This window comes from Vitreoscilla stercoraria DSM 513 (genome assembly GCF_000382305.1).
GTDB classification, from domain to species: Bacteria; Pseudomonadota; Gammaproteobacteria; order Burkholderiales; family Neisseriaceae; genus Vitreoscilla; species Vitreoscilla stercoraria.
The window spans coordinates 57,672-115,342 of sequence record NZ_KB908020.1 but is presented as its reverse complement, the minus strand read 5'-3'; the positions used below and the strand labels follow the sequence as shown (position 1 = coordinate 115,342).

Genomic DNA, 57,671 nt, shown 5'->3' with positions numbered 1-57,671 from the left:
ACTCCAGAATATGAGGCATTTCAAAGTAATTATCACAATTTATTTAACAATCCAACTTCTGATTTAAGGGTTAAAATCTCTGAAATTGAACAACAAATACAAACCGTTTTTTCATCTCAATTTGGCGATGCTAATATTTCATTTCGCTTTGAAGAATTACAAATAGACAATTTTTTCAAAACAGCTAACATTGTTATTGATGATGGCGTTGAAGTGCCTATGAATGAAAAAGGTCATGGCATGCAAAGAGCCGTCGCTTTGTCTTTACTGCAAGTTTATGCAGAATTAACCTCTACTGCCAACAATACTACTATTTCTAAGCCATTTTATTTGTTTATAGATGAACCTGAAATATGCCTGCATCCAATGGGACAAAAAAAGCTTTTGGATGCCATTATGTTGATTTCAAAAACCAAACAAGTTTTTATCACTACCCACTCACCATTTATTTTGTCATCAACAGAAATTAGAAATGCGGGATTGTTTATTTTGAAAAAAATAAACAATCAAAATACCATTGAAGCTATTAATACATCACCCTTGTTCCCATGGAGTCCTTCTTGGGGTGAGATTAGTTATAAAGCATACAACTTACCTACTGTTGAGTTACACAATGAATTGTATGGTTACTTACAAGAACTAAATAACCTCTATAACAATGTTAAAGTTGACCAATGGCTTAGTGCTCAAGGTATTGCATTAGATAAAACATGGATTAGAGAAAATAAAGGTATTGTACAAAATCCTGAATCAACAACCCTCCAAACATTTATCAGAAATCATGTCCATCACCCTGAAAATGTAACCATGCAAGCCAACAAATATACAGAATCAGAATTAAAGCAATCGATTGAACAAATGATCAATCTTGTTGAGCAGCTAAATGTAACACAGGCTGAAATAGAAACAACTATCTAACTTGTGAAATGAGACAAAATTAATGATAAAAAGCGTCCTGTAAACCTTACAGGACGCCTCTTTCATGCCATCACATCAATAATCAAGCATCAACCGGAATAATACCAATTTTCGCTTGCCATTGTTTTGGTGCGATCGCATGTACCGATTGGCCAGTTGGGTCAACGGCAACAGTCACAGGCATGTCTTTGACATCGAATTCGTAAATCGCTTCCATGCCCAATTCTTCAAACGCCAACACTTTGGCCGTTTTAATCGCTTTGGACACCAAGTAAGCCGAGCCGCCCACTGCCATCAAATACACCGCTTTGTTGTCGGCAATCGCTTCACATGCCACAGGGCCCCGCTCAGATTTGCCAATCATACCGAGCAAACCAGTTTGTTCCAACATCGTGCGGGTGAATTTGTCCATGCGCGTGGCAGTCGTTGGGCCTGCAGGGCCAACCACTTCATTGCCAACAGGATCGACTGGACCTACGTAATAAATCACGCGATTGGTGAAGTCCACTGGCAACTCTTCGCCATTGTTAATCATGTCCACCAAACGTTTATGCGCTGCGTCGCGACCGGTCAAAATTTTGCCATTCAAAAGCAACACGTCGCCAATTTTCCAAGATGCCACTTCTTCTTTGGTCAAAGTATCCAAATTCACGCGTTTGCCATTGGTCGGATCGTACGTGATATCAGGCCAATCTTCCAAGCTTGGCGCTTCCAAAACCGCAGGACCTGAACCATCCAATTCAAATTCCACGTGACGCGTTGCCGCACAGTTCGGAATCATCGCCACAGGTTTTGACGCTGCATGCGTTGGATAATCGAAAATCTTCACATCCAAAACTGTGGTCAAGCCGCCCAAGCCTTGCGCACCAATGCCCAAAGCATTCACTTTTTCAAACAACTCCAAGCGCAACGCTTCCACCGTAGACAATTCAGCGCCTGAAGCAGCTTTTTCTTGCAATTCTTGGATATCAATGTGACCCATCAACGATTCTTTTGCCATCAAGGCCGCTTTTTCAGGCGTGCCACCAATACCAATGCCCAAAATGCCCGGAGGACACCAACCTGCGCCCATGGTCGGAACGGTTTTCAAAACCCAATCCACAATCGAATCAGAAGGATTCAACATCGCCAATTTGGATTTGTTTTCAGAACCACCGCCTTTGGCCGCACAAATCACTTCCACTTTATCGCCTTTAACGATTTCCATATGAACGACTGCTGGTGTATTGTCTTTGGTGTTTTGGCGTTTGCCCGCAGGATCGCGCAAAATCGACGCACGCAACGGATTGCCCGCTGCCGCATACGCTTGGCGCACGCCTTCGTTGACCATGTCTTGTACCGACAATTCCGCATCCCACTGCACGTTCATGCCCACTTTCAAGAACACCACCGCAATGCCCGTGTCTTGGCAAATCGGGCGACGACCTTCGGCACACATGCGGCTGTTGACCAAAATTTGGGTCATTGCGTCTTTTGCCGCTGGGTTTTCTTCTTTTTCCCAAGCTTTGGTCAAGGCTTGAATAAAGTCTTTTGGATGATAATAGCTGATGAATTGAAATGCATCGGCAATGCTTTGGATGAAATCCTGTTGCTTGATTACAGTCATGGATTAACCTTTTTGTTATGGTGAGGTGTTAAATACTCAGCCATATATTCTAACGTTTTATGCCCAAACCGTCATCCGCTACACACTCATACTATGATATTCATAGTACAAAACACAGGCCAAATGCTGCTCATGCGTTTCAAATGTTCAAAACTTAGCTAGAATGGTCACCATTGAATTTTTCACGAGTGCGTGTATGAAAATACTGATATTGGGTTGTGGTCAAGTGGGTTCTGCTGTCGCAAAAAGTTTGGCACAACAACCCAATAATGACGTCACCGTTATCGATAACGATGCACAAGCCTTACAGCGCTTAAGCGACAGCTTGGACATTCAGACGATTGTAGGCTCTAGTTCGTCCCCTCAAATCTTACAGGCCGCTCAAATTGAAGACAGTGATTTATTATTGGCTTTAACAGGCAGTGATGAAACCAATTTGGTTGCCTGCCAATTGGCTTATCGGATGTTCAATACACCTGAATCTATTGCGCGGGTGCGTCAAGGTGATTTGGTGCATGCTTTAGATTTAGAAGATTTGGATGGTGCCAATTTAGACAAAAATATTTTCAATGTGTCATATTACATCCGTCCTGAACAATTGGTAACCGAACAATTATTTGGCTTGTTTCAATATTCATTGGCTTTGCAAGTATTGAGTTTCAACGATGATGCCATTCGTTTAACAGTGATTAAAGCTGAGGCTGGCGGCACCATATTGGGCAAAAAATTATTGCATATGCAAGAAGTGTTATCATTGATGGCACGCTCGCACATTGATTGCCAAATTTCAGCGATTTACCGCAATGGTCGTTTGGTCATTCCCAACAGTGACACCATGATTATTGAAGGCGATGAGATTTATGTGCTCGCGCGCACCGAACACATGAACGATATTTTGCGCTTGTTCCGACCTGATGACAAACCCGGCAAACGGGTCATGATTGCAGGTGGCGGCAATATCGGTTATCGCCTTGCCAAACTGTTAGAAAAACAATACAACGTCAAAATCATCGAATTCAATCAAAACCGCGCCGAATGGCTGGCGGACAATTTACACAATACGTTGGTCTTAAAAGGCTCAGCCACCGATGAAGCCTTGTTGATACAAGAAAACATAGACGAAGTCGACGTGTTTTGTGCCTTGACCAATGACGATGAAGACAATGTGATGTCCAGTTTGCTTGCCAATAATTTGGGCGCCGACCAAATCATCACCATCATCAACCGTACATCTTATGTGGATTTGCTCCAAGGCAATCAAATTGACATTGTCGTTTCACCGCATTTGGTGACCATCGGCTCGATTTTGTCACACATTCGTCGTGGCGACGTGGTGTCGGTGCAACCTTTGCGCCATGGCACAGCCGAAGTATTGGAAGTGATTTTGCATGGCGATCGCAAAACGTCCAAAATGGTTGGTCGGCGTTTGCAAGAAATCAAATTGCCAACCAGTTGTTATTTTGCGGCAGTCGGGCGTGATGGTGAGTGGACGATGGCGCACCAACGCGATTGGATTTTACAAGAAGGTGACCATGTGATTTTCTTTGTCGCTTACAGCCGCCATGTCCAAGAATTGGAAAAAGCCATTGCGGTGAAATTCGGTTTCTTTTAAAGCGAGGCAGCTTCTATGTATAAATTGCTGCCCATTGTGCACATTTTGTCCAAATTGGGCGTGTTATTTGCGGCATTATTGCTATTGCCTGCGGGTATTTCTTGGCTTTTTGGTGATGGTTTGGGCATGCAATTAACCACCATTTCCATGTTGTCCATGTTAGGCTCATTCGTAGTGTGGGTCTTAACTGCCAAATACCAACGTGAACTCAAACCGCGCGACGGTTGTACGCTGGCAGTGGTTTTGTGGGTAGGATTTGCCTTTATGGCCGCCATACCCATGTATTTGGCCGTCCCCGAAATTACCATCACCGATGCTTATTTTGAAGCCATGTCAGGTTTGACCACCACAGGTGCCACGGTCATCAAAGATGTGGATTCACTGCCACCATCGATTAATTTTTGGCGCGCTTTGCTGCAATGGTTTGGCGGTATGGGCATTATTGTCTTGGCGGTGGCGATTTTACCGCTGATTGGTGTCGGTGGTATGCAGTTATACCGCGCAGAAATGAATGGCATCAACAAAACCAACAAACTCTCTCCTCGCATTGCCCAAACCGCCAAAGCCATGTGGGGCATTTATGTTTTGTTCACGCTGGTTTTGTGGTTGGCTTTGCGTTTGGCAGGAATGTCTTGGTTTGATGCTTTGTGCCATGCGTTGACCACCATTTCTTTGGGCGGCTTTTCCACCCATTCCAATGGCTTGGCCTTTTTCAATTCACCCATGATAGAAGCCATTATTGCGTGCGGTGTGTTGGTAGGCGGCCTGAATTTTGCCAATCACTTCCAAGCCTTTTCACATCGCAGTTTACGTGAATATTGGCGTGATATTGAAGTCAGAGTCACCATTTATATTTTGGCATTTACCATTATCACCGGCACTTTGTACATGTGGGCGATTGATTTTTATTCGCTGCCAAACGCTTTTCGCTATGTGGCTTTCACCACGATTTCAGTGGCGATGGCAACGGGTTTTGCCAATGCCGACTTTGGCACTTGGCCTTTGGTTTTGTCGCTCTGGCTCATCTTGTTAACCAACTTTTTGTCCAACGCAGGTTCCACCGGTGGTGGTATCAAAACCATTCGTGCCATCGTTTTATTCAAATTCAGTTTACGAGAAATGACATTATTGCTTCACCCAAACGCCGTTTCTCGGGTTAAAATCAATGGCAATCCTGTCCCTGAACGCATGGCGCTGACCATTTTGGCCTTTGTATTCGTTTATTGCACCACCATCATCGTCTTTACTTTTTTGATGATGATCACAGGATTGGACTTCATGACTGCCATGACTGCCATGGTCGCTTGTATTTCCAATTTGGGTACAGGTCTTGGCAACGTCGGTCCAAGCTATACTTTCGGTTACTTTACTGATTTACAAAAATGGTTGTGTTTGTTTGTCATGTTATTAGGTCGTTTGGAAATTTTCACTTTGTTGGTATTGTTTACGCCTGCTTATTGGCGCAAATAGGGAAATAAAATATGCAAAATACAATTTGGCGCATCAGTGTCATCACCGCAGTAGTGGCATTGGCCGCCTGCTCTACTCAAAGAGAAGCCCCTGTCGAAACCGTTACGCCTAGCGAGCACAAGCCGCACGTGCAATTTTCCAATAAAACCGTAGAATCTTCATCAAAAGTGATGAGCGATTATGCCCAATACCAACCGACTTTGGACGCTTTGCGCGCTGTGGGCAATGACCAAGCTGCGATAAATTTCTTAAACCAACAAACCAGCGACAACGCCATGGCAGAACGTGTGCGCAATCAATGGCTCAAAAACTTGGGTGCGCGTGGTCAGTGGTCTACATTCAATGCTGAATATGCCAAATTAGACAAAGGCGGCATAGACCAAGAAAACCAATGTTACGCTCAATTAAGCGGCGCCGAACGCAATACCCAATTGGTATCTAATTTGATTTTGGAACATGGCAAATTGCCAGCAGGTTGCAATACCTTATTACAACAATCTGCAAGCGGCCTGAATCAAAACCAAGTGTGGTCACGCATTCGTGGCTTGCTCTCTAACAATCAAATCACCGATGCACGCAATTTAGCCGCAGCCATTGGTCAGCCCTTGCCTAGCGCTTTAGGCAGCTTAAATGGCAGTGGCATGGCAGCACAAGAATCATTGCTTTATTCAGTGACCAATGCCAATGCTCGCAAAGACAATAATATTGGCAACCGCATCGCTGCGATTTCAGGCAACTTAAGCCGTGAACAAGCTGGTTTTGCGTATGGTGCTGCAGGTGAAACCCATGCCAAAAGCCAAAACTTCGGTGTGGCTTTGCAATTGTTTAACCAAGCAGACCGCGCACAATTGGACGAAGAACAATGGGAATGGTATGTGCGTTCGGCACTGCGCTTTAGCCGTTGGCAAGAAGTCAATAACATTATCGCTGCCATGCCTGCCAAATTGCAAAACAAAGAAGATTGGCAATATTGGCGTGCACGAGCTTTGCAAGCGATGGGTCAAAGCGCCCAAGCACAACAACTGTTCCAAAAAGCCTCACAATCAGGTCGTAATTTCTATGCTTTGATGGCGCTTGAAGCTTTGGGTGGCAAAGTAAGCACCAATAGCAATGCCAAACCAGCTTCAGAAGCAGAAAAAGCCCGTGCCGCACAAGACGGAGCGATTGCGCGTGCTTTGACTTTGTACCATGCCAGCGTGGCAAACGATAATCGTACGGTTCGCAATATTGCCCAACAACAATGGCGTTATGCAGTGCGCAATTTGAATGAGTCTAGCTTGTTGGCAGCGGCAGCAGTGGCACAAAAAGCAGGCTTTAACGAGATGGCCATTTATGCGGCAGACCGCACCAATCACTTGCTAGACTTCAACATTCGTTACATGTCGCCTTACAAAGACATCACCACCCGCTATGCCCGCCAAGTCGGTATCGACCCTGCATGGGCTTATGGTTTGATTCGTCAAGAAAGCCGTTTCATGATCGGTGCGCGCTCACACGTGGGCGCCTCTGGTTTGATGCAATTGATGCCAGCGACCGCGCGCGAAGTGGAACGCAAAATCGGTGCGTCTAGCACAGGTTTGGACGACATTGAACACAACATCAAACTCGGTACTTGGTATTTGGCCGATGTGCGCAATTCTTCTGGCAGCGAAACCATGGCCACCGCAGGCTATAACGCAGGCCCAGGCCGCGCGCGCCAATGGCGTGCCAACGTGCCGTTGGAAGGTGCCATTTATGCCGAAACCATTCCATTCAACGAAACGCGTGATTATGTGAAAAAAGTGATGGCCAACGCCACTTATTACGCCAGCTTATTTGGCGAACCGCGCCAATCTTTGACACAGCGCATAGGCACGGTGCCTGCAAAATAAATTTCAATCATTGCATTAAAAAACAAGCGTCCTGTAAACCTTACAGGACGCTTGTTCATCTTCAATACCCATTCAAGCAGCTTTACACTATCATCATGATTGCTGTGGTCTGGGCTGCTCGTCAAACAATTGGACATACAAATTCTGCACCATATTCCAATCATCGGTAAATGTCAGTTTTTCTTGTGCCCGACGCATCAATATTTGCGCCTGCGCTTGGGCTTCAGCCGCCAATGGCGCTTCTTCAATATTGACATAAATTTTGTGCAAAATTTTCAATAAACGAACGACCAAAACCATATCATTGGCAGCAAAAAAAATAATCGGTGCAAATGGTTGGCTGATGAGGTCTGTTTCATCAAACATCATCACATGCAAGCGTTGGTACAAAATCGCCCCTTGTTCGTCGCGCTTTTGTTGGAGTTCTGCGCTGGGCTTGGCATCAACCAACACTTCTAACATATGATTAAAGACCAAAATCGACGTACCTGGATCATTGACACCCACAGACAAAGCCCGCAGCGCCACTTCACTCAACACAATCATGCCATAACGGGGATCTTGCTCATACACGCGTACAATACTGTAAACAAAACAATCGACAATGTACGCACAATCTGCCTCACTGAGTGCTTCAATACCACGAATTTTCAACAAAATACGCTCAGGACTGAGCAATACCCCCGGCACCGCACACAACTGAATCTGTGCATGGTGTTTGTTCGCCCACAATTGCAAAGCCTCTTGATCGATATGCGTGACATATTGGCACTTTTTCGCATACACAGAAATGCCATCTTCCCACATAGATTCCGATGCATGCGCTTGCATGGTCGGGTGCAAACGCCAATACGATAAGCTATCTGATGCCACTTTATTCAACTTATCCATGGTATTGCCCAAACGCCCCAATTGCGACAAAGCACCAATCCAACGAATCAACGAAAAAACCACGTATATCAACATCAACACAGTACTGGTAAGCAAAACAAAGCGGCCTGTATTGCCTAGAATATTCAAGCCCAAAGTCACTTGGGCAATCAAAGAAAACACAAATGCTGCAATGAAACTGGCAATGGCAACACGACTGTTATCATCGCCCATCACCAATTTGGTCGTGCGCGGAGTCACACCATTGGATGCCGATGAATATGCTGCCACCATGGTAGACAAAGAAAAAGTCGATACCGCCAACATGCTCGAAGAAATCACCGTCAACAGACTTTGAATCAAATTACCATTCACCGCAGGCAAATCTGCATGGGCAAATTGTCGGTCTAAAAAATAGGCCAAAAAAGAAATCAAAAAGCCAATGATTGCGCCAAACGTAGGTGTCAACCACAAAGTATTGCTTGGGTTGCGTATCCAAATTTTGATTTTGAACCACATACTCTGTCCTTGCACCCAATCGAGTCAATTGATAAACGATTACAGGACGCCTAAGCATCCTGTAAGTTTCTCAACCATGTGCAAAAACAACCATTATTTACATAGTAGCGTAATTCGGACCACCCGAGCCTTCAGGACACGTCCAATTGATGTTTTGCGTTGGGTCTTTGATGTCGCATGTTTTGCAATGCACACAGTTTTGCGCATTGATTTGCAAACGTGGTTTGCCATCGTCTTGTTCGACAATTTCATACACGCCCGCAGGACAATAACGTGTTTCCGGGCTGGCGTATTCATCGAAGTTCACCTTAATCGCCACATCTGGATTTTTCAATTTCAAATGCGCAGGTTGGTTTTCTTCGTGGTTGGTGCCACTCAAAAACACGCTCGACAAACGGTCAAACGTCAACACGCCATCGGGTTTTGGATAATTGATTTTGACGCTGTTGGCGGCTTTTTTCAAACTGCTGTGGTCTGAGCCGTGATGTTTCAAAGTCCAAGGCGATTTGCCTTTGAACAAATACGTTTCAATGGCTGAAAATGCCATCGCCGGCCACATTCCCCATTTAAACGATGGACGAATGTTACGCACACCGTGTAATTCTGTGTACAACCAGCTTTGCTCAAACGCTGTTTGGTAAGTGGCCACTTCTTTGGCAGTTTCATACGACTCTTGCGATTCTTCCAAAGCGGCAAAGACCGTTTCCGCTGCCAACATGCCCGACTTCATCGCCGTATGTGTGCCTTTGATGCGCGGCACATTCAAAAAGCCTGCCGCATCACCCACCAACACACCACCCGGGAATGAAATTTTCGGCAAACTTTGCAAACCGCCTTCGCTAATGGCACGCGCACCATAAGCAATGCGACGACCGCCTTCAAACACTTTGCGAATCTCTGGATGGGTTTTGAAACGTTGGAACTCTTCAAACGGTGACAAATATGGATTTTCATAATCCAAACCAATCACAAACCCTACTGCCACTTGGTTGTCATTCAAATGGTATAAGAACGAACCGCCATAGGTTTTGGTGTCCAAAGGCCAGCCCATCGTGTGTTGCACATAACCGGGTTTGGCTTTAGCAGGATCAATTTCCCACAACTCTTTGATGCCGATACCGTACGTTTGCACATCCGAATCTTTGTCCAATTGGAATTTTTGAATCAAGCCTTTGGTCAATGAACCACGACAGCCTTCCGAGAAAATGGTTTGCTGCGCCAGCAATTCCATACCTGGGGCGAAATTGTCGGTCATTTCACCATCTTTGCCAATGCCCATGTCGCCTGTGGCAATACCGCGTACCGAGCCATCGGCGTGGTACAACACTTCAGCCGCTGCAAAACCTGGATAAATCTCAATGCCCATGCCTTCGGCTTGCTCCGCCAACCAACGGGTTAACAAGCCCAAACTGATGATGTAATTGCCGTGGTTTTGAAAATTAGGTGGCGTAGGCAATTGTTTGGCACTGTCTTCTTTCAAAAAGAACAAAGCGTCTTCCGTTACAGGACAATCCAGTGGTGCGCCCAGCTCTTTCCAATTGGGGAACAATTCAGTCAAAGAAATCGGGTCAATCACCGCGCCCGACAAAATGTGCGCGCCCACTTCCGAGCCTTTTTCCACCACGCAAATGCTGATTTCTTTATCAGCTTTGTCAGCCAACTGCTTCAAACGAATGGCAGCAGACAAGCCCGATGGACCTGCACCCACCACCACCACATCAAATTGCATACTGTCACGCTCAATGTTCTCAATCATGTTTGAGGCTTCCTTTTATTGTTATGATTACAGTAACATTGCTCTAAAAATTTTTAATCATGGCATTCATGATTAAAAATTCAAATTAAACAACGCCCTGCTGTTGTAGTTTTTCAATTTGTTCGGCAGTATAACCCAAGTTTGTTAATACCGAAACAGTATCTTGTCCCAAATTTGGTGGGGCGGTACGATATGACACAGGCGTAGCTGATAGCTTGATAGGAGAGCCTAAAACAGAAATGTCTGTGTCATTTTTTGGCAACACGATAACCATTTCACGTTCGATCACTTGTGGCATTGCCAAGGCTTCTGCAATATTGTTAATCGGCCCACAAGGCACTTGGGCTGCTTCAAATACCGACAACCATTGATCACGAGTATGACTTAAAAATTCTTCTTGCATCAATTCAATCAAAGCCTCGCGATGCAATACACGCTTAGGATTGGTTTCAAAACGCTCTTCTTGATTCCAATCTTGACCCATCACATTACATACCGCCGCAAATTGTTTGTCATTACCACAAGCCAAAATCAAATGCTGGCCACCTGCGGTTTCAAACACTTGATACGGCACAATACTCGGGTGAGCATTACCCAAACGCGGTGGTACATTCCCTGTGGCCAAATGATTCATACCCACATTGCCCAACATGGTCACAGCACTGTCTAACAAAGACACATCCACATGTTGGCCTGTGCCTGTTTGATAGCGTGCTAACAAAGCGGCCTGTATGCCAATGACCAAATTCAAGCCCGAAAACAAATCCACGACCGCCACGCCCACTTTGTGTGGCATGCCTTGCTCAGGACCGGTGATGCTCATCAAACCTGACAAACCTTGAATAATATAATCATAACCTGGCTTATGTGAATCAGGGCCAGTGTGACCAAAACCCGTTAAAGACGCATATACCAAACGTGGATTCAAAGCTTTCACGCTGTCATAATCCAAACCATATTTTTTCAGGCCGCCGACTTTGTAGTTTTCCACCAACACATCCGCATCTAGAATCATTTTTTGAATGATTTCTTGCCCTTCTGGCGTGCTGATATCAACAGTCAAAGACTGCTTGTTGCGGTTAACCGTAGAAAAATATGCCGAAGTACCATCTGCAAATTGCGGTGGTGCCCAATGACGGGTTTCATCACCTTCTTTTGGTCGTTCAATTTTGATGACTTCCGCACCCAAATCAGCCAAACATTGCGTTGCACTCGGTCCTGCCAATACCCTTGATAAATCCACCACTTTGATGCCTGCCAACGCAGTCGTACTCATGTTGTCATCCTTTGTATTGATACGATTTGATTTATTTTTTCATCTTTAGATGGGTTTCAGGACGCATTAAGCGTCCTGAAAATACCATTTACAACTTCAATGACACGATATTATGCAAACGCTTGCAAACCTGTTTGAGCACGTCCCAAAATCAAAGCATGAACGTCATGAGTACCTTCATAAGTGTTCACCGCCTCTAAGTTCATCACATGGCGAATCACATGGAATTCGTCTGCAATACCATTGCCGCCATGCATATCACGGGCAATACGAGCGATGTCCAAAGCTTTACCACAGTTGTTACGCTTGATTAAAGAAATCATTTCAGGTGCAGCTTGGTCTTGGTCCATCAAACGACCCACTTGCAAAGCGGCCTGTAAACCTAATGCAATTTCAGTTTGCATATTCGCCAATTTTAACTGTACCAATTGTGTTGCCGCCAAAGGACGACCAAATTGATGACGATCCAAAGTGTATTGGCGTGCAGCGTGCCAGCAAGCTTCTGCCGCACCCATAGAACCCCAAGCAATGCCATAACGGGCTTTGTTCAAACAACCAAATGGACCTTTCAAACCACGAATGTCTGGGAAGGCATTTTCTTCAGGCACAAACACTTCGTCCATCACGATTTCACCGGTGATTGATGCACGCAAAGAGAATTTGCCGTGAATTTTTGGCGCAGACAAACCTTTCATGCCTTTGTCCAAGATGAAACCACGGATTTCGCCTTCATCGTCTTTGGCCCAAACCACAAACACGTCTGCCACAGGACTGTTGGTGATCCACATTTTTGAACCAGACAATGAATAACCACCTGGCACTTTTTTAGCACGAGTTTGCATGCCAGCAGGATCAGAACCCGCATTAGGCTCGGTCAAGCCAAAACAACCAATCCATTCACCTGTCGCCAATTTAGGCAAGTATTTGTCTTTTTGCGCTTCAGTACCGTAAGCATAAATGGGGTGCATCACCAAGCTAGACTGCACACTCATTGCAGAACGGTAGCCTGAATCCACGCGCTCAATAGCACGACCAATCAAACCATAAGCCACGCTCGACATACCTGCACAGCCGTAACCTTCAATGGTCACGCCCAAGAAACCCATTTCACCCAATTGACGCATGATGTTGGTATCAAAATTTTCATTGCGGTTGGCTTCTAAAATGCCAGGCATCAATTCGTTTTGAAAGAAGTCGTTGGCGCTGTCAAAAACCATGCGCTCTTCTTCAGTCAATTGTTGTGACAATAACAATGGATCATCCCAAGTAAACGGTGCACGTGTTTGGCTCATGTGTTTCTCCTGTGTTGGTCTAAATAATGTAGTTTGATTTAAAAAAATCGTTTCGCTAAACGAAATTATGTTTTACAATATGAAACCATTGTAACAAAAAAAGCGGAGTTGTCTAGTGTTAGATTCACTTTTAAATGCCATTCAATATGCAGAAGAGCATGATGACAAGCAATTTGTCACAGCTTTGGCCCGTGGCATCAGTTTGATGTCAGCATTTGATAACGAAATGCGCCCATTGACCCACCAATTGTTATGCGAGAAAAGTGGTTTACCCAAAGCCACAGTGTCACGTTTACTCTACACTTTGATGAAATTAGATTTCATTCGCCAGCAAGGACATGAATACTATTTAGGGGCTAACTGCTTCAGACTGAGTCATATTGCCGAAGAACAGCGCCAATTTGTACAACGCTGTACACCTTTGATGATTGAATTGGCACAAAAACATCAAATTTCTGTGAGTTTAGCGACCGAGCGCAACGGCAAAATGTATTATTTACAGTCCATCCGCAGTCCTGCCAAATTAACCGTACAATTAAGCATAGGTTCAGAAGTACCGATTGTCAGCACCGCAATTGGTCGTGCGCACTTCATCCATCAAACAACTACAGAACAACAACGCATTTTGCGTCAATTGCCACAATCAGAAGGTGCAATAGCCACGTTTGAAGAAGCTAAAGTATTTTTTGAACACAACGGTTATACCGTATCAGATGGTGAATTTAGCAATGACATTACCGCCATTGCCGTACCTGTTTGGGACAGTTTTGAAAAATCTTATGCTTATTCATTAAATGCCAGCGTGCCAAGAGCTTTAATAGGCGAAGCAGAGTTGGTTGAAAAAAATCTCAAACCATTACAACAATTGGCTCAACGCTTAAGTAAAATTTGATTTGATTGTGTTTTTGAAATAGGGGAAAAATTCCCTATTTCAAAACTCTAACAGACAACAAAAAACCCGCCATCAAGGCGGGTTTTTTGCAATTCAAAATTTGAATTATTGAGCAGCAGAAGCAGCAGAAGCAGCAGAAGCTTCAACTGGAGCAGATGCTTCAACGATTGCAGAAGCTTCAACTGGAGCAGATGCTTCAACAACTGCAGAAACTTCAACTGGAGCAGAAGCTTCAACAATTGCAGACGCTTCAACTGGAGCAGAAGCAGCAGCAGGAGCAGCTTGCTCACCACCACAAGCAGCCAAGAACATAGAAATAACAGCAGCAGCTAACAATGATTTTTTCATTTTTGTAACCTTAATTAAATATTAACAATGTATAAATAAACTCTACTTAAAGCACACAAACATCATTGTTTATATCGACACAAGAAGTTTGTATATATTGTGCTTTAAGCTTTCGTGTTCTGAAGTTGAACGCATTATGCACCAACAAAATCACAGTGACAAATGGTGCATTTGGGCTGATATGTCTTTTTTCACATTACTTAGCATCAATATGACTCTAAACCTCACAATAACTTCATACTTGAAACACACAAACAACATAAAAGCCTAAAATTGATTCAATTTTAATCATTTCAATGATAAATACATACAGGTGACCCCAACAAACCATTTTATTACTCATTAAAACTTCATAAACTTCCCATAAAAAAACCTGTTTCTTCCAATATTTTCTACACCCATATTCTAAAAACACCTTGATTCACCAAAGACCTTTACATACACTTCCCTTCAGATTCCCAAGTTAAATTGGGCTATCGTCGCATTCACCTTTATAATGTCCTTCTGAATAATTTTGAAAAGAGCGATACTATGCCGATCCAAAAAAATGATGTTGTCAGCTTGCAATACGAAATGTTTGACACAAACAACCAGTTATTAGACAAAACAGAAGAAGACATCGTGTATTTGCACGGTGGTTACGATGGTATTTTTCCATTGGTAGAAGAGGCTTTACACGGTAAAAATGTAGGCGATGTGGTCGATGTGACGTTGGAACCAGACGATGCATTTGGTGAACAAGATGAAGATTTGATTCGCATCGAAGACTTAGAAGCCTTTCCAGTAGAAGTGGAAGTGGGCATGATGTTTGAAGCTGATGATGAATTTGGTGATTCTTTGGTATACCGCGTCACAGAGATTGCCGATGGCAAAGCAGTGGTAGATGGCAATCATCCTTTGTCTGGCATGCGCTTGCGTTTTAAAGCCACTGTCAATGACATTCGCCCTGCGACCAAAGAAGAAATCGAACACGGTCATGCTCATGGCGAACACGGCCACCATCACTAAAACAGTTAGTTTTCTAATATAAAGACTGTCTTATTCTTCAAGCGTCCTGTCAATATTGACAGGACGCTTTTTTCATTTCAAGCATAAACTCCAACTTTTCAAACCATACCTGAAAAAAGTGTTCCATTATTTCAAACAATTTTATTCAAGATGTTCCGATTTTTGAGAAAAAATGATTTAAATAGCGAAACCAAGACAATTAAAACCAAAATCGCTAGACTGCTAATCATGATAAACAGATGCTTGCTAAACAAGCATGTTTCAATTACAAAGGAGTTCATCCAATGGCACAATACCAAACAGCCGCACAATTACAAGTAGATGAGATTTTGTACCAATTCATTGAACAAGAGTTGATTCCAAATCATCCACACGTTGACTCTAACAGCTTCTGGCAAGGTTTCAGTGATTTGGTGCACGAATTGGCACCCGTTAACAAGACTTTGTTGGCAAAACGTGATGAAATCCAAATCCAAATGGATGAATGGTGTCGCCAAAATCCGGGCAAAATCCAAGATCAAGCGGCTTATCAAACATTCTTAAAAGAAATCGGTTATTTGGTAGATGTGCCTGAAGACTTCCAAATTTCAACTGCCAATGTAGACGTGGAAATCTCAACACAAGCTGGCCCTCAATTGGTCGTACCTATCAACAACGCTCGTTATGCCATCAATGCCGCTAACGCTCGTTGGGGCAGCTTGTACGACGCTTTGTACGGCACCAATGCCATCGCTCAAGAAGGCGAATTGGCAGCAGGCAAAACCTATAACGAAAAACGTGGTGCGGCAGTGATTGAATTTGCCCGCAACTTCTTAGACCAAGCCATTCCTTTAGCACAAGGCAGCCACAAAGATACTACCGCTTACGCCATTGTTAATGGTGAAATACAAGCGACTTTACAGGACGGCTCAAACGTTGCTTTGCAATCGCCTGAATTGTTCGTAGGCTACACAGGCGATGCAGCCGCACCTGCTTCATTGTTGTTCTTACACAATGGTTTGCATTTTGACATCATCATCGACAAAACCAGCGCCATCGGTGCGCAAGATCCTGCTGGCATCAAAGACGTTATCATGGAAGCGGCCTTGTCGACCATCATGGACTGTGAAGATTCGGTTGCAGCTGTGGATGGCGAAGACAAAACTTTGGTGTACCGCAACTGGTTTGGTTTGATGCAAGGTACTTTGGCTGAAGAAATCGAGAAAAACGGCAAAGTATTCACCCGCAGCATGAATCCAGATCGTGAATACACAGGTAAAGACGGTCAAAGCTTCAAATTGCCAGGTCGTTCGTTGTTGTTCATCCGCAACGTAGGTCATTTGATGACCACGCCTGCGATTTTGGACAAAGATGGCAATGAAATTCCTGAAGGCATCATGGATTGCGTGATGACGGCGTTGATTGCACATTACGATTTAAGCCGTGGTGAGAATACCAACAGCCGCTCAGGCTCGGTTTACATTGTAAAACCAAAAATGCACGGCCCTGAAGAAGTGGCGTTTGCCAATCGTTTGTTTGGTGAGGCTGAGAAATTGACTGGTTTGCCAGCAAATACCTTAAAAATGGGCATTATGGATGAAGAGCGTCGCACTTCTTCTAATTTGAAAGCTTGTATCGCTCAAGCCCAAGAACGTGTGGTGTTCATCAACACAGGTTTCTTGGACCGCACAGGCGATGAAATGCACACATCTATGTACCAAGGCGCGGTTTTGCGCAAAGGCGACATTAAAAACAGCGATTGGATCAAAGCTTACGAAACGCGCAACGTGCACATCGGTTTGGCTTGCGGCTTGGCTGGCAAAGCACAAATTGGTAAAGGCATGTGGGCGATGCCTGACTTGATGGCGGAAATGTTGGAACAAAAAATCGGCCATCCTAAATCAGGTGCAACCACCGCTTGGGTACCATCACCAACAGGCGCGGCTTTGCACGCTTTGCATTACCATCAAGTGAATGTATTTGATGTTCAAAAAGAAATTTTGGCAGGCGAAAAAGCAGATTTGTTGAATGAATTGTTGACGCCACCTTTAGCTGAAAATACCGATTGGTCTGATGCTGAGAAGCAACAAGAGTTGGACAATAACTGCCAAGGTATTTTGGGTTATGTGGTGCGCTGGGTGGAACAAGGTGTAGGCTGCTCTAAAGTATTAGACATTCACAACATTGGCTTGATGGAAGACCGTGCCACTTTGCGCATTTCTAGCCAACACATTGCCAACTGGTTGGTGCATGGCATTGTCAGTGAAGCACAAGTGCGTGAAAGCTTAGAGCGCATGGCGGCTGTGGTTGATGGTCAAAATGCTGGTGATGCGGTTTACACGCCGATGGTCGGTCGTTTTGAAACATCACCTGCTTTCTTAGCAGCATCTGATTTGATTTTCAAAGGTACGGCTCAACCTAGCGGCTATACTGAGCCATTGTTACACCACTATCGCCAAGTAGCAAAAGCACAAGCTTTGGTGTAATTCACACATTATTGCAATAAAAAAGAGCGTCCTGTAAAACTTACAGGACGCTTTTGTATCCATAGTTGGACTGCTTATTGTTATACAAGCTTTACCTTTTACAATGGATACAGGCTCACCATGTCAATCGAAGCCAATCAAATCATGAATTATTTGCTCGGGTGTTTTGAAAGCCATCAGAACCCCAAGGGTGGATGGTACCTCGAAGAAGCGTTGCGTCAATTGACTTGGAACAAACAATTCGATAGTTTGCAAGACCTAGACCTCTTTTTTGAATACCACCGCAACCATTGTGCCCAGCTTTTCTCACCGCAATCTCATAGTCAAAATCAACGCAACACCATTTTATTGTTGTCCGCTTACATTGGCCAAGTGCTGGGTCATGCGCTTGGGGAACAACCAATTTGGTATAGCTACCAAAAATTTACCGAAACCAATCCTCAAGCCCAACAAAGATTGCCACGCACGTTAAGCACCAGCATGTTGTTGCATCTTGGTAACCAATGGTTGCCACCCATAGATTTGGTTCTCAAACAACTGTCATTAGAGGTAGTATCAACACCGTTGAGCATACAAGTTGAAAACATTATTTTGGCACAACAACTACGCCATATTAGCGACCCCACCACTTGGATGCATATTTTCCAACAAATGGTCTACCAGCAAGCCGTCATTCCCGGTGGTTTGGCTTATGCAGACATAATTGAAAAACACAAATCCTACTGGGATTATTCCATTAACAGTTTGCAACAACTAGACAGTATTTTGTACCCTATCCAATTGGAGCAAGATTTTGTCAATCATAAAGATCAACTGCGCCCAGACCAAATCAATTTTATTTTTTGGGTTGGCGCTTACTTGGGCAGTACGATTGCCAATTTGGCACAATGCCCTATTTATTGGCACAATCAAGAAAATATCAGTCAAGCTTTAAACGAGCCTACTTCCAGCGCCATTAGCCATTTGCGCGTCGCACAATTTGGTGCAGACTGGCATTTCATTTTAGGCTTTGTGAATGATTATTTATTGGGAAAAACCAATCAAGACATACATCAATACGCATATAGTATTATTAAAACCCTGTCTAATCGCTCTCAAATCAGTTTAAACACCCAACAAGACCTCCCCAAAAACAATGATGTGCTGAGTAAAAAAACCATGCTTGCCACTGGCTTTACCGCAGCCCATATGCTGTCTAAACTGAGCAAACAAACCCATTTACAATTGGATACTGTTTTATTCAATGGACAAGATATTTATCGCAAAAACATTGCCGAAGAGTCTGTGGAATCTTATTGGCAACGCAATCCAAACAAACAAGCTTTACTGAGTTTAGGCAAATTGTCATCGATTTATTTGCCTATTTATGTGACTCCATGCGTTGAAATCAAAACCAAAATTTGTCTAGACCAACAAAGTCCTCTGACCATCACCATCGGTTTTCCATTTTTACCAGCCAACCATTACCGTGGCTTCACCATTTTGCAACCTTATTTGCTCAATGCACCGCCTTCTTTGCAAAAAAATTTAGAAGATGCAGCACCTTATCTGCTATTAGGCATACAGCAATTCGAGCGACATCACGCTCATTTCTGGCAACAGTATCAAAAAAAATCCCCGCCAACAGAGTCCATATAAAAAAGCGTCCTGTAAAGTTTACAGGACGCTTTTTAAAGCTTTGATACAGTCAATACTTAGGCTATTTTTTCAAAGTGGTTTGCTTGTGCACTTCTTCCACTTGCACAGCATCACACTCCTCAGCTTCCATCTGTGCCGCTGGCGAAGTATTTTCTACCGTCACATCTTTGGTATTCACACTCACCTCAGGCATGGCCGCACGTTGCTTAGCAGCATTAGGTACTTCATCACCCTTAACTACCTCGACAGCAACCGCATCCAACTCTTGCGCTTCCATTTGTGCTGCCGTAGTAGATGCACCATTCACATCAACCGCATCGGTTTCAGGACGGTGAGCTTCCACTGCGGTGACAATGACTTTGGTCATATCCTCTTGCAATTGAGATTGTGTAGGCTCATCCATACTCAACATATCAATGACTTTTTCTGCCACTACTTCATGGAAATACACAATATTGCGAGCGCCCGCTGCTTGCAACATGCGGTATTCATCTTCATTTTGCGCACGAGCAATCACATTCAAATTCGGATTCAATTCCAAAGCCATACTGATGATTTCCACAGCTTCCACAGTATCGCTAATGGTGACTATCAAATCGCGCGCACTTTGAACAAATACCGCCTCCAGCATGCCTTCAGACAAAGCATGACCATAAGCCACAGGTACACCCTCAAAGCGCAATTGCGTTGCCACTTCCAAACGGCTGTCTTGTACGAAGACGCTTTGCCCTTTTTCACGCAAGGCATTCAAAACTTTTTTACCGATGGTGCCATAACCAATCAACACACTGTGATGAAATGCTTGTGGCACCACCACCATGTCTTCGTCTTCAAATTTAATAGACAAAGGTTTAATGGGTGCAGCGACTTTCGCATGCGGCTTACCATCATCGACAGCCACAACGGCTTCTTGCTCCACTGCACCTTCAGGCAACACATCCGTTTTGTTTTGCGCTTCTTTGGCTGCAGCTGCTTTGTTTGCTTTTTCTTTGTATTTATTCAACCATACAAATAACAATGGATTCAAAATAATAGAAATCATGGCGGCAGCCAAAATAGCATCGTTTTGCTCAGGCTCTAAAATACCATGAGTCAAACCCAAAGAGGCAATCATGAACGAAAATTCACCGATTTGTGCCAAAGCCACAGCAATGGTCAAAGCAGTGGTCTTCGGATAGCCAAACATCTTAACAATGGCGTAAGCTGCTACCGACTTACCTACGATAATAATCAACAAAGTTGTCAATACCAAGGTCACACCTGAAATACTGGTAAACACACCTGGATTGAATAACATACCCACTGATACAAAGAACAACACCGTGAAGAAATCACGCACTGCCATGGTTTCTTCTTCTGCTGCATGGTTCATTTCAGTTGAACTTAAAATCATGCCTGCAAAAAAAGCACCCAAGGCAAAAGAAACGTGGAACAAGTAATGCGCTGCAATGGCACAACCCAGGGCAATTGCCAACACGCCTAAACGGAACAAGTCTTTATTACCCGTGCGCACCACTTTTTTCAATGACCACGGAATCAACTTATTACCACCGATCATCATCACCGCGACAAACAACACCATCCAGAAAGTGGTTTTACCGACCAACCAAGCCACTTCAGAAAATGCCATGCTTTCTTCTTTGCCAGACAATAAGCCTGCCAAAGCGGGAATCAACACCAAAACAAACACCATGGCGATGTCTTCAACAATCAACCAACCAATGGCAATACGACCACGATTGGAGTCTTTCAAATGCCAGCGCTCTAAAGCAGCCATCAGCACGACAGTACTGGCACAAGACAAAGCGATACCAAATACCAAACCAGTGCCCCAGCTCCAGCCCATTAATGCAGCCAAGCCCATGCCTAAAATGGTCGCAAAACCCATTTGCACAATGGCTCCTGGCAAAGCCACTTTTCTCACCGCCATCAAATCTTTGATAGAGAAGTGTAAACCGACACCAAACATCAACAAAATCACACCCAACTCAGCCAATTGATGTGATAACTCTAAATTTCCTTGTAAGCCAGGAATGCCTGGACCAAAAGGTCCTACCAAAATACCCGCAAACAAATAGCCAATTAATGGTGGCATGCGTAATTTTTGCGCTACCATGCCCAAGATAAACGCAAAGACCAAGCCTCCGACAATGGTTTCAACCAGAGGATAAGAATGCTCCATCGGCACCCCTTTATATAGAAATGATTAACAGAAGACGATTGTCAAAATCGATAGATGATGGTGTGCACTCGACCTGAAAGCCATGTCAGAAAAACATGGCCACTCCGACCAAAAAACAGATTTAAAACCTTAATACACCAATTAAATATAGCGTTTTTTTCATATTTTTGGCAACCGTTTTATTGCAATAAACGCATATCAATTCTTTTTAAGAAGCTTGAACGATGCTCCACAGCATTTGCGTGGCCGTTAAAGTTAACATACAAGCAAATGCAATTTTCAATTTACGCGGTGGCAATTTGTGCGCAACTTTCACACCCAGTGGCGCAAATGTCACCGTTCCCACAGCCAAACCCAACAAAGCCGGTAAATAGATAAAGCCCACCGCACCTTGCGGCAAATCAGACACTGACCAACCATTAATCAAATAACCCATGCTGCCTGCAATGGCAATAGGCCAACCCAAAGCCGCCGATGTTCCTACTGCTTTTACAATCAGTACATTACAAAACAACATAAATGGCACCGATAAAGAACCACCACCTATGCCAACCCAAGAAGAAAGCATACCAATGGCAGAGCCGGAAGCTGCCGAACCTACAACGCCAGGCATTTGACGATTTGCTTTGGGTTTGAAATCTAAAAAAGTCTGCACTGCAATCACATAAGCAAACACGACAAACACCATTTTCAAAGCCAATCCAGGTATCCATTTGGCAACGGTTGCGCCAACCAATGTACCGACAACCATCCAAGGTGCCAATTTCAATACCAAATCCCACTGTACCGCCCCACGTTTATTTTGCGCGAGCACACTGGATAAACTGGTAAATACCATCACTGCAAACGAAGTACCAATGGCCAAATGCTGGCTCACATCACTGCCCACATGCTGAGCACTTAATATCCACACCATAATTGGGACAATAATTAAGCCACCTCCTACACCCAACAAACCTGCCCAAAATCCTGCAAATGCACCTGCTAACAGCATCACTATCCAAGCTGTAACATCCAAACCCATATTATTTCCCCCAAAAAAACAAAAGCCGCTTGGTTATAGCGGCTTTTACATTTCAATTCAACATCAATCTTCCCAAGTACCTACTTTTTGCACCAAAGCCAAAGCTGCCGCTTGGTGTTTCTCAATCAATGCTTTTTGTTCAGTGGCTTCAAACACTTTTACCAAATTCAAATGGGCTTGAATGGTTTCTTGTTGCGACAAACTCGCTTCCAAATAACTTTGCGCTTTGCCCCATAATTTTTGTTCATAAGCTGCCTCACCCAAAGCCAATAGTAAATCTTTGTCCTCGCGATATGTTTTTAACCAGCCATCCGCTACTTCAAAAGCCAACTGACGCTCTTTATCTGACAAATGTTGTACCGATTCAAACAACACTGTTAATAATGCCACGTCACGCTGAATCGGATAATGGGTTTTCGCCCATTGCACTGCTTGCTGATACAAGCCCAATTGCTGAAAACGCTCACCAATTTCAACACTCAGGCCGCCTTTTTGATCAGCTTCAGGAATTCGCTTCAAGCACGTTTTCAATGCTTTGGCATCTTGACATTGTGCCAACAATTGACGATACGCAACCCATTGATATTGTTGCAATTCAGTTTTACTCAAAGCACCCGCTTTGCCTAATTGTTCAGACAAACGCAATACTTGCATGGTATTTTTTTGATCCACTGCCATGCGTAGCTCTAATTGCAGCAAGCGTGTTAAACCGGGATTCAAAGCTTTGGCTGCATCAATCGATTTTTGCGCCACTTCATAATCATAACGCTCTAAAGCACTTTCTGCTTCAAGCAAGTAACGCGACAACTGCATAGACTTAGGCAAAACAGACAAACGTTGCAAATAGTTTTGCTTGGCAACCTCATCATGAGTTTGCTCAGCACTGTATGCACCTAACATCAAAGCCAAAGGCTCAGCATCACCACAAGCCTTGTTTTTTAAAATCTTTTCAACTTGGGTTTGGGCTTGCTGAAAGCGGCCTTCAAAAAAAGCTTGACCTGCCTCATTCAATGAATGAGCCACTTGCTCGCGACGACGACGTTGATTAAAACGACGCATACCCGTTGGGGCCGACAAAATACGCCCTAATAACATCAATACCAAATACACCACTACCATCAAAAAGACTGTGGCCATAATAAAAGTATTCAAAGAAATGCGGCGCATTTCATCACCATTGATGATAAACACATCACCAGGATAAGCATGGGTTAATACAGCGACTCCAGCTGCCGCAGCAAACAAAACCACCAACCAAATCAAAGCCTTCATGCTTGACCTCCTTGTGGCGCAGAGGCGGCAGCTTTAGGCGCAAGCTTAGGTTCCGGTTTTTCAGGCACAGTTGTTTTAGGCTCACTGGCCGCTGCAGGCTTGGCATCTTGAATTTCTTCAGCAGGAGCCGTAGGCGCTGTTGTTTGAGGTAACGGCAAAGTCAAAACACTTGCTTCTGATGGATTTTTTTGTTGGTACGCTTGCACTGCCGCCAAACTGTTTTTCAAACTGTCGCCCAAGTTACCACCCAATTGTACTTGCTGCACTTTTTCTAAGTCTGCCAACCATGCCTTGGTCAATGGATGTGCCAAATCATAATAACGGCGCACAGCACTTTCAACTGTTTGCAATTCATTGGCATACAATTCACTTTGTTGTTGCATCAATGCAATACGGGCACTGACCAAATGCAAACGAATGTTCTCACGCAAATACTCACTTTGCTCAGGCGCAATCAACATGGCATCTTTATTATCCAATTTGCGCACTTCTACCAAACCACGGAAACTGTTTTTCACATCACCCCAAACATTTTCCCACCACGCAGCATTTTCATTGGCAGAATCTTTCACCAATTCAGGTTGAGTCAGCGTACTTTCTAGCAAAGTTTTCAAGCCATCAACGCGCCCTTCTAGGCTGCTGAGCATCACTGCCGTAGAAGTGACATTGACATTTGAGGCACCTTGGCTCAACGCGACTAAATCAGAGCTAATGGCCTGCTTTAAAGGAATCAATTCAGGACGGTTAAATTGATTCAAACGATTTTCAATGCTGCGCAAAGATTTGATGGCTGCTTCTTTATTGCCCGTTAGCAATAATTGTTGAGTGGCGACATTCAAACTGAACTCGATTTCATCAATCAACCATTGATGACGGGATTTAACCAGTTGTTGATATACTTGATCAATTTGAACCAATTGTTGATTTAAGCGTTGATTGTCTTGCTGCAATTGCTGTAATTGCTGCGCCAAGATTTTTTGGGATTCTTGGGTGGTTTTCATCGCCAACAAGGCATCTACTTCACCCACTTTGGCTTGATCAATTTTATGGCTGACATTGCTTTCAAGATTTTTGAAAGTGTTTTGGCCTTGTACAAACAACAAACCACCCGTACCCAAAGCCAACAATGACAATACCAACGCACCCAATGCCATGCCTTTTCCACCGCTGCTGTGCTGTACGACTACGGGATTCGGTGCCACAACCGCCGTTGGCACAGCTTGATTGGATGCTGAACTTTCGGTGTGTGAAGGTTTTGCTTCAGGTTGATCTGCCATGTGGCCCTCCTAAGTGATGAATATGTTTTGTATTATGATTATGATAACCACATAGTCAGTGGTAAGATATGTGAAGATTAATTTTTTGCATGCTCATGTAGTAACTGCAAAACATCTTCATGTCCATTTTGTCCTACCAACACACGATGGACTCCTAAATCACGCAATGATTCTGCAATACGCTCATGAATAGTGAAGTATAACAAGGATTGTAAACGTTCACGCAAATCAACAGGCACTTGTTCAAACAATTGTGCTGCTGCTTCGAGTGAATACACACAAACCATACAATTATACGCTTGCGTCACTTGACGAAAACGATCCCAATCAACCGCTACAGGAATGCGCTGATAAACCGACAAAGTTTGCACACTTTTGCCCAACCCCATCAAACTGTGCGTCAACCATTTGCGCCCACCTTCCCCATTGACAATCAATACCCGCTGCAAGCTTGCATCTTGCCACAAAGGCAGACGCAAAACCGCTTCACTGTCCAAACCATCATCAGGCGCCACCGCCACAGAGCGAGGAAAATAACGGTAAAACACTTTTAAAGTTGCCTGACCCACGCAAACATTGCGCAGCGGTGGCACCACGCCCAATTTTTTAGAACTGGCAATGGCATTGGCACTGGCCCAAAAAACCACATCAGACGCATTTAAGGCCGCTTGCACAGCCTCATGAGTATGAGTCAAAGTTCGCACTTCCAAACTGGAAAACAACTCTGTGTGCCAGCCTTGCTGTTGACAATAATTCAACAAGGAAACCGCTTGTTCTTGAGGTCTGACAACCAAAACACAATGTTTCATAGCCATACTCGTTTCCAAAAGCCGCTTAAGCTGACTCTGAATTCAACACCGCCGCAATCAAATCTTCGGCACCATCTTGGGCTAGTTTTTTAGCCACCGCTCGCCCCAAAGCATCTGCATAAGCGACAGGTGCTTGAGCTTGAGCAGTTAACACCATAGAACCATCAGGATGCGCCACCAAACCATGTAAAGTCAAAATACCATCCTCTTCAGTTGCAAATGCAGCCAGTGGCACTTGACAACTACCATTAAGCGCACGAGCCAAAGCCCGTTCCGCTGTGATACATGCGGCAGTTTGCGCATGATTCAAAGGAATCAATAAATCTTGTACTTCTTTGGCCTCGGCCAAAGTTTCGATGCCCAATGCACCTTGCCCTGCTGCAGGCAAACTTTCTTGCGGCGTCAATAAATTGGCAATGCGCTCTTGCAAGCCCAAACGTTTCAATCCAGCGGCAGCCAAGATAATCGCATCGTATTGCCCCTCATCTAGTTTGCGCAAGCGAGTTTGCACATTACCACGCAAAGGTTGGACTTCTAGATTAGGGTATTGCGCCCGAATTTGTGCCTCACGACGCAAGCTAGATGTTCCCACTACAGCACCTGCTGGCAATTCAGCCAAACTTTGATATTGATTGCACACAAACGCATCATAAGGATCTTCACGTTCCCCAATCGCCGCCAATACAAAACCTTCTGGCAACACCATAGGCACATCCTTAATCGAGTGTACTGCCAAGTGAGCACGGCCTTCGAGTAAAGCTTGTTCCAACTCTTTTACAAACAAACCTTTACCACCAATTTTAGACAAAGTTTTGTCCAAAATCTGGTCGCCTTGGGTTGTCATACCCAAAATACTAATATCCATATCAGGATATAACTGCTGCAAACGAGCTTGAATGTGTTGTGCTTGCCACATGGCCAATACGCTTTCGCGTGACGCAATCACCAATTTTTGCATGAGGGTGTGTCGCTGTAATGTAAAGATAAACCAAGTTTACCATATTCACCTAAACCCGTCTTAAGACTGGTCCTATTATATGAATAAGCAATCCAATCACAATCTAACAATGAGTGTTAAAACAAGTACAGTCGGGAATTAAAGCTCTACTTTCATAGTCCTAAACGCCATTACTTCAACACATTCAAAAGAGGTGGCTCATGAACATCATTATCAGCATAATAGTCGGTGGTATCATTGGTTGGTTAGCCGGCGTGATTATGGGAACCAACACTGGTATTTTAATGAATATCATTATTGGCATAGTAGGCTCCGCTTTAGGCAGTTGGCTATTTGGCAGCGTCTTAAAAATCGGTGCTGCAAACAATGCAGGTAACTTTAACATTCCTGGTTTGCTGTTCGGAGTATTGGGTGCTGTGGTATTGATTTTCTTGGCCCGACTGATTTTTTAATGGTACGTGAATTAACTTTTGCCCTGTTATGATGGTCTTATAACAGGGCTTCATGGTTTATTAAGCTTTCGACCTATAAAACCGTTAAAATGTCTTTTTGCAAGTCGTTTACAGGACGCTTTTATGTTAGAAACCGACTCTTTGTCTTCCCAACCCATTGCAAGAACCATTGCATCACCCCTCTTATCCAACCAAGAAGAGTTGCTAGAGCGTGCTTTACGCCCAAAATCCTTGCAAGACTATGTTGGTCAAGCCAAGGCTTGTGAGCAATTGCATATTTTCATTGAGGCGGCCAAACTGCGGGGCGAAGCTTTAGATCATACCTTAATTTTCGGTCCTCCTGGCTTAGGCAAAACCACATTGGCTCACATCATTGCTAAAGAAATGGGCGTGAATTTGCGTCAAACTTCAGGACCCATTTTAGAGCGCGCTGGCGATTTGGCCGCACTTTTGACCAATCTAGAACCACATGATGTTTTGTTCATCGATGAAATCCACCGTTTAAGTCCTATTGTCGAAGAAATTCTGTATCCTGCTCTTGAAGATTACCAACTAGACATCATGATAGGTGAAGGCCCTGCAGCCCGTTCAGTGAAAATTGATTTGCCACCATTTACCTTAATTGGTGCGACCACTCGTGCAGGCATGTTGACCAACCCATTACGTGATCGTTTTGGCATTGTGGCGCGTTTGGAGTTTTACAATGCCGAAGATTTAACCCACATTGTCAGCCGTTCAGCACAACTATTACAATTGGACTTGTTGCCTGATGCGGCTTTTGAAATTGCCAAACGCAGCCGCGGCACACCACGCATTGCCAATCGTTTATTGCGTCGCGTACGCGATTTTGCCGATGTGAAAAATGCTGGTCAAATCACTCGTGAAGTTGCCGATGCTGCATTGCACATGCTTGATGTGGATCACGAAGGTTTAGATATGTTAGACCGTAAACTATTGCAAACCATTCTCAGCAAGTTTACAGGCGGCCCTGTCGGTCTTGAAAACGTTGCCGCTGCTATTGGTGAATCTACCGATACGATAGAGGATGTGATTGAACCATATTTGATTCAACAAGGTTTTTTACAAAGAACCCCTCGTGGACGTATGGTAACGGAACGAACTTACTTGCATTTCAATCTATCAGTTTGAACATGCTTAAAGCATGGAATTTTGAGTAAAAGTCAGTTAAAGCATGGCTTTTGTTAACAATCAAAGGCAGAATAAAGCCATATATATATATTGGGAGACTATCATGAGCCGTATTTTATTGGTTGATGACGATACAGAATTAACAGAATTGTTAAGCGATTATTTAAGTGCAGAAGGTTTGGAAATCGGCATAGAGCATGATGGACAAGCTGGTCGCGATGCAGCTTTGTCTGGCCAATACGATGTTGTGGTACTGGACTCAATGATGCCCATTATGAATGGATTGGATGCTTTGAAAGCGATTCGCCAACAAAGCAACATCCCTGTCATCATGCTTACCGCTAAAGGCGATGACATTGACCGCATTATTGGTTTAGAAATGGGTGCAGACGATTATGTGCCTAAACCTTGTATGCCTCGCGAATTATTGGCACGTATTTATGCCATCTTGCGCCGTACCGAAAGCCAACAAAACAAGACACCTAACTCAGACACTTTGTTTGTGAGCAATGTCAAATTGGTACCATCAAAACGCCAAGCCACCAAAGATGATCAATCATTAGAGCTAACCAGCACCGAATTCAATTTATTAGAAGTATTGATGCGCCATGCAGGTCAAGTGGTGAGTAAAGAAACCTTGTCACAAGAAGCTTTGGATCGCAAATTGGCGAAGTTTGACCGCAGTATTGACGTACACATTTCTAGCATTCGCCAAAAATTGGGTGATGCCAGCTTGATTCAAACCGTACGCGGTTTGGGCTATTTGTTTGTGCGCAACTGAGTAAGCCTTAAATTCATATGAATCGCCTGTTTCTGAAAATTTTTTCCATTTTTTGTTTGGTTATTGTTGCCTCGATTGTCATTGCCACATTTTCATTTTGGGTAGTACAAACCACTGTGGCTGATGTGCAATTTCGCCAACAACGAAATTTTCAAGCATCCATGATTAATACAAGCGTGGATATTTTCAGCAAACGCGGCGAGGATGAACTCATTAGCTTACTCAAAGATTGGCAACACATGAGTGCCATCAGCAGCTTGTTGGTGGTGCGTGGGGACGACCATAAAGACATTTTAGGCCGTCCTGTCAATGCCGAAGAGTTACAACATGTCATGCAATTTATTGCAGACAAACGCCAATCGCCCTTAGTAGGTATTGCGACCGATGCATGGGGGCAAGAATATTATTTTTTCATCGAAAATTGGCAGCAAACCATCCCTACTGTCTTACCAAGACCACCGCTGATTCCCGGCTTACCGCTTGCGCCAATTTGGCATGAACTGATTGCCGTCACCTTGATTTTACTGGCAGGCCTTGCGGCTGCTTATATCTTGGCCAATTACATTTCCAAACCCATCCGAATTTTACAAACAGGCTTCCATTCTTTGGCAGGTGGTGATTTGGACACACGCATTCGACCCCATATGGGCAAACGCCAAGATGAATTGGCTGATTTGGCCATTGATTTTGATGATATGGCAGTTGAATTACAACGCTTGGTCGAAAAAGAACGCCATTTGCTTCACCATGTTTCACATGAAATGCGCTCGCCTTTGGCTCGCATGCAAGCCATATTAGGCTTGATTCAGCAACAACCTGCCAAACTAGACAAGCACTTAGGCAAATTAGACAATGAATTACTGCGTATGAACAATTTGGTAGGTGAGTTATTAACGCTTGCCCGCCTTGAAAACAAAACCACACAGATTCAATACGATGATTTGAGCTTCAATGAATTCATTGAAAATTTAATCAATGACTCCATCCCATTGGCCGAAGAAAAACAGCAATTATTACAATTAAATCCTTGCAACGATAATGTCATTATCAAAGCTAATGAAGGTTATTTATACCAAGCTTTTGACAATGTTTTGCGCAATGCCATCAAATATAGCCCAACTGGCAGTGTCATTACCATCAATTGCCAATTGGGCAAACAAGAATTGACGGTTTTGATTACAGACAATGGCAATGGTGTCGATGAGGCGCAATTGCCGCATATTTTCACCGCTTTTTACCGCGCAGACAGCAGCGGCACCAGCAATGGTACAGGCTTGGGTTTGGCTATTGCCAAACACGTGGTAGAACAACATCAAGGCGAAATCAGCGCTAAAAATGTGGTGCCTCAAGGTTTGCAAGTGAAATTTCAATTGCCTTTGCAAAAAGTTAAAACCAGCCGTTTAAGCAAAGCCATCACCCTAAAAAACCACAACAACACAGTGGAAAATACTTAACAGGCCACGCATATGCACATAAAAAAACAGCTTGGATGATTTCCAAGCTGTTTTACATTCAGGACGCTTTATTCTTCGTTTAACAAACGCTCTACTTCAGCGATGTACAATTGTTTAGCCTCATCAGAAGACGTGCCTTTTAACTCTTCCCAAGCAGCATATTTTTTCTTAGCCACCAAATCAAACATACCTGGTTTGTCACCACTCACATCGCCATCAACAGCTTGTTTGTAATAAGCATATAATTTCAACAAAACAGAGTTTTCAGGACGCTCAGCCAAGCTCACCACGTCTTTTTGGGCTTGTTCAAATTGTTGGTTCAAATCACTCATTCTATTTTCCTTAAATTAAGAATACTGCAATCAAACTCTATTAATAACACAGTTAATCTCAATTTGCAGCAGATTAAATAGAACAATTACCCGTTTACTTTTGATTGTCACGCAAAGCTTGTTCAAATGCTTCTTTAGGTAAAAAACCCGATTGCACTTTGCCATTTGGATACACAATTGTTGGGGTACCATTAAAGCCTAGTTTCTCGCTCAAAGCCACCAAATCATCAACAGGGTTTGGGCATTCAGCTACAGCTGGAATAGGTGTACCTTTGCGCATCCAATTGGTCCATGCAGCAGTGCGATCGGGCTGACACCACAGCTGTTTGGATGCCGCTCTCGCTTGCGGGTGCAAAGAGTCAATCGGCATTAAGAAAGTATGGATGGTGACATCCGTCATTTTCTCAATTTCTTGCTCTAAACGCTTACAAAATGGGCAGTCCAAATCACTGAACACCGCCACATGGTATTGACCATTACCGCGCACTTCTTTGATGGCTGATTCAAATGGCAATGTTTGATAATCCACACGATTCAAATCACTCAAACGCTCTTCGGTCAAGTTCACCTGATTTTTCATGTCCATCAAATTACCCAACAACATGTATTCGCCTTTGGCATCGACATAAATCACTTGCTTAGGAAACACCACGACTTCATACAAATTGGCAATCGGTGTCTTCGACACACTTTCGACTTTGACATCTTCATTAGGATAAGCTTTTTTCAAAGCGGCCTGTATGTCTTTTTGAACTGATTCATCTGCGGAACTTATGTTTTGATTATTTGACTTAGTTTCGGAAACCGTTGTCTTACTGCCGTCGGTATTGACTTTCGATTCACAGGCTCCCAACAAACCAATCAACACCATCGCCGTGAGGAATTTTATTCGCATAGTTTTCTCTTAAAATAGATTGCTAAATCATACAAATATTGGCAGTATTGATACAAAATATGCCTAACTGCATTCTAGCTTGCATGATTGAACGCTCAATACATTTGATTAATTTTTCCATCCGCATCGTAACACATTCATGATTTAAAGTGGTTCTTCCTTAAAATCAACATCCAGTATACGGAGGCTTTATGGCTCAAACTCGTTTAACAGCTAGCGGTGTATCATCTCAAGCTGATGTAGATAAAATTGTAACCGCAGGTGAAGCCGTGGCAGGAGCGCGCTTTGTCAATGTCAAACTAGACGATGGCACTGTCGTGGTAACCCACAGTGATGACTTCAATGTAGAAGACTTCAAAACTGCTTTAAAAGCAGCTGGGTATCCTGCTGTATAATGACATCCATTCAGACATACCAAGCTGCCAATATCGCACAAAATATTGACTTTTATTGCAATGGCTTGAACCTCAAAATACAACATTGGCCGCGACTTTCGCGGCCAAAACTATTGTTTTTACACGGTTGGATGGATTGTGCGTTAAGTTTTCAGCAAGTCATTGATGCGTTGCCTGAAACTTACGACATTTATGCACTCAATTGGCGTGGCTTTGGCGGCTCTGATTGGCAAGCTCATGGTTATTATGAACGCATGGTCATGTTGCAAGACTTGCATGCGGTTTTAAACCACATCAGCCCCACAGCACCGCTCCACCTGATAGGTCACAGCATGGGCAGCATGCTCGCCACCCATTACGCCAGTTTGTTTCCTGAACGGATCCACTCTTTAACCATGGCAGAAGGCTTTGGCATGCCTGTTTTAAACGACGCCACCGACATTCGCCAGCGCATGCAACGCTTTGTCAGTGAACCTTGCGCTAAAACACCCAAACCCATTCACAATTTAGACACTTTGGTCCTCAAATTGCAAAAACGCAATCCTGCCATGAATATCGAATACGCCCATTTTATGGCACAAGCGTTAACCAAATACCAAAATAACGCATGGTATTACCATGCTGACCCCAAGCACGATTTGCCACAAGCCCATCCTTACGATTGGCATCGATTGAAAACCTTGTGGCCACACTTATCCATGCCAGTTTTGTGGTTACAAGGCGAAGCGCTCACGCACAACCATTATTTAAAACAAGTGCAAAATGTTTTAGCACAACGCCAAGCTTTATTGCCCAATTTATACGCCAGCATCACCTTACACGGCTGCGGTCACATGCTGCAATGGGAAGCTCCGCAAGCATTCGCCCACACTTTGCATGAATTTTTACGCCAATTAGATACATAAATCGGTACAATAAGCGTCCTGTAAGCCACAAAAGAGCCTCGCCATGACACCGATTCTTGCCTTTGACATTGAAACCATTCCCGATGCCCACGCCATTCGTGTATTGAACGATTTCCCCAAAGACATCAGCGATGCCGATGTAGTGGAATACGCGTTGCAACAACGCCGCGCCCAAAATGGCAGCGATTTTTTACCGTTACACTTGCACAAAGTGGTGGCGATTTCATGTTGTCTGCGTTGGAGCGATGACAAAATCCATGTCAGTACCATAGGTGAAGTCGGCGACTCAGAAGCTTCTATCTTAATCAAATTTTTTGGTTTGATTGAGCGCTATACACCGCAATTGGTCAGCTGGAATGGCAGTGGTTTTGACTTACCTGTCTTACATTATCGCAGCATGATTCATGGCATCAGTGCCGCCCGTTATTGGGATCTGGGCGAAGGTGATTTTGCCGATAGCCGCGATTTCAAATGGAATAATTACATCAGCCGCTACCAAATGCGCCATTGCGACTTGATGGACGTTTTGGCTTTGTACAATGGCCGCGCCAACGCACCATTAGACCAAATGGCCAAGCTGTGTGGCTTTCCTGGCAAAATGGGTATGGATGGCTCTCAAGTGTGGCCAGCTTACCAAGAAGGTCGCATTCAAGAAATTCGCGATTATTGCGAAACCGATGCTGCCAATACTTATTTGATGTTCTTGCGCTTTCAATTATTGCGCGGCGCATTGCAAAAACCCACTTACCAAGCCGAAATAGAACGCTTATACAACTACTTACACGCCCATCCACATGAACATTGGCAACAATTTTGCCAATTGTGGCAACAGCATTAAGAGGCGGCCTGTAAATGTCTGTGTTGTTTGAAAACGTGGTGTTGATTGGCGTGGGTTTGATTGGTGGCTCATTGGTTTTGGACTTAAAACGCCAACAATTGATTGGGCATGTGCATGGTGTGGACTTGGATGCCGCCAATCTTGAGCGCGCATTAGAGCGCCATGTCATCCACAGCGCCAGTACCATTATGGATGAGCGTATCACGCAAGCGGATTTGATCATCTTGGCCACGCCTGTGGGGACTGTTGCCCAAATTGCACAAGCCTTAAAACCTTGGCTCAATCATACCTGTACCTTGATTGATGTGGGCAGCACCAAACAAACCACCATCGACAATATCGCGCGGGTTTTGCCCGAACATTTTGAACGCTTTGTGGCGACACATCCGATTGCAGGTTCAGACCGACATGGTGCCATGGCGGCGCAATTTCGTTTGTTTGAAAATAAGAAATTGATTTTGTGTCCGCATACACAACAAAACTCCGACAGCTATCAAAAAATATGGCAATTGTGGCAGGCCACAGGTGCTGTGGTTTCTGAATTGTCACCCTCTGAACACGATGAAATTCTGGCCATGGTCAGCCATTTGCCTCATTTGATTGCATACAGCTATATGCACGCCGTGGTAGGACAAAAATTGGGGGAGCAAGCATTGGATTATGCTGGTTCTGGCTTTCGAGATTTTAGCCGCATTGCCGCCAGCCATCCTGCCATTTGGACGGATGTCAGTTTTGCCAACCAAGACAGTTTGCTCAAATTAATAGACGAACAACAAATGCAATTACAGCGCCTGAAAACCTTAATCAAACAAGGTGATGCTCAAGCGCTGTATGCCTATTATGACCAAGCTGAACAATGGCGCGCAGCTTGGCCTAAAACTTCCAATTAAGCTTCTTTGGTATGCGGTTCCAATTGTTGCAACATCATCGCTGCACCACTGATGTTGCGGCCTGATTGCGCCACTGTGGTAATGGCTTCGATGGCATTGACCTTGCCCAAATCCACTTGTGACAAAGCCCATAACAAACTGCTGCGTGTACCAGTACGGCAATACACACCTTTGACATCACCTTCATGTTGCGCAAACCATTGTGCAAACTGACTCACATCTTCCATATTCATTTGATTCATGACCACAGGCAAATGCGTGGTTTCGATGCCGTGCGCATGCGCCCAAGCAGTCACTTGCTCAAAACTCGCTTGTGCGGCTTCTTCGCCATCAGGACGGTTACACATCAGGTATTTGACACCGACGTCAGCCAGTTTTTGTACATCTTCTTCTGATTGTAATTGATTGGATACGTATAAATTTTCTACCAATAAGGCCAAGTTCATTTTCATTCCTTCACTTGTAATCATTGCCACTGAGGCAACCAATAAGACAACAACTGCTCATCTTCCGTATGCAGCAACACCGTTGTTGCCAAAGCGGCCTGAACATGTAGCTGTGTTTGATACAACACACCTTGACGGAAGTAATGCACACCAATGCTGTCATCCACTTCCAAATTAGACCAAATGACATCAAATTGCTTGATGTGCAAATTGGCCATGGCAATCACCACATCGCCAGCCGCCAAACCCGCTTGCTCAGCGCTACCGCCACTGACCACACTGGTGATTTTCATTCCTGTGGCATCCATACTGTATTTGGCACCAAAAGCCGTCGCAGCTTGTGCCGCTACAGCAGGCAAAGCTTTCACCCAAGCTGACTGAGATTCAGGCTGCGCCACACGTTGCAACTTCAAACCAAATTCATTCAATAAAACCGCCAACGGTAAAACCTCGGTGGTATCAATGATGCGATGTAACAAATCTTGCACATTCACGCCCGTCACATCACACACCAATTGTCGCCATTGCGCCTCGCTAATGCCTTTACCGTCCTGTAAATAACGGCGGTACAAAGCACGCATGACATCGTCTAAACTGAATTCACCATCGGTTTCTCGACGCAAATACAAATCCAACACCAAAGCCGCCAAAGCGCCTTTTTGGTAATAACTGGTGATGGCATTGGCTGAATTTTCGTTTTGTTTGTAATATTTGGTCCACGCATCCATGCTCGATTGAGCCAAAGATTGTTTCAGGACGCCTTGACCTTGCTCAACTCGGGTGATGGTTTTGGCCAATTGGGTTAAGTATTGTGGGGTCGACATCACGCCTGAGCGTTGCAAAATCAAATCATCGTAATACGAAGTAATGCCTTCAAATGCCCACAATTGTTCTGTATGCTGCTCATGATGTAATTCATACGGATCGAATGCAGCGGGCTTGATGGCTTTCACATTCCACGCATGAAAATATTCATGACTGATTAAACCCAACAATTGCAAATACTCGTCTGAACGCTCTTTGGCACCCAGCTTAGGCAAACACCAACGGTCTGCCATCAACGCAGTAGATGAACGATGCTCCAAACCGCCATAAACTTTGTCGCCCACATACAACATGAAGATATAACGCTCAAACGGTGCAGCACCAAACATTTCAATTTGCGCTGCACAAATTTTCTCTACATCCGCCAACAAGCGATCCACATCAAATGCCAAACTTGCCCCACTGATGACCACTTGATGCGGCAAGCCTAAAACATTCAAATCAAATGTGCGCAAACAACCCATGGTGATCGGGTGGTCTATCGCTTCCCAATAAGAAGCGGCCTGAAACACATTTTCAGATACAGGACGCATTGTAGTGGCAATCTCCCACGCTTGTTCACGTCCCCAAATACCCAAATCCACTTGGACTTCATAAGCTTCATCTTGGCGATGCTCTAACCATGGCATCCAACACGCACCATCGGCAAAACCATATTGTCCATCCAAATAACTGGCACGCACTGACAAATCAAAAGCATACAATTCATATTCCACGCAATAATAGCCCGCATGCCCTGCCAATTGCCAACGACTCTTATCCAATTGCAACAAATCAATCGCCACATTATTGGCAGCAGCTTGCATGCTCACAATATGACGTGAAAAATCACGTATCATATAGCTGCCTGGCACCCAATCAGCCAAATGTATTATTTGCACCTCTTGGTCATGCAATACCGTCCACTCACAGCGAACATGCCACAAATGCGCATGAGCGTCCTGTAAACTCAAGGTCAATTTAATCATAATATGGATTCTCTCAAGACTGTTTTTATCTAAGCTTGAAGCTTCATGATGCTTAAAACTTAGTTTTCATTCAAAATGCTGTCAGTGTATGCCAATTTTACAAATGTTTCATCTGCAAACCACTTCAAAACCATGATAGATATTGACTTTATGCAAGCATATCTCAAAATGACATATTAATAATTACATACGGATATTTGAGTATTGATGCAAGCATTCATTGGCATCATAATGATTTAACCAAACCAAGATGGGTTCATATCGATTTTTCATATTATGCAATTTTTTGACTTGTACAATGGCTGGATATTTATATGGACTCAAAAATATAAAAGACTATTTCAATATCAAATTGACATCTTAATATAGCGCAAAGCAGTGATTTAAATCCATTTTTATGCTATTTTATGGCACATAAATAGAATCATACTGCCACATTATCTGCGATTGACACACAATTGCACCTATCTAGATTGAACCTCAAGCCATTACCCAAAACCCAACAGTGGTATGTTAGAATCCAAGACGATTTCAGAGCAGTGGCATATACAAAGCCAACAGCCAGTCAAGTACAAACCTTGCTTGCCGTTCATACCAAAATATGCCACAGTTGTTACTTCGTAGCACAATAGCACACACTAGCATAGTAGATTTTTGGAGAAATGTTTTATGGATGAGTTGCTCAAAGAAGCCGCGCTCAATTTTCACGAATATCCGAATCCGGGTAAAATTCAAATCACTCCGACCAAACCATTGGCCACTCAATACGATTTGGCTTTGGCTTACTCCCCAGGCGTGGCTGCGCCTTGTATGGAAATTTACAATGACCCATTGGCATCATACAAATACACCGCTCGTGGCAATTTGGTCGCGGTGATTTCTAACGGTACGGCTGTTTTGGGATTGGGTAATATTGGCGCTTTGGCTGGTAAACCTGTGATGGAAGGCAAAGGCGTTTTGTTCAAAAAATTCGCTGGCATTGATGTATTTGACATCGAAGTCAACGAAACCGATCCAGACAAATTGGTCGACATCATCGCTTCTTTAGAGCCTACTTTCGGCGGCATCAACTTAGAAGACATCAAAGCGCCAGAATGTTTTTACATCGAACAAAAATTGCGCGAACGCACCAACATTCCAGTATTCCATGACGACCAACACGGTACTGCCATCATAACCACTGCTGCCGTTTTAAACGGTTTGCGCGTGATTGAAAAAGACATTAAAGATGTCAAATTGGTGTGTTCAGGTGCAGGTGCGGCAGCGATTGCTTGTTTGGATTTGTTGGTGGCTTTGGGCATGACACGTGAAAACATCACCGTGTGTGACTCTAAAGGCGTGATTTTCCATGGCCGTGACGAAAAAATGGATGTATCCAAACAACGTTACGCCATCGAAGACAATGGTCAACGTGTTTTGGCCGATGCCGTTGCTGGCAAAGACATTTTCTTAGGTTTATCAGGTCCAAATGTATTGAGCGTAGACATGCTCAAAACCATGAATCAAGACCCTATCGTATTGGCTTTGGCCAACCCACAACCTGAAATTTGGCCACCTGAAGCGATTGCTGCGCGTCCTGATGTCATCATCGGTACAGGCCGCTCAGACTTCCCTAATCAAGTGAACAATGTATTGTGCTTCCCATTCATCTTCCGTGGTGCTTTGGATGTGGGCGCATCGACCATCAACGAAGAGATGAAAGTCGCTTGCGTATTGGCCATTGCTGATTTGGCTTTGGCGGAACAAAACGACCGTGTGGCTTCTGCTTATGGCGAAACAGGCTTGTCTTTTGGTCGTGAATACTTGATTCCAAAACCATTTGATCCTCGTTTGATTGTGAAAATTGCGCCTGCTGTGGCGAAAGCTGCGATGGATTCAGGTGTGGCGACGCGTCCGATTGAAGACTTTGATGCTTACGTTGAGAAATTGGAACAATTCGTTTACAAGTCTAACTTGTTCATGAAACCAGTCTTCACCAAAGCCAAAACCCAATTGAAACGCGTGGTATTGTGTGAAGGCGAAGACAGCCGTGTCTTACACGCCACCCAACACATCGTGTCACAAAAATTGGCATTCCCAGTGCTGATTGGCCGCCCTGAAGTGATTGAAAAACGCATCAAAGATTTGGGCTTGACCATTCAAGCTGGCAAAGACTTTGAATTGGTGAACAACCAAAGCGACCCACGCTACCGTGATTATTGGGGTGAGTACTACCAATTGATGAAGCGCAAAGGCGTAACCGAAGAAATGGCGCGCCGTCGTGTGATTGGCAACACCACTTTGATTGGCGCATTGATGGTCAACCGAGGCGATGCAGACGCTTTGATTTGCGGTACGTTTGGTCGTTATAAAGAGCATTTTGACACTTTAGAATCGGTGATTGGTTACGACAACGATGAACAAGTGGCAGGTGCCATGAACGCTTTGATTTTGCCTCGTGGCAATGTCTTCATCACCGATACTTATGTGAATTCTGACCCAACGGCCAAGCAATTGACCAAAATTACACAAATGGCTGCCACAGAAATGCGCCGTTTCGGTATCGAGCCTAAAGCTGCGTTGTTGTCTAATTCTAACTTCGGTTCGATTGACAATCCAAGCTCACGCTTGATGCAAGAAACTTTGGCCATGCTGCAAGAGCAATCGCCTGAATTGGAAGTGGATGGCGAGATGCAAGGTGATGTGGCATTGATGGAAGACATGCGTCAATCGATTTTGCCTGAGTCTAGCTTGACTGGCTCGGCAAACTTGTTGGTGATGCCTAATATCGAAGCGGCCAGCATCAGCTACAACTTGCTGCGTGTGTCTGCTGCTGATGGCGTGACCATTGGTCCTATCTTGATGGGTTTGAACAAGCCAGTTCACATCTTAACGCCAATTTCATCGGTACGCCGCATCATCAATATGGTGGCTGTGGCTGCGGTTGAAGCACAACGCCAAGACGACCAGCAAGCATAAGTTTTAGCCAAGCTTCATACTCAAAGCGTCCTGTAAATCTTTACAGGACGCTTTTGTATTGTTTATACCGCCTGTGGTTTTGTGCCGTTATAATGTGGTTTATTCTATTTTGTGAGTGTTGTCATGGCTAAATGTCCTTTGTGCCAAACCCAAGGCGAAACAATTTTGTATCAAGATGAGATGGTACGGGTGATTTTGGTGACCGACCAAGTCTTGACACCTGCTTATTGCCGCGTTATTTGGCAAGATCATGTTGCCGAAATGACCGACTTAACCGAATCCCAACGCCAATATTTGATGCATGTGGTCTACCAAGTAGAAACCATCATGCGCGACATTTTCAATCCCATCAAAATCAATTTGGCCAGTTTTGGCACCATGGTGCCGCATCAACATTGGCATGTGATTGCTCGTTTTGAAGACGATGCTTATTATCCCGATTCTATTTGGTCTAGCCCACGTCATCATCATGTCCCTAAGCTACCTGATAATTGGCGTTTACACTTGACCGAAGCTTTGAATGCTTAAGGAGTTTTTATGTTGGACCAATCTATTTCTCGCCGCCGCATCTTAAGCTATGGCAGCGCTGGCGTGGGAGCCGCTGTCTTGACCGCTTGCGGCACGCCCAAAACCGTGACCCCAACACAACCATCCACTCAAACACCACGCCCACCACAACACGTCATGGGAGACAGCACTTTGTTGCGAATTTTTGCCTGCTCAGGCTTTTTAGACCGTACCGACCGTGTCACCACTGGCATACAGCGTTTACAATCATGTGGCTTTCAAGTGAGCAATACCGAAGCTGCCTACCGCCGTTTCCAACGTTTTGCAGGCAGCGATGGTCAACGTATTCAAGATTTGCAAGCCGTCGCCACAGGTCAAGTGGCCACGCCTAAAATTTTATTGGGCGCACGTGGCGGTTATGGTGCCATTCGCTTGTTGCCTCACATTAATTGGGATGGCTTAGGCGGGCGCATGCGTGAGCAAGGCACTTTGTTGATGGGTTACAGCGATATTTGCGCCATTCAATTGGCTTTGTTAGCGCAAACAGGCGTGCCTAGCATCGCAGGTCCCATGTTGTACAGCGAGTTTGGCAGCCCTAGCCCTAGCCCGTATACAATGCAAAACTTCATCGACACCACAACCAAAAGCCAAAACACCATTTATGTTGGTCAAATCCAAGCTCACAATCTGAATGTGAGCGGCAAATTTTGGGGTGGTAATTTAAGCGTCCTGCAATCTTTAGCAGGCACGCCTTATATGCCCAATATTGAAGGCGGTATTTTGTTTTTAGAAGATGTGAACGAGCAGCCGTATCGCATCGAACGTGCTTTGCAAACCTTGCATTTGGCAGGCGTTTTGAAGAAACAACAAGCGATAGTGTTGGGTGATTTTCGCATGGGCAATATTCGCGATTCGTATGATGCCAGCTATAATTTGTCTAGTGTGGTACACACGATTCAAAACACCACAGGCGTGCCTGTATTAACAGGTTTTCCATTTGGTCACATTACCAATAAAGTGACGATGCCTTTGGGTGCTCAAGCACATTTGCAATCTACCAGCAATGGCGGTTATCAAGTGACGTTTAGCCATTATCCTATGCTAGATGCCAATCGCTTAAATTTAAGCAGTTTATTGCCGCCACCTGAGCCTGTCTTTGACACCTTGAACTCCGTGTTTGGTACGCCTAGCAATCAAGATGCGCAAATCATAGAAGCGGAATAAACGCATCACTAGCCATTTTAAAAGCGTCCTGTAAACTTTTACAGGACGCTTTTTTTATGATGAATTAATTGGCTTCAGCGAAAGAGCATTTGATTTTTATCCGTTCTCGATATTCCAAACAGCGTTTTTGTGCCAATGGCAACAAATCCACATAATAAGGCGAGTTTTGCATGGCTTTGATATGCCCATCCAATTGATTCGGATAATAACGCCACACTTGCTCTAGCCATGCGGTTGCCTCATCACGTTGCCCCATACGATATTGGTACATGCCCCAACGAATGGCATAACTTGGATAAGGACGGTACGTCGCCACCACACGCGCATTTTCAACTTCATTATTCACGGACATGTCTTGATAAGGGCTAAAACTGCGTTCCATCAAAGCCATTCCAACATAATAATATAACAAATATTCATGCTTGAGCAAAGCATTGATTTGGGCTTTTTTCTGCTGAGCCACTTGCGCGCTCTCGCCTTTGGCAATGCCATATACCGATACAATATCTTGATACACAAATAACAGGCGCACCGTTCCCAATAAAGCAACCAATGCCAATATTCCCAAAGTCATGTTCAAACGATGCCATGAATGGGGGCTTGCCGTTGGATAACGATGTGTGTGATGTGGCACCAACGCCAAAAACAATGCAAACGGCAGTAAAAAATACACATACCAAAGTGGGTATTCCAATAAGCTATGACACAAGCTGACCGAAACCATCGCCAAAATCGCAAAGCTTTCAGGACGCTTGGCAAACACCACACAACGCCAAACCAAACACAACAAACCTATCAACAAGCCAACACAACCTATCACACCCACTTCTAATAACAACTGCAATATTGTATTGTGGTTATGCGTAAACAAGACATCTGCTCGGGCACTGAGCAGACCATCCCCATGCCGCCAAAAACTTTGCGAAGCACCACTGCCCCAACCATGTCCCCACCAAGGACTATTTAAAAAGGCTTGCCAAGCTTTGAGCCACTCCACGCTGCGCGCAGAATCGACCACGGTTTTGGCAGCGGTCACACGCTCTAAGCCTGTGGTCGTAGTCGCCCCTGAAAAAAATGCCAATACTTTTTTCAAGCCAAACTGTACAGCCAAAACCCACAACAACGCACCCATTGTCCAATACCAAGATGCTTGCCAAGCTTTGCCGACACGCAGGCGCCACACACATGCCCAAAAACCAATCACAAGCAAGTACACAATCAACGTGCGTGAGCCGATTAAGCCGATGCTCAAACCCAACCATGCAATCAACAAAGCGGCCAATAATCGACTCATCAAACGGGCTTGTTGCAGGTACAAAATAACAACCATACCCCACATCAAATAATGACCTAGATGATTGCGCTGCCCCAATTGCCCCATAATATTAGTCGGCTGTGAATAAGACAGATAGCCATGAAAATGCTTGGTTAAACCAAAGTATTGCAACCACATCACTGCGCTTTGCAACAAAACACCCAACACCAAACCCCAAGCCAAATAACGAAAGACATCGACATCAGATTCTTGTTGCCAACTGTGTAAAGCCCACGCAGCCACAGCTGCCACCAACACCACCATTGCCGCCAAATCAATTTGCGACAACCAATCCAAGCCTAGCAAGCGCCCTTGCACTGCAATCCATGCAGCAAAACCGATGAATACCATGCTAATAAGAGGTGGTTTATGACGCAAATACCCCATCAAAGCCACGCCCATGACCAACAGCAAAGCCAAGATGATGCTCACCGATTCAATGATCAAACCTGTTTGCGGACCAATGCGCCGATTCATCAAAAATGGCACCACCACCACAGACATCACAGCCATTACGGCCAATATATAACCCAAGCACAAACGCACTGCTTTTATCTGAACCACTGTTTTTTGTTCAATGTTGCCATTAAACACCCCATCTTCATTGAATGATTTGCCAATCTATGACAAGCCACTCCCATCAACACAATAACGGCCATGCTCACAGAGCATAGGCCGTCTCTATTTTAAACCCACAGTTTCATTACTCTGGCAATTGCGATGCCGTTATCTCATCCGCTTCAGATGTTTTAGGCTTCACAAAACGGCACATTTGCAGACCTAACTCATACAAAATAATCAATGGTACTGCCAAGAAAATTTGTGACAATACATCAGGTGGCGTCACAATCGCAGCTACCACAAATGCCCCCACAATCACATACGAACGTGCCGCGCGCAGTTTTTCCAAAGACACAATACCCATACGGCACAACAAGACCACCACCACAGGCGTTTCAAATGCGATACCAAAAGCCACAAACATACCTAAGACAAATGACAAATATTTATCGATGTCAGTGGCCATGCTCACACCCTCAGGCGTCACTTGGGCTAAAAAATGGAAAATAGTTGGAAACACCAAATAGTAGGCAAACGCCATACCTACAAAAAACAACAAAACTGTTGATATGACCAAAGGAATCACCAAACGTTTCTCTGTTTGGTACAAGCCCGGTGCCACAAATGCCCATACTTGCCACAAAGTATTGGGCAAACTGATTAAAAACGCCAACATCAAAGTGACTTTGACTGGCACAAAAAAGGGCGTAATAACATCGATGGCAATCATTTGATTGCCCGCTGGTAAATTGGCCATCAGCGGATTGGCAACAAAAGTGTATAACTGCTCAGAAAATGGCATCAAAGCAAAAAAACACACAAGCAAGCCTATGATGATGCGAATCAAACGGCTGCGCAATTCAACCAAATGGCTGATTAAAGGTTGGGTTTCATCCATGAGAAATCTGTTTGTGTTGACGGCGAGCACCGATGCGCTTGGCGCGAGGATTGATATGTTGATACGGACGAATGTTTTTACGGCGTTGGCGGCTTTGTTGTGCGAGCGTTGTCTTAGGCAAATGTTGCTGTTGCTGCGCAGTCCAAACACGCTCTGCAAGCATGTCTTCATCTTCCTCCTGAGACCAATGAGAATGGTGCCAAGAAGGTAAAGACGGCTGTATGTCTTGTTGGATTTGCTGCGCTTGTTGCTGTAAATCGTCTTTCAAACTTTGCGCCGATGCTTGCAAATCGGCTTTCATTTGCTGGAAGTCTTGCAAGCCCATGTCTGCGCCTAACTCAGCCTTAGCATTGTGAACCATATTTTGTATTTTTGCCAAACTACGGCCCAAAAAACGGGCTAAGACCGGCAAACGCTCCGGTCCTAGTACGATTAAAGCCACAGTGGTGAACAATAAGATTTCACCAAAACTCAATTCAAACATGCATCAACTGTCTTTTTTGTCTTGCTCAGTGGTTTTGGCTTCAAGTGCATCGGTTTTGGCCGCTTCATTGCCTTCATTCATGCCTTTTTTAAAGTCATGCACCGCACCGCCAATGTCTCGACCTGCGCCGCGCAATTTTTTGGTGCCAAATACCACCACCACCACCACCAAAACCACAAGCCAATGCCAAATTGACCAGCTACCCATGACATTTCCTTTTTAAAATCCAAATTTTAGACTCAAACACCCACACAGCATTTCAATCTATACATCTCATGCCCATATTTTACAGGACGCTTATCATACAAAAAAACATGGGACATTATACTGCCAATCATGTCCCATTATCCAAACTTATCCGCACAAACTTATTGCGGTGCAATCATGTTTTCAGGACGCACCCATGCGGCATATTGGGCTTCATCCACCAAACCACTGAGCAAAGCTTCTTGTTTTAAAGTCGTTCCATTTTTATGAGCCGATTTGGCAATTTTTGCCGCTGCATCGTAACCAATGTGCGGCGCCAATGCGGTCACCAACATCAAAGAATTCGCCATCAACGTTTCAATCTGCGCTACATTGGCGACGATGCCTTCAACACAATGCTCTGCAAAAGACACCATCGCATCGGCAAGCAAGCGAATCGATTGCAACACATTGTAAGCAATCACAGGCTTGTAAACATTCAATTCAAAATGACCTTGGCTCGCTGCAATGCTGATGGTCGTGTGATTGCCCATCACTTGAGCGGCAACCATCGTCAACGCTTCGCACTGAGTTGGATTGACTTTGCCCGGCATAATAGACGAACCAGGTTCATTTTCAGGCAAACTCAATTCGCCCAAACCCGAACGAGGACCCGAACCCAAAAAGCGAATGTCATTGGCAATTTTCAACAAATCTGCCGCCAACGCATTCAAGCTGCCATGAAAATGATTCAAAGCACCGTGCGACGCCAAGGCTTCAAATTTATTGGCAGCGGTTTTGAAAGGTTGACCCGTCAAATCAGCCACATTTTGCGCAAACGCAACATCAAAACCGATGCGAGTGTTCAAACCCGTTCCCACTGCCGTACCGCCTTGCGCCAAGCAATACACATCTTGCAAGGCTTGCACAATGCGCTGTGTACCATATTCTATCGCCGCCACGTAACCTGAAAACTCTTGCCCCAAAGTCAAAGGCGTCGCGTCTTGCGTGTGTGTGCGTCCGATTTTGATGATGTGCGCAAAAGCAGCTTCTTTGGCTTTCAAAGCGTCCTGTAAACGCTGTAAAGCAGGTAACAAACGCTGCTGCGTTTCTAACACAGTAGCAATGTGCATCGCCGTTGGAAATGAGTCGTTAGACGATTGCCCCATATTGACATGGTCATTGGGATGCACTGGTTTTTTGCTGCCTAAAACACCACCGAGCAACTCAATGGCACGATTGGAAATGACTTCGTTGACATTCATATTGGTTTGCGTGCCAGAACCTGTTTGCCACACCACCAACGGAAAATGCGCATCCAAGCGTCCTGTAACCACTTCTTGCGCCGCTTGGATAATGGCATCGGCAATTTGAGGCGACAATTCACCTGCTGTCAAATGCGCCATGGCTGCTGCTTGCTTGACATACGCTAAGGCGTAAATCAACGGCAACGGCTGGGTTTCCGTACCAATTTTAAAATTGTGGCGCGAACGCTCGGTTTGCGCGCCCCAATAACAATCTTGTGCCACCGCAATGGCACCAAAACTGTCGGTTTCTTGTCTGCTTGTTTCTGACATATGCATGACTCTTTCACAAAAAATTCATCGGCTGTGTTTATGAGGACGAAGTTCCGTGAAATAACACTTTCTCGGGCTTATTGTGTGCGCGAGGCTTTTTCGTCAATGCCTGAAATGTTTTGACGGCGTTGCAATTCCATCAACACATCGTCCGCACGCAAACCATGGTAAGACAACAATACCAAAGTGTGAAACCACACATCCGCCACTTCTTTGACCAAATGCAATTTCTCACCATCTTTAGACGCCATCAACACTTCACCGGCTTCTTCAATGACTTTTTTCAAAATGGCATCTTCGCCTTTATGCATCAATTGCGACACATAAGACGATTGTGGTGCCGCTTGTTTGCGCACTTCAATCACATCAGACAATTCTTTTAACAATGCTTCGTTCATTTTTCCACCCTTTATTTTTGACCGTAAATGTCTTGTTCGTGTTTCAAAATGGGATCAACTGTCTGCCATGCACCGTTTTCCCACACTTGATAAAAACAACTTTCACGACCAGTATGACAAGCAATACCGCCTTGTTGCTCAATTTGCATCACAATCGCATCACCATCACAATCCAAACGCAATTGATGCACTTTTTGCACGTGACCCGACTCTTCGCCTTTCATCCACTGTTTTTGGCGTGAACGGCTGTAGTAATGCGCAAAACCCGTTTGTGCCGTTTGCGTTAAAGCCTCGGCATTCATCCACGCGACCATCAACACGCGTGAAGTTTGATAGTCTTGCGCAATGGCACAGACCAAACCATTGGCATCCCATTTAACGGCATCTAACAAAGCTTTGTTTTGATTTGTATCCATAATGTCCACAATATTCAGGACGCTAAAGCGTCCTGTAAAAATTCATCGATTCAATTGACCGACCATTTACAAACGCACTTCAATGCCAGCTTGCTGCATCGCCAATTTCGCTTCGCGTATGCTCACTTCGCCAAAATGGAAAATGCTCGCAGCCAAAACCGCATCGGCTTTGCCTTCTTTAACACCATCAATCAAGTGCTGCACATTGCCCACACCGCCTGAAGCAATCACAGGAATGTCCACCGCTTCGCTGATAGCGCGGGTCAAAGGCAAGTTAAAACCAATTTTGGTGCCATCACGGTCCATGCTGGTGAGCAAAATTTCGCCCGCACCACGCGCTTGCATTTGGCACGCCCATTCTACCGCATCAATACCTGTTTGCTTGCGGCCACCATGGGTGAACACTTCCCAACGGGTATTTTCAGGATTGACCGCTTTGGCATCAATCGCCACAACAATTGCTTGCGAACCAAAAAAACTGCTGGCGTCACTCACCAAATCAGGATTGGTAATGGCCGCTGTGTTGATACTGGCTTTGTCCGCGCCGGCATTGAGCAAACGGCGTATGTCTGCCACCGCGCGCACACCACCGCCCACCGTCAACGGAATGAACACTTGGCTCGCCACTTTTTCAATCACATGCAAAATCGTGTCACGGTTGTCGGAACTGGCGGTAATATCCAAAAAAGTGATTTCATCCGCGCCTTCATCGTTATAGCGTTTGGCCACTTCCACAGGGTCGCCTGCGTCACGCAAAGACAGGAAATTAACCCCTTTGACCACACGACCATTGTCCACATCCAAACATGGGATGATGCGTTTTGCTAACATGCAACTCTCATTTCTTGTTCTTGCCGACTTGTTGCGGCACTCGCGCTAAGCGCGCACTCAAACCATTCAAAAGCGCAATGCCCAACATCACCACACTGAAAACCAACCAAGTCTGGTAATACATATATTGCTCATAAGTATAAAATACATAAGCAATGGCAGGCACAAACAACCAATTAATGACCAACAATCCCCAACCTCGGATACTGTGGCGTTTGCATGTCAACAAAGTCAATGCTGGTGTCAACAACATTAACGCCAACAACGCCCACATCATCGGACTCATGCTTTGCTGCCAATAATCCAAACCTGAGGAAAAATCATCGGGTTGTGCGACGGTGTCTTGTGACTGTTGCCACCACAACCCTAAAAATACCAAACCGTGTAACAACACGGTGCTTACTACTCGAAACATTAAACCTCAGCTAACTCATCCGCTAAGTCTTGCGCTTGCTTGAAATCAATGGAACCTTCGTAAATCGCACGACCTGTCACCGCACCTTCTACGCCACTGCTTTGTACCGCACACAACGCACGAATATCATCCAAGTTGGTCAAGCCACCTGAAGCGATAACAGGCACAGACACAGCTTCTGCCAATTTTACAGTCGCCTCAATATTGACGCCTGACATCATGCCATCGCGACCAATATCCGTATAAATAATGCTGTGTACGCCATAATCAGCAAAACGTTGACCGACTTCGGTCACATGGTATTTGGTGACTTTTGCCCAACCATCGGTTGCGACCAAACCATCTTTGGCATCTAAACCCACGATGATTTGATTCGGAAAAGCATCACACGCATCACGCAAAAACTGCGGATTTTTAATCGCAGCCGTGCCAATGATGACATATGACAAACCCAAATCTAAATATTTCTCGATGGTATCCAAATCACGAATGCCGCCGCCCAATTGCACAGGAACGTCTTTAGACACTTCATCTAAAATGGCCTTAATCGCACCCAAATTTTGCGGTTTGCCCACAAACGCACCGTCCAAATCAACCAAATGCAAACGACGTGCACCTTGCTTTACCCAATGCATGGCCATGTCCACAGGTTTGTCAGAAAAGACAGTTGCCTCTTCCATCAAGCCTTGGCGCAAACGCACACATTGACCGTTTTTCAAATCGATGGCAGGAATCAATAACATAATCGTACTCAAATATTGCAATTAATAGATTGGTAATAGGCCATGAAAACCTCATACCGCTACGAGAAATCCAATGCCAATATGTATCTTGGCAAACAGACCAATAATTCTACAACTTTTTGATGGCTTGTTGTGCCTTATATGGCTTGAAAATAGAGGTTTTATAGCAGGTTTTCACCGCATTTATCGGTTTCATATTTTCAAACCATACACACCTAAAAACCGATACCATCCATTTTTACGCTTGACCATTCCACAACAAAAAGTTTTGAAACAATTGTAAACCTGCATCATGGCTTTTTTCAGCATGAAATTGCGTGGCAAAAACATTATCACGACCCACCGCGCAAGCAAATGTTTCAGGATAATCACTTTGGCCTAATACAATGCTCGCATCTGTCGGCGCAAAATGGTAGCTGTGCACAAAGTAAAAGCGCGCGTCTTGCGCCACATTTTGGAACAAAGGATGGTTTTGGGTTTGATGCACTTGATTCCAACCCATGTGCGGCACTTTCAATTTATTGCCTTGAGCGTCCTGTAAGCCATGAGCAAAACGTTTGACGCTGCCTTGGAACCAACCTAAGCCTTGCGTATTGCCTTCTTCGCTCACATCAAACAACAATTGTGCACCGACACAAATGCCAAAAAATGGCTTGTTCTTAAAGCCGTCGGCAATCGCCTCACCCAAGCCGCTTTTTTGCAAAGCCGCCATACAATCAGGCATCGCCCCTTGACCTGGGAAAATGACTTTGTCCGCTTGATAGACCACATCAGGATTGCTGGTCAATTGGATGTCAGTATTCACATTCGCACGCACTTGCGCAGCTTGGGCAGACTTTAGCACCGAATGCAAATTGCCCATGCCATAATCTACGATGGCAATTTTCATGATTTCAAATCCTCATACAACAATGAAAACAAAGCGTCCTGTAAGTTTACAGGACGCTTTGATGCTTGAATCAGGCAGTCAACGTGCCTTTGGTTGACGGCGTCAATCCTGCCATGCGCTCATCCCATTCTACCGCCATACGCAAAGCACGGCCGAAAGCTTTGAAAATGGTTTCGGCTTGGTGATGGGCATTGATGCCACGCAAGTTGTCAATGTGAACCGTCATCATCGAATGGTTGATCAAACCATGGAAAAATTCACTGAACAAATCCACATCAAATCGACCAATCACCGCACGCGTGTATTCAACGTTGTAAGTCAAACCTGGACGACCTGAAAGGTCTAACACCACACGGCTCAAAGCCTCGTCCAAAGGCACATAGCTGTGTCCATAACGGCGAATGCCCACTTTGTCGCCAATGGCTTGTTTCAAAGCCTGACCCAAAGTAATGCCGATGTCTTCCACAGTGTGGTGGTCATCAATGTGCAAATCGCCTTTGCACGTGATGTCCATATCAATCATGCCATGGCGGCAAATTTGGTCCAACATGTGTTCCAAAAACGGTACGCCTGTGTCAAATTTGCCTATGCCTTTGCCATCCAAATTGATGCTGACACTGATTTGCGTTTCTGATGTGTTGCGGCTAACGGTAGCGGTACGCATAATTAAGATTGTGTTCCATACAGTTGTTGCATGACGCCTAAGACCAATTGATTTTGTTCTGGTTTACTAACAGTAATGCGCACGCATTGCTCAAGCAAAGGATGCACGCCATGCAAATTTTTAATCAAAATATTGTGATCAAGCATCGCCTGCCACAAAGCTTGGGCATCGGGCACGCGCATGGTGATGAAATTGGCTTCCGAAGGGAAGACTTGCACTTGTGACCATGTTTTGAGCATGGTACGCATGCGTTCGCGTTCCGATTTTTGTTTATTAATGTGTTCATCAATAAACTGCGGGTATTGTAAAGCAAATTTGGCCGCTGTGAGACTTAATTGATTCATATTGTAAGGCGGCGTCACTTTTCTAAGCTCATGCATCACCTGCGGATGCCCCACCGCATAGCCCACACGCAAGCCAGCAAAGCCAATTTTGCTCAAAGTTCTGAGCACCACCAATTTTTCACTCAAACCCGCTTCAGGCAAAAATGTGTGTGAAGAAAACGCACCATATGCCTCATCAATCACCACCAGACCAGGGGCTGCAGCAATGATTTGCTCCACATCGGTTTTGGCAAATGGTACGCCAGTTGGATTGTTTGGATAAGCAATAAAAATCAATTGCGGCTGATGTGTGGTAATGGCCTCTAACACCGCAGTCAAATTCAAACTGAAATCCTCATTAAGCGGCACACCCACATATTTCATGCCAAAAAATTCCGCGTTAACGCGGTACATGACAAACGAGGGCTCTAAGGTCAACATCGTACTGCCTGGTTGACCTGTCAACATGGTCAATAATCGAATCAGTTCATCAGAGCCTGCACCTAAAACAATGTCAGCTTGTTCTACAATACCCACTCGTTCACGCAACATCTGCGGTAAACCTTGGGCTTTGGGAGTGGGATACAAGTGGATGGGTGTGTGAGCCAGTTGCTTGGCCAATTCAGCGCGCATTTCGTCTGAATATTCATAAGGACTTTCCATGGCATCCAGTTTCAAGCAATCTTCAGGACACTCGACTACTTTGTATGCGGTCATGGCTAAGACATCGGGACGGATAATTTGATTCAACTGCATGGTTTCGCCTTTGTTTGTGTTTTTAATATGAGATCATGATTGAAAAACATTGCCTGTCATGCTGGTTTTTACTCTACCTTGTTCAACAAAAGCTGACAACCTCTCGCATGCAAATCTGCTGCACAAAAAAAGCGCACCTTCAAAGATGCGCTGTGATGTTATTTCAATTAAATATTAATAACGGTAATGATGTGGTTTGTAAGGACCTTCTTTTGGCACATTGATGTAAGCCGCTTGCTCATCAGTCAACTCAGTCAATTTGGCACCAATACGTTCCAAATGCAAACGTGCCACCATTTCATCCAAATGTTTCGGCAACACATACACTTCGTTTTGATATTGTTCGCCACGAGCAAACAATTCGATTTGACCCAAAACTTGGTTGGTGAAACTGTTGCTCATGACAAACGATGGGTGACCTGTCGCGCAACCCAAATTTACCAAGCGGCCTTCAGCCAACAAGATGATGCGTTTGCCATCAGGGAATTCAATGTGATCCACTTGTGGCTTGATGTTGTCCCATTCGTAAGAACGCAAGCTTGCCACTTCAATTTCGCTGTCAAAGTGACCGATATTGCACACAATCGCTTGGTCGCGCATGGCTTTCATGTGTTCGTGAGTAATCACATTCACATTGCCTGTGGTAGTCACAAAGATGTCGGCTTGATCTGCCACATCATTCATGCGTACCACGCGGTAGCCTTCCATAGCGGCCTGTAACGCGCAAATTGGGTCAATTTCAGTCACCCAAACGGTCGCACCCAAACCACGCAAGCTTTGCGCACAACCTTTACCCACATCGCCATAACCTGCAACGATGGCAATTTTACCTGCAATCATCACATCGGTTGCGCGTTTGATACCGTCTACCAAACTTTCACGACAACCATACAAATTGTCAAATTTAGACTTGGTCACAGAGTCGTTCACGTTGATAGCAGGGAATGGCAATTCGCCACTTTCTTGCATTTGGTACAAACGGTGTACGCCTGTGGTGGTTTCTTCGGTCACGCCTTGAATGTGTTGCAAGCGTGTAGAATACCAGTTGGCATCTTGCTGCAAACGTGCTTTGATAGACGCAAACAACACAGTTTCTTCTTCATTACCTGGATTGTCCAATACCGAAATGTCTTTTTCGGCTTTGCTGCCTAAAATCAACAACAAAGTCGCATCGCCACCATCATCCAAAATCATGTTGGCTTCTGAGCCTTCAGCCCAGTTGAAAATTTCGTGGGCATATTCCCAGTAATCCGCCAAAGTTTCGCCTTTGTAAGCGAACACAGGGATGCCCGCTTCAGCCATTGCAGCAGCTGCGTGGTCTTGGGTTGAGAAAATATTGCAAGAAGCCCAACGCAATTCCGCGCCCAAAGCCACCAAAGTTTCCATCAACGCAGCTGTTTGAATGGTCATGTGCAAAGAACCAGCAATGCGCGCGCCTTTCAAAGGTTTTTCTTCACCGTATTTTTTGCGCAAAGCCATCAAGCCTGGCATTTCGGTTTCGGCAATATTCAATTCTTTACGCCCCCAAGCGGCGAGGCTGATATCAGCAATTTTGTAATCTGACACGTTGGTGTCCTTTCCAAGAGTGGTTGTGATGAGTGCCGTTGTATGGCGAGCCTGAGGTATTCCCTGCAGCACTCCTCGCGCGAAAGCGCTCATTATAAAAGAGATGCCATCAAAACCCAAGACGCACGCTTAAAGTTACCCTGCCTTATATAATATGCTTACAGGACGCTTAACGATTGAAATATGCATACTCACTGAATACCAAACTGATGCACAAGAGCACCCAAATCACAATACGCCATGATCCATAGCCAGATAAGGAAAATGGATTAACTTCTTCATAAATCAACCTTTAAATGTCTGTTTCCAACAATCCATAAAAGTATCAATATTTTTGAAAATGATGAAAGCCAGTAAAAAATAAAGCGGAATATTCAAAATAATGAGTTTAACAATTGACATACATAGCCTTGTAGTTAAGTTATTTTAATTTTTTACTCTAAAAATAATTTAAAACGCAAGTAATGCCTCATTTTTATTTCGTATATGACGCCAATAAACAAAAAGCCATATCAAACGATATGGCTATGTCTTAAGGCTCAGACTTTAATCCTGCTGTGTGACTGTTTCACGTCCACTAGGTGTCGCGCGATGGTCAGTACTTTTTTCTTTGTACTTTAAGACCATCCGATCCAATTTATCCATCAAAACATCAATGGCAGCATACATGTCATCTTCTATGGTTTCCACATGCAAATCTTTACCAGCCAAATGCACGTCTGCCTCTACTTTGTGCTTGGATTTTTCCACAGTACACAAAGTCACGGTTGTAGAGATGATGCTATCAGAGTGGCGATTGATACGTGCCAACTTGGTACTGATATACTCACGCAAAGCTTCAGTCACATCTAAATTCAAACCAGTTACAGTCAGATTCATACAAGTCTCTCCTTCTTGCTGGGCTAGGCCCCGATGGAACGCCACCGTTAACCAGTGACGTTAATTTCATCATAACTGTTTTCATTCTAATCGCCAATATCTTTGTGATCACGACTACACTTTATTACATTTCACAAGCGTATTTTGCGCTCACTGGCAGAAGGAATCCTCAAACTTTCTCGGTACTTAGTTACAGTACGCCGAGCAATTTTAATTTCATGTTCAAGCAATTTTTGCGTTAATTTTTCATCAGAAAGTGGTTTTCGCTTATCCTCTTCGCCAATGAGTTTTTCCAAAATGGTTTTAATCACACGATTGCTAATGCCTTCATCTTCATCACCCTCACCACCATTGGTGGCTGTTTGTGTGAAAAACCAACGCAGCTCAAACAAGCCTTGTGGACAACTAAGATACTTTTGATTCACCGCACGCGAAATCGTGGACTCATGCAAATCTAAAAATTCTGCCACCGACTTAATCAACATCGGCTTCAAAGCCATGGCACCCTCGCTGAAAAAAGCCTGTTGATGCGCCACCACATAATCGGCCACACGCAATACCGTATCGGCACGCATTTCCAAACTGTGTATCAACTGTTTGGCTTCTTGCATTTGTTTTTTTAAATCTTGATGACCACATGCTTCGACAACCGATGCATATTCTTCATTCACACGCACACGCGGCTGAGTTTCTCGCTGCAATTGTGCCACCCACAGGCGTCCTTGTTTAAAAACTCGAATATCAGGTAAAACATATTGCGTCGGCTCAGAATGAGCATAACCACTACTTGGATAAGGATTCAAACTTTGAATCAACATCACAGCGGCCTGTATTTCTGCAATATTAACAGGCAGGTATTTTTTCAGTTTGGTGACATTGCTAGGCTGCCCCAAGACATTGAAATATTGACGCACAATCAATTTTGCCAATTGATTGACAGCGTTATCAGGCAAGCGCTGCAATTGCAGCCACAAAGACTCACTCAAATCGAATGCACCGACACCCGCAGGTTCAAAGCCTTGGAGGTGCGTCAATGCCTGTGCCAAATCTTCTTCTTCTAACAACCACTCCAAAGGCGAATGTTCCACAATGTCTTGTAAACCATTCGACAAATAACCATGTTCATCCAAATTTTCAATCAATATATGCACCCTGAAAGCCTCTTCACGGCTTAATTGGTGTTCACAAACTTGATTGCGTAAAAACTGGCGAAAATCATCATTGTCTTCAATTTGCGCAAAAACGTCTTGAAACTCACCATCGTATGCAATGCCGGTGCTGCCCACGCCCGCAGTGATTTGCATACTTTGCCAATAATCATCAATCCCAACTTGGTCACCCAAATCACCATGCGCATCATTACTGGCCGAAGTGTCGCCATCAAACTCACGTTCTGGTTGCGCAAGCTCTTTGTGATCTATTCTTTCTAATAAAGGATTTTCTAACAAGGCTTGCTCAACAGCCTCATCCAATTCCAAACCCGACATTTGCAACAATTTAATCGCTTGTTGCAACTGAGGGTTTAGTTGTAATTGCTGTGTTTGCTTCAGTTTGAGTTGGTTTTGCATAATATTTAATTCAGATTGAATAAAGCAAATGAATCACAAACACATTGAGCCATACCGACCTTAATAGTCAAAATGCTCGCCCAAATACACTTCTCGCACACGCTCGTTTTGTACCAGTTCTTCTGGCACGCCCGTTGCCAAAACAGAGCCTTCAGAAATGATGTAAGCACGATCACAAATACGCAAGGTTTCACGCACATTGTGGTCGGTAATCAACACACCAATGCCACGCTGCTTTAAATAAGAAATGATATTTTGAATATCAATGACAGCAATCGGGTCAACACCTGCAAACGGTTCGTCCAATAAAATAAAACGCGGTTTGGTTGCCAATACTCGAGCAATTTCCACGCGACGGCGTTCACCGCCAGACAAGGCCACCGCAGGCGAATCCTTAATGTGTCCAATGTTCAAATCATCCAACAAACGTTCTGTTTGCTTGGTGATTTCTGCTTTATCTTGGGTATTGATTTCCAAAATGGCTTGGATATTTTCTGTCACCGTCATTTTGCGAAAAATCGATGCTTCTTGCGGCAGATAACCCACACCTTTTTGCGCGCGCTCATGTATTGGCAAATGGCGCATTTCTTGCCCGTCCAATACAATAGACCCATCATCTGCGGCGATAATTCCAACTATCATATAAAAGCTGGTCGTCTTACCTGCCCCGTTAGGCCCCAATAAACCAATCACTTCGCCGCTTTGAATGTCCAAAGTCACATCTTTGACCACTTGACGGCTTTTGAATTGTTTTTTCAAACCAGCTACTTTTAAAACACTGTTAGTCGTCATCATCAATTATTTCTGTGTGCTAGAAGGTTGTAAAATCACCGTCACACGGCGGTCTGAACCTGAAGCAGACTTGCTACCTGCTGCAGTGTAAATCTCAGTTTTGGTGTTATAAGTAATGTTATTGCCTTGCACCATATCACCGCCACGTTGCACCTTGGCACCACCACTTAGCGTGACCAAACCGCTGGCAGATTGGTAAGTTACTTTTTGACCCTGCCCATTTACCCAGCCTTTACCGCCATCTAACTGCTGCTTGAATGTGACTGGTGAACCCGTAGCTGTCATGATTTGATTGCTATCGTTGGTACGTGATACTTCAATTTTACTG

The 57,671-nt window shown here is 44.4% G+C and carries 52 protein-coding genes and 1 pseudogene (2 of these 53 cut by a window edge); 19 read left to right on the top strand and 34 right to left on the bottom strand.

The window, feature by feature from the left end; genetic code table 11:
* A protein-coding gene (locus H150_RS0103160) for an ATP-dependent nuclease (protein WP_019957598.1) crosses the window boundary here: on the top strand, positions 1 to 918 show its 3' portion. Its footprint begins 588 nt before the window's first position; the window shows 918 of its 1,506 coding nt (coding positions 589-1,506); its start codon lies beyond the left edge, outside the window; it ends in the stop codon at positions 916 to 918.
* Between the two features lie 82 nt (positions 919 to 1,000).
* Here H150_RS0103160 and H150_RS0103155 read toward each other — a convergent pair whose 3' ends face one another.
* Positions 1,001 to 2,524: a fumarate hydratase gene (locus H150_RS0103155; protein ID WP_019957597.1), complete on the bottom strand. Its 1,524-nt coding sequence runs from the start codon at positions 2,522 to 2,524 to the stop codon at positions 1,001 to 1,003.
* A 196-nt stretch (positions 2,525 to 2,720) separates the two neighbouring features.
* Here H150_RS0103155 and trkA point away from each other — a divergent pair, with 196 nt between their 5' ends.
* The 3 genes from trkA to H150_RS0103140 are packed head-to-tail and all read left to right on the top strand — an operon-like array spanning position 2,721 to position 7,477.
* Positions 2,721 to 4,136, top strand: a complete 1,416-nt coding sequence (gene trkA / locus H150_RS0103150) for a Trk system potassium transporter TrkA (protein ID WP_026353423.1) — start codon at positions 2,721 to 2,723, stop codon at positions 4,134 to 4,136.
* 15 nt (positions 4,137 to 4,151) lie between these two features.
* Positions 4,152 to 5,606 (top strand): TrkH family potassium uptake protein, encoded by a 1,455-nt coding sequence (locus H150_RS0103145; protein ID WP_019957595.1) that lies wholly within the window; start codon positions 4,152 to 4,154, stop codon positions 5,604 to 5,606.
* 11 nt (positions 5,607 to 5,617) lie between these two features.
* Positions 5,618 to 7,477, top strand: coding sequence for a lytic transglycosylase domain-containing protein (locus H150_RS0103140; protein WP_019957594.1), 1,860 nt, complete (start codon positions 5,618 to 5,620; stop codon positions 7,475 to 7,477).
* A 93-nt stretch (positions 7,478 to 7,570) separates the two neighbouring features.
* On the opposite strand, the gene H150_RS13615 is transcribed toward H150_RS0103140, so the two are convergent.
* The 4 genes from H150_RS13615 to H150_RS0103120 form a co-directional block, all read right to left on the bottom strand.
* Complete coding sequence (locus H150_RS13615) at positions 7,571 to 8,866, bottom strand: DUF2254 domain-containing protein (protein ID WP_019957593.1); 1,296 nt, start codon at positions 8,864 to 8,866, stop codon at positions 7,571 to 7,573.
* Between the two features lie 97 nt (positions 8,867 to 8,963).
* Positions 8,964 to 10,622 (bottom strand): electron transfer flavoprotein-ubiquinone oxidoreductase, encoded by a 1,659-nt coding sequence (locus H150_RS0103130; protein ID WP_019957592.1) that lies wholly within the window; start codon positions 10,620 to 10,622, stop codon positions 8,964 to 8,966.
* Positions 10,623 to 10,707: 85 nt separating this feature from the next.
* The gene (locus H150_RS0103125; RefSeq protein ID WP_019957591.1) at positions 10,708 to 11,898 is read right to left on the bottom strand and encodes a CaiB/BaiF CoA transferase family protein; all 1,191 of its coding nucleotides are present in this window, start codon (positions 11,896 to 11,898) and stop codon (positions 10,708 to 10,710) included.
* A gap of 110 nt (positions 11,899 to 12,008) precedes the next feature.
* Positions 12,009 to 13,190, bottom strand: a complete 1,182-nt coding sequence (locus tag H150_RS0103120; protein ID WP_019957590.1) for an acyl-CoA dehydrogenase — start codon at positions 13,188 to 13,190, stop codon at positions 12,009 to 12,011.
* Between the two features lie 115 nt (positions 13,191 to 13,305).
* Here H150_RS0103120 and H150_RS0103115 point away from each other — a divergent pair, with 115 nt between their 5' ends.
* A complete protein-coding gene (locus H150_RS0103115) occupies positions 13,306 to 14,082 on the top strand; it encodes an IclR family transcriptional regulator (protein ID WP_019957589.1) in 777 nt (258 codons plus the stop codon).
* A gap of 105 nt (positions 14,083 to 14,187) precedes the next feature.
* Here the strand turns inward: H150_RS0103115 and H150_RS0103110 are convergent, their stop codons facing one another.
* Positions 14,188 to 14,430, bottom strand: coding sequence for a hypothetical protein (locus tag H150_RS0103110; protein WP_019957588.1), 243 nt, complete (start codon positions 14,428 to 14,430; stop codon positions 14,188 to 14,190).
* Between the two features lie 531 nt (positions 14,431 to 14,961).
* Between H150_RS0103110 and H150_RS0103100 the strand changes: the two genes are divergently transcribed.
* From H150_RS0103100 to H150_RS0103090, 3 genes are all read left to right on the top strand, one after another.
* On the top strand, positions 14,962 to 15,438 hold the full coding sequence (locus H150_RS0103100; RefSeq protein ID WP_019957586.1) for an FKBP-type peptidyl-prolyl cis-trans isomerase: 477 nt from the start codon (positions 14,962 to 14,964) through the stop codon (positions 15,436 to 15,438).
* Between the two features lie 284 nt (positions 15,439 to 15,722).
* A complete protein-coding gene (locus tag H150_RS0103095; protein ID WP_019957585.1) occupies positions 15,723 to 17,903 on the top strand; it encodes a malate synthase G in 2,181 nt (726 codons plus the stop codon).
* A 120-nt stretch (positions 17,904 to 18,023) separates the two neighbouring features.
* Positions 18,024 to 19,541, top strand: coding sequence for a hypothetical protein (locus tag H150_RS0103090; RefSeq protein ID WP_019957584.1), 1,518 nt, complete (start codon positions 18,024 to 18,026; stop codon positions 19,539 to 19,541).
* Between the two features lie 61 nt (positions 19,542 to 19,602).
* Here the strand turns inward: H150_RS0103090 and H150_RS15200 are convergent, their stop codons facing one another.
* The 6 genes from H150_RS15200 to hemC form a co-directional block, all read right to left on the bottom strand.
* A complete protein-coding gene (locus H150_RS15200; protein WP_019957583.1) occupies positions 19,603 to 21,723 on the bottom strand; it encodes a cation:proton antiporter domain-containing protein in 2,121 nt (706 codons plus the stop codon).
* A gap of 208 nt (positions 21,724 to 21,931) precedes the next feature.
* Positions 21,932 to 22,747, bottom strand: a complete 816-nt coding sequence (locus H150_RS0103080) for a sulfite exporter TauE/SafE family protein (protein ID WP_019957582.1) — start codon at positions 22,745 to 22,747, stop codon at positions 21,932 to 21,934.
* A 63-nt stretch (positions 22,748 to 22,810) separates the two neighbouring features.
* Entirely contained in the window at positions 22,811 to 24,019 is a 1,209-nt protein-coding gene (locus H150_RS0103075) for a heme biosynthesis HemY N-terminal domain-containing protein (protein WP_019957581.1), read from the bottom strand.
* Positions 24,016 to 25,296, bottom strand: a complete 1,281-nt coding sequence (locus H150_RS13605) for a uroporphyrinogen-III C-methyltransferase (RefSeq protein ID WP_019957580.1) — start codon at positions 25,294 to 25,296, stop codon at positions 24,016 to 24,018. The genes H150_RS0103075 and H150_RS13605 overlap by 4 nt, the downstream gene beginning before the upstream one ends.
* Before the next feature lie 77 nt (positions 25,297 to 25,373).
* Positions 25,374 to 26,111 carry a uroporphyrinogen-III synthase gene (locus tag H150_RS13600; protein ID WP_019957579.1) on the bottom strand — a complete coding sequence of 246 codons (738 nt, stop codon included), beginning with the start codon at positions 26,109 to 26,111 and terminating at the stop codon, positions 25,374 to 25,376.
* 19 nt (positions 26,112 to 26,130) lie between these two features.
* The gene (hemC, locus tag H150_RS0103060) at positions 26,131 to 27,063 is read right to left on the bottom strand and encodes a hydroxymethylbilane synthase (RefSeq protein ID WP_019957578.1); all 933 of its coding nucleotides are present in this window, start codon (positions 27,061 to 27,063) and stop codon (positions 26,131 to 26,133) included.
* Between the two features lie 200 nt (positions 27,064 to 27,263).
* On the opposite strand from hemC, the gene H150_RS15370 reads away from it, so the two are divergent.
* From H150_RS15370 to H150_RS0103040, 4 genes are all read left to right on the top strand, one after another.
* Positions 27,264 to 27,515, top strand: a complete 252-nt coding sequence (locus H150_RS15370) for a GlsB/YeaQ/YmgE family stress response membrane protein (protein WP_019957577.1) — start codon at positions 27,264 to 27,266, stop codon at positions 27,513 to 27,515.
* Positions 27,516 to 27,638: 123 nt separating this feature from the next.
* Positions 27,639 to 28,664 carry a Holliday junction branch migration DNA helicase RuvB gene (gene ruvB, locus H150_RS0103050; RefSeq protein WP_019957576.1) on the top strand — a complete coding sequence of 342 codons (1,026 nt, stop codon included), beginning with the start codon at positions 27,639 to 27,641 and terminating at the stop codon, positions 28,662 to 28,664.
* A gap of 103 nt (positions 28,665 to 28,767) precedes the next feature.
* Complete coding sequence (locus tag H150_RS0103045; protein ID WP_019957575.1) at positions 28,768 to 29,445, top strand: response regulator; 678 nt, start codon at positions 28,768 to 28,770, stop codon at positions 29,443 to 29,445.
* 17 nt (positions 29,446 to 29,462) lie between these two features.
* Positions 29,463 to 30,899 carry a sensor histidine kinase gene (locus tag H150_RS0103040; protein WP_019957574.1) on the top strand — a complete coding sequence of 479 codons (1,437 nt, stop codon included), beginning with the start codon at positions 29,463 to 29,465 and terminating at the stop codon, positions 30,897 to 30,899.
* Between the two features lie 68 nt (positions 30,900 to 30,967).
* Here the strand turns inward: H150_RS0103040 and H150_RS0103035 are convergent, their stop codons facing one another.
* Together H150_RS0103035 and H150_RS0103030 are read right to left on the bottom strand one after the other, a co-directional pair.
* A complete protein-coding gene (locus H150_RS0103035; protein ID WP_019957573.1) occupies positions 30,968 to 31,231 on the bottom strand; it encodes an acyl-CoA-binding protein in 264 nt (87 codons plus the stop codon).
* A 94-nt stretch (positions 31,232 to 31,325) separates the two neighbouring features.
* A complete protein-coding gene (locus tag H150_RS0103030; protein ID WP_026353421.1) occupies positions 31,326 to 32,126 on the bottom strand; it encodes a DsbC family protein in 801 nt (266 codons plus the stop codon).
* A 191-nt stretch (positions 32,127 to 32,317) separates the two neighbouring features.
* Between H150_RS0103030 and H150_RS0103025 the strand changes: the two genes are divergently transcribed.
* From H150_RS0103025 to H150_RS0103010, 4 genes are read left to right on the top strand one after another with little or no spacing between them, the layout of a single operon-like run.
* Positions 32,318 to 32,521 carry a heavy-metal-associated domain-containing protein gene (locus H150_RS0103025; RefSeq protein ID WP_019957571.1) on the top strand — a complete coding sequence of 68 codons (204 nt, stop codon included), beginning with the start codon at positions 32,318 to 32,320 and terminating at the stop codon, positions 32,519 to 32,521.
* Positions 32,521 to 33,426: an alpha/beta fold hydrolase gene (locus tag H150_RS0103020; RefSeq protein ID WP_019957570.1), complete on the top strand. Its 906-nt coding sequence runs from the start codon at positions 32,521 to 32,523 to the stop codon at positions 33,424 to 33,426. Before H150_RS0103025 ends, H150_RS0103020 begins: the two co-directional genes overlap by 1 nt.
* A 43-nt stretch (positions 33,427 to 33,469) precedes the next feature.
* Positions 33,470 to 34,264 carry a 3'-5' exonuclease gene (locus H150_RS0103015; protein WP_019957569.1) on the top strand — a complete coding sequence of 265 codons (795 nt, stop codon included), beginning with the start codon at positions 33,470 to 33,472 and terminating at the stop codon, positions 34,262 to 34,264.
* Between the two features lie 14 nt (positions 34,265 to 34,278).
* On the top strand, positions 34,279 to 35,154 hold the full coding sequence (locus H150_RS0103010) for a prephenate dehydrogenase (protein WP_019957568.1): 876 nt from the start codon (positions 34,279 to 34,281) through the stop codon (positions 35,152 to 35,154).
* Here the strand turns inward: H150_RS0103010 and H150_RS0103005 are convergent.
* On the bottom strand, positions 35,151 to 35,600 hold the full coding sequence (locus tag H150_RS0103005) for a protein tyrosine phosphatase family protein (RefSeq protein ID WP_019957567.1): 450 nt from the start codon (positions 35,598 to 35,600) through the stop codon (positions 35,151 to 35,153). The genes H150_RS0103010 and H150_RS0103005 overlap by 4 nt on opposite strands.
* 20 nt (positions 35,601 to 35,620) lie before the next feature.
* The gene (locus H150_RS0103000) at positions 35,621 to 37,393 is read right to left on the bottom strand and encodes a M61 family metallopeptidase (RefSeq protein ID WP_019957566.1); all 1,773 of its coding nucleotides are present in this window, start codon (positions 37,391 to 37,393) and stop codon (positions 35,621 to 35,623) included.
* Positions 37,394 to 38,062: 669 nt separating this feature from the next.
* Between H150_RS0103000 and H150_RS0102995 the strand changes: the two genes are divergently transcribed.
* From H150_RS0102995 to H150_RS0102985, 3 genes are all read left to right on the top strand, one after another.
* The gene (locus tag H150_RS0102995) at positions 38,063 to 40,351 is read left to right on the top strand and encodes an NADP-dependent malic enzyme (RefSeq protein WP_019957565.1); all 2,289 of its coding nucleotides are present in this window, start codon (positions 38,063 to 38,065) and stop codon (positions 40,349 to 40,351) included.
* A gap of 123 nt (positions 40,352 to 40,474) precedes the next feature.
* Positions 40,475 to 40,879, top strand: coding sequence for an HIT family protein (locus H150_RS0102990; RefSeq protein ID WP_019957564.1), 405 nt, complete (start codon positions 40,475 to 40,477; stop codon positions 40,877 to 40,879).
* Between the two features lie 9 nt (positions 40,880 to 40,888).
* Entirely contained in the window at positions 40,889 to 42,082 is a 1,194-nt protein-coding gene (locus H150_RS0102985; protein ID WP_019957563.1) for an LD-carboxypeptidase, read from the top strand.
* A 64-nt stretch (positions 42,083 to 42,146) separates the two neighbouring features.
* Here the strand turns inward: H150_RS0102985 and H150_RS0102980 are convergent, their stop codons facing one another.
* From H150_RS0102980 to lptA, 18 genes and pseudogenes are all read right to left on the bottom strand, one after another.
* Positions 42,147 to 43,991, bottom strand: coding sequence for a PglL family O-oligosaccharyltransferase (locus tag H150_RS0102980; protein WP_019957562.1), 1,845 nt, complete (start codon positions 43,989 to 43,991; stop codon positions 42,147 to 42,149).
* A gap of 109 nt (positions 43,992 to 44,100) precedes the next feature.
* Positions 44,101 to 44,856, bottom strand: coding sequence for a twin-arginine translocase subunit TatC (gene tatC / locus H150_RS0102975; protein ID WP_019957561.1), 756 nt, complete (start codon positions 44,854 to 44,856; stop codon positions 44,101 to 44,103).
* Positions 44,849 to 45,340, bottom strand: coding sequence for a Sec-independent protein translocase protein TatB (tatB, locus tag H150_RS14680; RefSeq protein ID WP_019957560.1), 492 nt, complete (start codon positions 45,338 to 45,340; stop codon positions 44,849 to 44,851). Before tatB ends, tatC begins: the two co-directional genes overlap by 8 nt.
* Before the next feature lie 3 nt (positions 45,341 to 45,343).
* Positions 45,344 to 45,547: a Sec-independent protein translocase subunit TatA gene (gene tatA, locus H150_RS0102965; RefSeq protein ID WP_019957559.1), complete on the bottom strand. Its 204-nt coding sequence runs from the start codon at positions 45,545 to 45,547 to the stop codon at positions 45,344 to 45,346.
* A 161-nt stretch (positions 45,548 to 45,708) separates the two neighbouring features.
* On the bottom strand, positions 45,709 to 47,103 hold the full coding sequence (gene fumC / locus H150_RS0102960) for a class II fumarate hydratase (protein WP_019957558.1): 1,395 nt from the start codon (positions 47,101 to 47,103) through the stop codon (positions 45,709 to 45,711).
* 77 nt (positions 47,104 to 47,180) lie between these two features.
* Positions 47,181 to 47,501: a phosphoribosyl-ATP diphosphatase gene (locus H150_RS0102955; RefSeq protein ID WP_019957557.1), complete on the bottom strand. Its 321-nt coding sequence runs from the start codon at positions 47,499 to 47,501 to the stop codon at positions 47,181 to 47,183.
* A gap of 11 nt (positions 47,502 to 47,512) precedes the next feature.
* Positions 47,513 to 47,917 carry a phosphoribosyl-AMP cyclohydrolase gene (hisI, locus tag H150_RS0102950; protein WP_019957556.1) on the bottom strand — a complete coding sequence of 135 codons (405 nt, stop codon included), beginning with the start codon at positions 47,915 to 47,917 and terminating at the stop codon, positions 47,513 to 47,515.
* Between the two features lie 66 nt (positions 47,918 to 47,983).
* Positions 47,984 to 48,748: an imidazole glycerol phosphate synthase subunit HisF gene (gene hisF / locus H150_RS0102945; protein WP_019957555.1), complete on the bottom strand. Its 765-nt coding sequence runs from the start codon at positions 48,746 to 48,748 to the stop codon at positions 47,984 to 47,986.
* A gap of 7 nt (positions 48,749 to 48,755) precedes the next feature.
* Positions 48,756 to 49,163: a hypothetical protein gene (locus H150_RS0102940; RefSeq protein WP_019957554.1), complete on the bottom strand. Its 408-nt coding sequence runs from the start codon at positions 49,161 to 49,163 to the stop codon at positions 48,756 to 48,758.
* Positions 49,163 to 49,906, bottom strand: a complete 744-nt coding sequence (gene hisA, locus H150_RS0102935) for a 1-(5-phosphoribosyl)-5-[(5-phosphoribosylamino)methylideneamino]imidazole-4-carboxamide isomerase (RefSeq protein ID WP_019957553.1) — start codon at positions 49,904 to 49,906, stop codon at positions 49,163 to 49,165. The genes H150_RS0102940 and hisA overlap by 1 nt, the downstream gene beginning before the upstream one ends.
* Before the next feature lie 238 nt (positions 49,907 to 50,144).
* Positions 50,145 to 50,795 (bottom strand): imidazole glycerol phosphate synthase subunit HisH, encoded by a 651-nt coding sequence (gene hisH, locus H150_RS0102930; protein ID WP_019957552.1) that lies wholly within the window; start codon positions 50,793 to 50,795, stop codon positions 50,145 to 50,147.
* 70 nt (positions 50,796 to 50,865) lie between these two features.
* Positions 50,866 to 51,456 (bottom strand): annotated as a pseudogene (hisB, locus tag H150_RS0102925) (imidazoleglycerol-phosphate dehydratase HisB); the annotation flags it as partial.
* A gap of 5 nt (positions 51,457 to 51,461) precedes the next feature.
* Positions 51,462 to 52,538 carry a histidinol-phosphate transaminase gene (gene hisC / locus H150_RS0102920; protein ID WP_019957550.1) on the bottom strand — a complete coding sequence of 359 codons (1,077 nt, stop codon included), beginning with the start codon at positions 52,536 to 52,538 and terminating at the stop codon, positions 51,462 to 51,464.
* A gap of 174 nt (positions 52,539 to 52,712) precedes the next feature.
* The gene (gene ahcY / locus H150_RS0102915; protein WP_019957549.1) at positions 52,713 to 54,104 is read right to left on the bottom strand and encodes an adenosylhomocysteinase; all 1,392 of its coding nucleotides are present in this window, start codon (positions 54,102 to 54,104) and stop codon (positions 52,713 to 52,715) included.
* A gap of 546 nt (positions 54,105 to 54,650) precedes the next feature.
* A complete protein-coding gene (hpf, locus tag H150_RS0102910; protein ID WP_019957548.1) occupies positions 54,651 to 54,983 on the bottom strand; it encodes a ribosome hibernation-promoting factor, HPF/YfiA family in 333 nt (110 codons plus the stop codon).
* A 131-nt stretch (positions 54,984 to 55,114) separates the two neighbouring features.
* Entirely contained in the window at positions 55,115 to 56,551 is a 1,437-nt protein-coding gene (gene rpoN, locus H150_RS0102905; protein ID WP_019957547.1) for an RNA polymerase factor sigma-54, read from the bottom strand.
* Positions 56,552 to 56,611: 60 nt separating this feature from the next.
* Entirely contained in the window at positions 56,612 to 57,343 is a 732-nt protein-coding gene (gene lptB / locus H150_RS0102900) for an LPS export ABC transporter ATP-binding protein (RefSeq protein WP_169708862.1), read from the bottom strand.
* A 6-nt stretch (positions 57,344 to 57,349) separates the two neighbouring features.
* Positions 57,350 to 57,671, bottom strand: partial view of a lipopolysaccharide transport periplasmic protein LptA gene (gene lptA, locus H150_RS0102895; protein WP_019957545.1) — the 3' portion only. 197 nt of this gene lie beyond the right edge of the window; only the last 322 of its 519 coding nucleotides appear in the window; its start codon lies beyond the right edge, outside the window; it ends in the stop codon at positions 57,350 to 57,352.

Excerpts from the sequence above, each read along its gene's own strand:
- H150_RS13615 (WP_019957593.1), bottom strand. The coding sequence starts at position 8,866 with ATGTGGTTCAAAATCAAAATTTGGATACGCAACCCAAGCAATACTTTG.
- H150_RS0103100 (WP_019957586.1), top strand. The coding sequence starts at position 14,962 with ATGCCGATCCAAAAAAATGATGTTGTCAGCTTGCAATACGAAATGTTT.
- H150_RS0103095 (WP_019957585.1), top strand. The coding sequence starts at position 15,723 with ATGGCACAATACCAAACAGCCGCACAATTACAAGTAGATGAGATTTTG.
- hisA (WP_019957553.1), bottom strand. The coding sequence starts at position 49,906 with ATGTTATTGATTCCTGCCATCGATTTGAAAAACGGTCAATGTGTGCGT.
- H150_RS0103075 (WP_019957581.1), bottom strand. The coding sequence starts at position 24,019 with ATGAAGGCTTTGATTTGGTTGGTGGTTTTGTTTGCTGCGGCAGCTGGA.
- hemC (WP_019957578.1), bottom strand. The coding sequence starts at position 27,063 with ATGCAAAAATTGGTGATTGCGTCACGCGAAAGCGTATTGGCCATGTGG.
- H150_RS15200 (WP_019957583.1), bottom strand. The coding sequence starts at position 21,723 with ATGGAGCATTCTTATCCTCTGGTTGAAACCATTGTCGGAGGCTTGGTC.
- H150_RS0103120 (WP_019957590.1), bottom strand. The coding sequence starts at position 13,190 with ATGAGCCAAACACGTGCACCGTTTACTTGGGATGATCCATTGTTATTG.
- rpoN (WP_019957547.1), bottom strand. The coding sequence starts at position 56,551 with ATGCAAAACCAACTCAAACTGAAGCAAACACAGCAATTACAACTAAAC.
- ruvB (WP_019957576.1), top strand. The coding sequence starts at position 27,639 with ATGTTAGAAACCGACTCTTTGTCTTCCCAACCCATTGCAAGAACCATT.
- H150_RS0103155 (WP_019957597.1), bottom strand. The coding sequence starts at position 2,524 with ATGACTGTAATCAAGCAACAGGATTTCATCCAAAGCATTGCCGATGCA.
- H150_RS0102985 (WP_019957563.1), top strand. The coding sequence starts at position 40,889 with ATGTTGGACCAATCTATTTCTCGCCGCCGCATCTTAAGCTATGGCAGC.
- H150_RS0103145 (WP_019957595.1), top strand. The coding sequence starts at position 4,152 with ATGTATAAATTGCTGCCCATTGTGCACATTTTGTCCAAATTGGGCGTG.
- hisC (WP_019957550.1), bottom strand. The coding sequence starts at position 52,538 with ATGCAGTTGAATCAAATTATCCGTCCCGATGTCTTAGCCATGACCGCA.
- H150_RS0103025 (WP_019957571.1), top strand. The coding sequence starts at position 32,318 with ATGGCTCAAACTCGTTTAACAGCTAGCGGTGTATCATCTCAAGCTGAT.
- tatA (WP_019957559.1), bottom strand. The coding sequence starts at position 45,547 with ATGGGTAGCTGGTCAATTTGGCATTGGCTTGTGGTTTTGGTGGTGGTG.
- fumC (WP_019957558.1), bottom strand. The coding sequence starts at position 47,103 with ATGTCAGAAACAAGCAGACAAGAAACCGACAGTTTTGGTGCCATTGCG.
- H150_RS0102940 (WP_019957554.1), bottom strand. The coding sequence starts at position 49,163 with ATGTTTCGAGTAGTAAGCACCGTGTTGTTACACGGTTTGGTATTTTTA.
- tatC (WP_019957561.1), bottom strand. The coding sequence starts at position 44,856 with ATGGATGAAACCCAACCTTTAATCAGCCATTTGGTTGAATTGCGCAGC.
- H150_RS0102955 (WP_019957557.1), bottom strand. The coding sequence starts at position 47,501 with ATGAACGAAGCATTGTTAAAAGAATTGTCTGATGTGATTGAAGTGCGC.
- H150_RS0103140 (WP_019957594.1), top strand. The coding sequence starts at position 5,618 with ATGCAAAATACAATTTGGCGCATCAGTGTCATCACCGCAGTAGTGGCA.
- H150_RS0102995 (WP_019957565.1), top strand. The coding sequence starts at position 38,063 with ATGGATGAGTTGCTCAAAGAAGCCGCGCTCAATTTTCACGAATATCCG.
- H150_RS0103045 (WP_019957575.1), top strand. The coding sequence starts at position 28,768 with ATGAGCCGTATTTTATTGGTTGATGACGATACAGAATTAACAGAATTG.
- lptB (WP_169708862.1), bottom strand. The coding sequence starts at position 57,343 with ATGACGACTAACAGTGTTTTAAAAGTAGCTGGTTTGAAAAAACAATTC.
- H150_RS0103040 (WP_019957574.1), top strand. The coding sequence starts at position 29,463 with ATGAATCGCCTGTTTCTGAAAATTTTTTCCATTTTTTGTTTGGTTATT.
- H150_RS0103080 (WP_019957582.1), bottom strand. The coding sequence starts at position 22,747 with ATGGGTTTGGATGTTACAGCTTGGATAGTGATGCTGTTAGCAGGTGCA.
- tatB (WP_019957560.1), bottom strand. The coding sequence starts at position 45,340 with ATGTTTGAATTGAGTTTTGGTGAAATCTTATTGTTCACCACTGTGGCT.
- H150_RS0103035 (WP_019957573.1), bottom strand. The coding sequence starts at position 31,231 with ATGAGTGATTTGAACCAACAATTTGAACAAGCCCAAAAAGACGTGGTG.
- hisI (WP_019957556.1), bottom strand. The coding sequence starts at position 47,917 with ATGGATACAAATCAAAACAAAGCTTTGTTAGATGCCGTTAAATGGGAT.
- H150_RS0103020 (WP_019957570.1), top strand. The coding sequence starts at position 32,521 with ATGACATCCATTCAGACATACCAAGCTGCCAATATCGCACAAAATATT.
- H150_RS0103110 (WP_019957588.1), bottom strand. The coding sequence starts at position 14,430 with ATGAAAAAATCATTGTTAGCTGCTGCTGTTATTTCTATGTTCTTGGCT.
- H150_RS0103000 (WP_019957566.1), bottom strand. The coding sequence starts at position 37,393 with ATGATTAAATTGACCTTGAGTTTACAGGACGCTCATGCGCATTTGTGG.
- H150_RS0103130 (WP_019957592.1), bottom strand. The coding sequence starts at position 10,622 with ATGATTGAGAACATTGAGCGTGACAGTATGCAATTTGATGTGGTGGTG.
- H150_RS0103015 (WP_019957569.1), top strand. The coding sequence starts at position 33,470 with ATGACACCGATTCTTGCCTTTGACATTGAAACCATTCCCGATGCCCAC.
- H150_RS0102990 (WP_019957564.1), top strand. The coding sequence starts at position 40,475 with ATGGCTAAATGTCCTTTGTGCCAAACCCAAGGCGAAACAATTTTGTAT.
- H150_RS13600 (WP_019957579.1), bottom strand. The coding sequence starts at position 26,111 with ATGGCTATGAAACATTGTGTTTTGGTTGTCAGACCTCAAGAACAAGCG.
- H150_RS0103005 (WP_019957567.1), bottom strand. The coding sequence starts at position 35,600 with ATGAACTTGGCCTTATTGGTAGAAAATTTATACGTATCCAATCAATTA.
- hisH (WP_019957552.1), bottom strand. The coding sequence starts at position 50,795 with ATGAAAATTGCCATCGTAGATTATGGCATGGGCAATTTGCATTCGGTG.
- H150_RS0103125 (WP_019957591.1), bottom strand. The coding sequence starts at position 11,898 with ATGAGTACGACTGCGTTGGCAGGCATCAAAGTGGTGGATTTATCAAGG.
- hpf (WP_019957548.1), bottom strand. The coding sequence starts at position 54,983 with ATGAATCTGACTGTAACTGGTTTGAATTTAGATGTGACTGAAGCTTTG.
- H150_RS0103010 (WP_019957568.1), top strand. The coding sequence starts at position 34,279 with ATGTCTGTGTTGTTTGAAAACGTGGTGTTGATTGGCGTGGGTTTGATT.
- H150_RS0103090 (WP_019957584.1), top strand. The coding sequence starts at position 18,024 with ATGTCAATCGAAGCCAATCAAATCATGAATTATTTGCTCGGGTGTTTT.
- trkA (WP_026353423.1), top strand. The coding sequence starts at position 2,721 with ATGAAAATACTGATATTGGGTTGTGGTCAAGTGGGTTCTGCTGTCGCA.
- H150_RS13605 (WP_019957580.1), bottom strand. The coding sequence starts at position 25,296 with ATGGCAGATCAACCTGAAGCAAAACCTTCACACACCGAAAGTTCAGCA.
- H150_RS0103030 (WP_026353421.1), bottom strand. The coding sequence starts at position 32,126 with ATGCGAATAAAATTCCTCACGGCGATGGTGTTGATTGGTTTGTTGGGA.
- hisF (WP_019957555.1), bottom strand. The coding sequence starts at position 48,748 with ATGTTAGCAAAACGCATCATCCCATGTTTGGATGTGGACAATGGTCGT.
- H150_RS15370 (WP_019957577.1), top strand. The coding sequence starts at position 27,264 with ATGAACATCATTATCAGCATAATAGTCGGTGGTATCATTGGTTGGTTA.